This window comes from Pigmentiphaga humi (assembly GCF_900606115.1).
In the GTDB taxonomy this organism is placed as follows: domain Bacteria; phylum Pseudomonadota; class Gammaproteobacteria; order Burkholderiales; family Burkholderiaceae_B; genus Pigmentiphaga; species Pigmentiphaga humi.
This window is the reverse complement of sequence record NZ_UWPJ01000006.1, coordinates 54,887-111,143: the sequence shown is the minus strand read 5'-3', so window position 1 is coordinate 111,143 and position 56,257 is coordinate 54,887. Positions and strand designations below refer to the sequence as shown.

The 56,257-nt window shown below is 68.9% G+C and carries 51 protein-coding genes and 1 pseudogene (2 of these 52 cut by a window edge); 20 read left to right on the top strand and 32 right to left on the bottom strand.

The genetic code is table 11. From position 1 onward, the window contains the following. A protein-coding gene (locus tag PIGHUM_RS03330; RefSeq protein ID WP_124077838.1) for a PepSY-associated TM helix domain-containing protein crosses the window boundary here: on the top strand, positions 1-244 show its final stretch. Its footprint begins 863 nt before the window's first position; only the last 244 of its 1,107 coding nucleotides appear in the window; its start codon lies off the left edge, out of view; it ends in the stop codon at positions 242-244. Positions 245-305: 61 nt separating this feature from the next. On the opposite strand, the gene PIGHUM_RS03325 is transcribed toward PIGHUM_RS03330, so the two are convergent. Beyond that, positions 306-1,178 (bottom strand): alpha/beta fold hydrolase, encoded by an 873-nt coding sequence (locus PIGHUM_RS03325; protein WP_124077837.1) that lies wholly within the window; start codon positions 1,176-1,178, stop codon positions 306-308. Positions 1,179-1,181: 3 nt separating this feature from the next. Further along, entirely contained in the window at positions 1,182-1,934 is a 753-nt protein-coding gene (locus tag PIGHUM_RS03320) for an enoyl-CoA hydratase/isomerase family protein (protein WP_124077836.1), read from the bottom strand. An 84-nt stretch (positions 1,935-2,018) separates the two neighbouring features. Between PIGHUM_RS03320 and PIGHUM_RS03315 the strand changes: the two genes are divergently transcribed. Both PIGHUM_RS03315 and PIGHUM_RS03310 read left to right on the top strand, forming a co-directional pair. After that, positions 2,019-3,587 carry a class I adenylate-forming enzyme family protein gene (locus PIGHUM_RS03315; protein WP_124077835.1) on the top strand — a complete coding sequence of 523 codons (1,569 nt, stop codon included), beginning with the start codon at positions 2,019-2,021 and terminating at the stop codon, positions 3,585-3,587. A 42-nt stretch (positions 3,588-3,629) separates the two neighbouring features. Then, complete coding sequence (locus PIGHUM_RS03310; RefSeq protein WP_124077834.1) at positions 3,630-4,409, top strand: IclR family transcriptional regulator; 780 nt, start codon at positions 3,630-3,632, stop codon at positions 4,407-4,409. Between the two features lie 40 nt (positions 4,410-4,449). Here the strand turns inward: PIGHUM_RS03310 and PIGHUM_RS03305 are convergent, their stop codons facing one another. The 5 genes from PIGHUM_RS03305 to mdlC form a co-directional block, all read right to left on the bottom strand. Next, positions 4,450-5,160: an aspartate/glutamate racemase family protein gene (locus PIGHUM_RS03305; RefSeq protein ID WP_124077833.1), complete on the bottom strand. Its 711-nt coding sequence runs from the start codon at positions 5,158-5,160 to the stop codon at positions 4,450-4,452. A gap of 20 nt (positions 5,161-5,180) precedes the next feature. Further along, positions 5,181-6,155, bottom strand: coding sequence for a Bug family tripartite tricarboxylate transporter substrate binding protein (locus tag PIGHUM_RS03300; RefSeq protein WP_160142130.1), 975 nt, complete (start codon positions 6,153-6,155; stop codon positions 5,181-5,183). 248 nt (positions 6,156-6,403) lie between these two features. Beyond that, positions 6,404-7,390: a Bug family tripartite tricarboxylate transporter substrate binding protein gene (locus PIGHUM_RS03295; protein ID WP_124077831.1), complete on the bottom strand. Its 987-nt coding sequence runs from the start codon at positions 7,388-7,390 to the stop codon at positions 6,404-6,406. A 92-nt stretch (positions 7,391-7,482) separates the two neighbouring features. Further along, positions 7,483-8,934, bottom strand: coding sequence for an aldehyde dehydrogenase (locus PIGHUM_RS03290; protein ID WP_124077830.1), 1,452 nt, complete (start codon positions 8,932-8,934; stop codon positions 7,483-7,485). Positions 8,935-8,968: 34 nt separating this feature from the next. Continuing rightward, entirely contained in the window at positions 8,969-10,576 is a 1,608-nt protein-coding gene (mdlC, locus tag PIGHUM_RS03285; protein WP_124077829.1) for a benzoylformate decarboxylase, read from the bottom strand. Positions 10,577-10,694: 118 nt separating this feature from the next. Between mdlC and PIGHUM_RS03280 the strand changes: the two genes are divergently transcribed. Next, positions 10,695-11,609 carry a LysR family transcriptional regulator gene (locus tag PIGHUM_RS03280; RefSeq protein ID WP_124077828.1) on the top strand — a complete coding sequence of 305 codons (915 nt, stop codon included), beginning with the start codon at positions 10,695-10,697 and terminating at the stop codon, positions 11,607-11,609. A gap of 92 nt (positions 11,610-11,701) precedes the next feature. Here PIGHUM_RS03280 and glcF read toward each other — a convergent pair whose 3' ends face one another. From glcF to PIGHUM_RS03260, 4 genes are all read right to left on the bottom strand, one after another. After that, positions 11,702-12,928: a glycolate oxidase subunit GlcF gene (glcF, locus tag PIGHUM_RS03275; protein ID WP_124077827.1), complete on the bottom strand. Its 1,227-nt coding sequence runs from the start codon at positions 12,926-12,928 to the stop codon at positions 11,702-11,704. A 9-nt stretch (positions 12,929-12,937) separates the two neighbouring features. Continuing rightward, on the bottom strand, positions 12,938-14,023 hold the full coding sequence (glcE, locus tag PIGHUM_RS03270; RefSeq protein WP_124077826.1) for a glycolate oxidase subunit GlcE: 1,086 nt from the start codon (positions 14,021-14,023) through the stop codon (positions 12,938-12,940). Positions 14,024-14,077: 54 nt separating this feature from the next. Next, positions 14,078-15,574, bottom strand: coding sequence for an FAD-linked oxidase C-terminal domain-containing protein (locus PIGHUM_RS03265; protein ID WP_124077825.1), 1,497 nt, complete (start codon positions 15,572-15,574; stop codon positions 14,078-14,080). 346 nt (positions 15,575-15,920) lie between these two features. After that, positions 15,921-17,339 carry an FAD-binding oxidoreductase gene (locus PIGHUM_RS03260; RefSeq protein WP_124077824.1) on the bottom strand — a complete coding sequence of 473 codons (1,419 nt, stop codon included), beginning with the start codon at positions 17,337-17,339 and terminating at the stop codon, positions 15,921-15,923. A 129-nt stretch (positions 17,340-17,468) separates the two neighbouring features. Here PIGHUM_RS03260 and PIGHUM_RS03255 point away from each other — a divergent pair, with 129 nt between their 5' ends. Continuing rightward, complete coding sequence (locus PIGHUM_RS03255) at positions 17,469-18,008, top strand: cob(I)yrinic acid a,c-diamide adenosyltransferase (RefSeq protein WP_124077823.1); 540 nt, start codon at positions 17,469-17,471, stop codon at positions 18,006-18,008. 181 nt (positions 18,009-18,189) lie between these two features. Here the strand turns inward: PIGHUM_RS03255 and aroG are convergent, their stop codons facing one another. Then, positions 18,190-19,260: a 3-deoxy-7-phosphoheptulonate synthase AroG gene (gene aroG / locus PIGHUM_RS03250; protein ID WP_124077822.1), complete on the bottom strand. Its 1,071-nt coding sequence runs from the start codon at positions 19,258-19,260 to the stop codon at positions 18,190-18,192. 419 nt (positions 19,261-19,679) lie between these two features. Here aroG and PIGHUM_RS03245 point away from each other — a divergent pair, with 419 nt between their 5' ends. Beyond that, positions 19,680-20,165: a M23 family metallopeptidase gene (locus PIGHUM_RS03245; protein ID WP_425466664.1), complete on the top strand. Its 486-nt coding sequence runs from the start codon at positions 19,680-19,682 to the stop codon at positions 20,163-20,165. Between the two features lie 58 nt (positions 20,166-20,223). Here PIGHUM_RS03245 and PIGHUM_RS03240 read toward each other — a convergent pair whose 3' ends face one another. Continuing rightward, positions 20,224-21,087 carry an alpha/beta fold hydrolase gene (locus PIGHUM_RS03240; RefSeq protein WP_124077820.1) on the bottom strand — a complete coding sequence of 288 codons (864 nt, stop codon included), beginning with the start codon at positions 21,085-21,087 and terminating at the stop codon, positions 20,224-20,226. Positions 21,088-21,261: 174 nt separating this feature from the next. Here PIGHUM_RS03240 and PIGHUM_RS03235 point away from each other — a divergent pair, with 174 nt between their 5' ends. Then, positions 21,262-22,008 (top strand): pseudouridine synthase, encoded by a 747-nt coding sequence (locus tag PIGHUM_RS03235; protein WP_124077819.1) that lies wholly within the window; start codon positions 21,262-21,264, stop codon positions 22,006-22,008. 82 nt (positions 22,009-22,090) lie between these two features. Here the strand turns inward: PIGHUM_RS03235 and PIGHUM_RS03230 are convergent, their stop codons facing one another. The 3 genes from PIGHUM_RS03230 to PIGHUM_RS03220 all read right to left on the bottom strand — a co-directional run bounded on the left by PIGHUM_RS03230 (position 22,091) and on the right by PIGHUM_RS03220 (position 24,475). Continuing rightward, entirely contained in the window at positions 22,091-23,053 is a 963-nt protein-coding gene (locus PIGHUM_RS03230; protein ID WP_160142129.1) for a Bug family tripartite tricarboxylate transporter substrate binding protein, read from the bottom strand. Between the two features lie 72 nt (positions 23,054-23,125). Next, positions 23,126-23,794 carry a GntR family transcriptional regulator gene (locus PIGHUM_RS03225; RefSeq protein WP_124077817.1) on the bottom strand — a complete coding sequence of 223 codons (669 nt, stop codon included), beginning with the start codon at positions 23,792-23,794 and terminating at the stop codon, positions 23,126-23,128. A gap of 21 nt (positions 23,795-23,815) precedes the next feature. Continuing rightward, complete coding sequence (locus tag PIGHUM_RS03220) at positions 23,816-24,475, bottom strand: DUF4286 family protein (RefSeq protein WP_124077816.1); 660 nt, start codon at positions 24,473-24,475, stop codon at positions 23,816-23,818. Positions 24,476-24,605: 130 nt separating this feature from the next. Here PIGHUM_RS03220 and PIGHUM_RS03215 point away from each other — a divergent pair, with 130 nt between their 5' ends. Genes PIGHUM_RS03215 through PIGHUM_RS03200 form a run of 4 tightly spaced genes read left to right on the top strand, consistent with a single transcriptional unit; the run spans position 24,606 to position 29,028 of the window. Continuing rightward, the gene (locus PIGHUM_RS03215; RefSeq protein ID WP_124077815.1) at positions 24,606-25,184 is read left to right on the top strand and encodes an amino acid synthesis family protein; all 579 of its coding nucleotides are present in this window, start codon (positions 24,606-24,608) and stop codon (positions 25,182-25,184) included. Between the two features lie 21 nt (positions 25,185-25,205). Then, a complete protein-coding gene (locus tag PIGHUM_RS03210) occupies positions 25,206-26,402 on the top strand; it encodes an amidohydrolase family protein (RefSeq protein WP_124077814.1) in 1,197 nt (398 codons plus the stop codon). Then, complete coding sequence (locus tag PIGHUM_RS03205) at positions 26,403-27,614, top strand: FAD-dependent oxidoreductase (protein ID WP_124077813.1); 1,212 nt, start codon at positions 26,403-26,405, stop codon at positions 27,612-27,614. A gap of 22 nt (positions 27,615-27,636) precedes the next feature. Further along, positions 27,637-29,028 carry an aldehyde dehydrogenase family protein gene (locus PIGHUM_RS03200; protein ID WP_124077812.1) on the top strand — a complete coding sequence of 464 codons (1,392 nt, stop codon included), beginning with the start codon at positions 27,637-27,639 and terminating at the stop codon, positions 29,026-29,028. Positions 29,029-29,044: 16 nt separating this feature from the next. Here the strand turns inward: PIGHUM_RS03200 and PIGHUM_RS03195 are convergent, their stop codons facing one another. The 5 genes from PIGHUM_RS03195 to PIGHUM_RS03175 form a co-directional block, all read right to left on the bottom strand. Further along, positions 29,045-29,656: a PqiC family protein gene (locus PIGHUM_RS03195; RefSeq protein WP_160142128.1), complete on the bottom strand. Its 612-nt coding sequence runs from the start codon at positions 29,654-29,656 to the stop codon at positions 29,045-29,047. Between the two features lie 77 nt (positions 29,657-29,733). Beyond that, a complete protein-coding gene (locus tag PIGHUM_RS03190; protein WP_124077810.1) occupies positions 29,734-31,374 on the bottom strand; it encodes a PqiB family protein in 1,641 nt (546 codons plus the stop codon). Then, entirely contained in the window at positions 31,352-31,999 is a 648-nt protein-coding gene (locus tag PIGHUM_RS03185; protein ID WP_124077809.1) for a paraquat-inducible protein A, read from the bottom strand. Before PIGHUM_RS03185 ends, PIGHUM_RS03190 begins: the two co-directional genes overlap by 23 nt. Continuing rightward, positions 31,996-32,658, bottom strand: a complete 663-nt coding sequence (locus PIGHUM_RS03180) for a paraquat-inducible protein A (RefSeq protein WP_124077808.1) — start codon at positions 32,656-32,658, stop codon at positions 31,996-31,998. Before PIGHUM_RS03180 ends, PIGHUM_RS03185 begins: the two co-directional genes overlap by 4 nt. Before the next feature lie 168 nt (positions 32,659-32,826). Continuing rightward, complete coding sequence (locus PIGHUM_RS03175; RefSeq protein ID WP_124077807.1) at positions 32,827-33,795, bottom strand: LysR family transcriptional regulator; 969 nt, start codon at positions 33,793-33,795, stop codon at positions 32,827-32,829. Positions 33,796-33,916: 121 nt separating this feature from the next. Between PIGHUM_RS03175 and PIGHUM_RS03170 the strand changes: the two genes are divergently transcribed. Next, positions 33,917-34,888, top strand: a complete 972-nt coding sequence (locus PIGHUM_RS03170; RefSeq protein WP_124077806.1) for a Bug family tripartite tricarboxylate transporter substrate binding protein — start codon at positions 33,917-33,919, stop codon at positions 34,886-34,888. Then, positions 34,885-36,411 carry a sulfatase-like hydrolase/transferase gene (locus PIGHUM_RS03165; protein ID WP_124077805.1) on the top strand — a complete coding sequence of 509 codons (1,527 nt, stop codon included), beginning with the start codon at positions 34,885-34,887 and terminating at the stop codon, positions 36,409-36,411. Before PIGHUM_RS03170 ends, PIGHUM_RS03165 begins: the two co-directional genes overlap by 4 nt. 15 nt (positions 36,412-36,426) lie before the next feature. Here PIGHUM_RS03165 and PIGHUM_RS03160 read toward each other — a convergent pair whose 3' ends face one another. The 9 genes from PIGHUM_RS03160 to PIGHUM_RS03120 all read right to left on the bottom strand — a co-directional run bounded on the left by PIGHUM_RS03160 (position 36,427) and on the right by PIGHUM_RS03120 (position 47,964). Further along, on the bottom strand, positions 36,427-37,248 hold the full coding sequence (locus PIGHUM_RS03160; protein WP_124077804.1) for a DNA-binding transcriptional regulator: 822 nt from the start codon (positions 37,246-37,248) through the stop codon (positions 36,427-36,429). A 67-nt stretch (positions 37,249-37,315) separates the two neighbouring features. Then, positions 37,316-38,332 carry a Bug family tripartite tricarboxylate transporter substrate binding protein gene (locus PIGHUM_RS03155; RefSeq protein WP_124077803.1) on the bottom strand — a complete coding sequence of 339 codons (1,017 nt, stop codon included), beginning with the start codon at positions 38,330-38,332 and terminating at the stop codon, positions 37,316-37,318. A 39-nt stretch (positions 38,333-38,371) separates the two neighbouring features. Next, a complete protein-coding gene (locus PIGHUM_RS03150) occupies positions 38,372-39,205 on the bottom strand; it encodes a cupin domain-containing protein (RefSeq protein ID WP_124077802.1) in 834 nt (277 codons plus the stop codon). Positions 39,206-39,229: 24 nt separating this feature from the next. Further along, the gene (locus PIGHUM_RS03145) at positions 39,230-39,856 is read right to left on the bottom strand and encodes a flavin reductase family protein (protein WP_124077801.1); all 627 of its coding nucleotides are present in this window, start codon (positions 39,854-39,856) and stop codon (positions 39,230-39,232) included. Positions 39,857-40,071: 215 nt separating this feature from the next. Further along, positions 40,072-41,028, bottom strand: a complete 957-nt coding sequence (gene dmeF / locus PIGHUM_RS03140; protein ID WP_124077800.1) for a CDF family Co(II)/Ni(II) efflux transporter DmeF — start codon at positions 41,026-41,028, stop codon at positions 40,072-40,074. 49 nt (positions 41,029-41,077) lie between these two features. Continuing rightward, positions 41,078-41,350, bottom strand: a complete 273-nt coding sequence (locus PIGHUM_RS03135; RefSeq protein WP_124077799.1) for a metal/formaldehyde-sensitive transcriptional repressor — start codon at positions 41,348-41,350, stop codon at positions 41,078-41,080. Positions 41,351-41,454: 104 nt separating this feature from the next. Further along, on the bottom strand, positions 41,455-42,915 hold the full coding sequence (gene tldD / locus PIGHUM_RS03130) for a metalloprotease TldD (protein ID WP_124077798.1): 1,461 nt from the start codon (positions 42,913-42,915) through the stop codon (positions 41,455-41,457). Positions 42,916-42,959: 44 nt separating this feature from the next. Next, positions 42,960-43,778 (bottom strand): carbon-nitrogen hydrolase family protein, encoded by an 819-nt coding sequence (locus tag PIGHUM_RS03125; RefSeq protein WP_124077797.1) that lies wholly within the window; start codon positions 43,776-43,778, stop codon positions 42,960-42,962. Positions 43,779-43,902: 124 nt separating this feature from the next. Then, positions 43,903-47,964: a YhdP family protein gene (locus tag PIGHUM_RS03120; RefSeq protein ID WP_124077796.1), complete on the bottom strand. Its 4,062-nt coding sequence runs from the start codon at positions 47,962-47,964 to the stop codon at positions 43,903-43,905. 218 nt (positions 47,965-48,182) lie between these two features. Here PIGHUM_RS03120 and glnE point away from each other — a divergent pair, with 218 nt between their 5' ends. Beyond that, entirely contained in the window at positions 48,183-50,978 is a 2,796-nt protein-coding gene (gene glnE, locus PIGHUM_RS03115; RefSeq protein ID WP_124077795.1) for a bifunctional [glutamate--ammonia ligase]-adenylyl-L-tyrosine phosphorylase/[glutamate--ammonia-ligase] adenylyltransferase, read from the top strand. Positions 50,979-51,002: 24 nt separating this feature from the next. Here glnE and PIGHUM_RS03110 read toward each other — a convergent pair whose 3' ends face one another. Further along, on the bottom strand, positions 51,003-51,338 hold the full coding sequence (locus PIGHUM_RS03110; RefSeq protein ID WP_124077794.1) for an AzlD domain-containing protein: 336 nt from the start codon (positions 51,336-51,338) through the stop codon (positions 51,003-51,005). Beyond that, positions 51,335-52,095, bottom strand: a pseudogene (locus PIGHUM_RS03105) (AzlC family ABC transporter permease). The gene PIGHUM_RS03110 and the pseudogene PIGHUM_RS03105 overlap by 4 nt, the downstream one beginning before the upstream one ends. 200 nt (positions 52,096-52,295) lie before the next feature. Between PIGHUM_RS03105 and PIGHUM_RS03100 the strand changes: the two are divergent. The 6 genes in view from PIGHUM_RS03100 to PIGHUM_RS03075 are tightly spaced (at most 58 nt apart) and all read left to right on the top strand, a layout consistent with a single transcriptional unit that may run on beyond the window. After that, the gene (locus PIGHUM_RS03100; RefSeq protein WP_124077793.1) at positions 52,296-53,216 is read left to right on the top strand and encodes a branched-chain amino acid transaminase; all 921 of its coding nucleotides are present in this window, start codon (positions 52,296-52,298) and stop codon (positions 53,214-53,216) included. Between the two features lie 12 nt (positions 53,217-53,228). Further along, positions 53,229-53,429 carry a zinc-finger domain-containing protein gene (locus PIGHUM_RS03095; RefSeq protein WP_124077792.1) on the top strand — a complete coding sequence of 67 codons (201 nt, stop codon included), beginning with the start codon at positions 53,229-53,231 and terminating at the stop codon, positions 53,427-53,429. 1 nt (position 53,430) lies between these two features. Continuing rightward, a complete protein-coding gene (gene purU, locus PIGHUM_RS03090; protein WP_124077791.1) occupies positions 53,431-54,282 on the top strand; it encodes a formyltetrahydrofolate deformylase in 852 nt (283 codons plus the stop codon). Between the two features lie 26 nt (positions 54,283-54,308). Further along, positions 54,309-54,731: a nuclear transport factor 2 family protein gene (locus PIGHUM_RS03085; protein WP_124077845.1), complete on the top strand. Its 423-nt coding sequence runs from the start codon at positions 54,309-54,311 to the stop codon at positions 54,729-54,731. Between the two features lie 21 nt (positions 54,732-54,752). Then, the gene (locus PIGHUM_RS03080) at positions 54,753-55,787 is read left to right on the top strand and encodes a YheT family hydrolase (protein ID WP_124077790.1); all 1,035 of its coding nucleotides are present in this window, start codon (positions 54,753-54,755) and stop codon (positions 55,785-55,787) included. A gap of 58 nt (positions 55,788-55,845) precedes the next feature. Continuing rightward, positions 55,846-56,257 carry the 5' portion of a DUF2946 family protein gene (locus PIGHUM_RS03075; protein WP_124077789.1) on the top strand. The gene runs 179 nt beyond the window's last position, so the window shows 412 of its 591 coding nt (coding positions 1-412); its start codon is at positions 55,846-55,848; the stop codon falls past the right edge of the window.

Below are 56,257 nucleotides of genomic sequence, written 5' to 3'. Positions count from 1 at the left end.
GGTGATCGCCCACGGCAACCGGCCGGCCACGCGGCAGCTCATCCATACGGCGCTCGTCGATGGCCAGACCGGCCGGCTGGCCGAGCACGCCGCCATGCCCTGGTACGTCCAGGCGCTATCGCTGTCGCAGCCGCTGCATTTCGGCGACTACGGCTGGCTGTCTCTGAAAATACTGTGGGCCGTGCTGGACGTGGTGGCCATCATCGTGCTGGGCAGCGGGGTGTATCTGTGGCTGCGCCGGTGACGCTGCCGCGCCGGGGCCGGGCGCGAGACCCGGCCGGAGCAGAAAGAAGCTTTGCCGCCACTCAGGCCAGCAGCGCCCGCAGCGCAGCGACCAGCGCCAGGGGCTGATCCAGCATCAGATAGTGATAGGCCTGCGGCACCACGACCGGCCCGCGTCCGTGCCTCAGGCACGCCACGATGCGCTCGGCTTCCTGCTGCCGGACGACGGTGCTGAATTCGCCCCGCACGTAGTCCACCGGCACGTCCAGCCCGCCCAGCACGACGGCGGCGTCCGGCTCGTGCGGGCCGGGCGGCAGGAAGGGATCGAACTTCCAGAGCCAGCCGTCTCCCTCGCGCCGCAGGGAATGGCGGGCAATGTGGTCGACCAGGTAGCCGTTGTCGCAAGGCTGGTCCGGCGTCAGCCGGTAGCGCGCCCGCGCGCTGGCGTAATCGGGATAGGGCTCGGTGCGCGGCCGCCGGGGCGTGCCGGCGCTGCTGGGCGGGCTGTCGGCGAAGCGGCAGATGCTGTCGACCGCGATCACGTGCCGGATCAGGCCGGGAAACTCCGCGGCGGTCCGCAGCGCGCGGGCGCCGCCGAAACTGTGCCCCACGACGGCTGCCGGCCCCAGCCCCGCATCCTCGATGACCGCGGCGATATCCTGCGCGAAACCGAGGGCGCTGTAAGCCTCCCGGCGGCCGCTGTCGCCCATGCCGGCAAGATCCATCGCCACGACCCGGTACCGGCCGGCGAAGTACGGCGCGATGCCATCCCAATAACGGGCATGCGCCCGGTAGCCGTGGACGAACAGCAGGCCCGGCAGCACGCGGCGTTCGAGCCCCCACGCCAGATAGTGCAGCCGCGCGCCCCGCGACGTGACGAAATGCGAGGCGCCGGGCGTGGCCACGGCGCGCTCGAACCAGGCGGGCAGGGCTGGCGCGGATGTATCGTCCGCCATCGGTCAAGCCATCCTGGCGCGCGGCTGCGCGCCGCCGCCGACTACCGCGGCATGGCGGCTGGATTGTTCGATATCCAGGCGGGCCTGCGCCACCGCTTGCAGGTGCCGCGCGATGGTCGCCCGCCGTTCGGCCAGCACCAGGCGCTTGGTGAGCCGCGTGGCATGCTGGGAGTTGCCCGCCAGCAAGCGCGCCGTGGCGAGCGCATCGCCGAAGCTGTCCGGCGCGATCCGGTTCACCAGCCGGATCTGCCGCGCCTCTTCGGCATCGTAGGCCCGGCCCGTCAGCATGATCTCGAGCGCGGCCGCCTCTCCCACGATGCCCGGCAGCGTGATGTCGCTGATGCCGGACAACATGCCGTGTTCGACCTCGGGGAACGACAAACGCGCCTGCGGCGCCGCCACCCGGATGTCGCAATGGATCGCCAGGGTGAGTCCGAAGCCGACGACGTAGCCATGCAGCGCCGCCACCACCGGCTTGGTCAACTCCAGGCCGACGGTCGGAATGGCGTCGGCAAGGGCGTCCGTGCCCACCGTCTTGCCGGTGCGCTTCATTTCCTTGAAATCCGAACCGGCGCAGAACGCCTTGGGACCCGCGCCGCGCACCACCAGCGCGCGCACCTCGTCGCGCGCCTCGGCCTGGCGCCAGACGTCGGCCAGCGCCGCCTTGTGGTCCGGATCCAGTGCATTCAGCCGCTCGGGCCGGTTCAGCGTCACGACGTAGACCCCGTCGCCCGCCGCTTCGAAATCGATACTCATCCTGCTCTCCACAACACGGCTGGGCCGACAGGCAAATTCTAGGAAGAGTTTGTATAGAGCACAACCTGTGTTTATTATGAACAGATGGATCCCATACCGCCATCCGGCCCCTGCCCGCCCGCCGCCACGACTGTCGCCGCCCTGATCGAACAGGCCGGCACCGCCTGGGCGCATCGCTGCGCCCTGCTCGATGCCCAGGACGGACGCCGCTACAGTTTCGCGCAATGGCGCCAGGCGGTATCCGCCATGGCGCGGCGGCTGTACGCCCTGTCCGGGGAAAAGCGCGGCGCGCGCATCGCGCTGCTGGGCGATGCCACGGCCGATTTCCTATTCGCCGACCACGGCATCATGTGCGCCGGGCTGGTCAGGGTCGCCCTCGATCCCGCGCTCGATACGGCCGAATTGCTCGCGCAACTGCGCGATGCCGGCGCGCGAACGCTGCTGTATTGCGGGCACTATGCGGCCAGGATCCAGGACATGCGTCCGGAACTGGAGCGCCTCGGCATCGCCGCGCACCCGCTCGACGCGCTTGCGCACGCAATTCCGGCAGGCGGCGCGGCGCACGAACCGCCTCCTGCCTGCATGCCGGACGACGTCGCCGCGCTCAACTACACCGGCGGCACCACCGGCGCGCCCAAGGCGGTGGTGCATACGCATGCGAGCTACAGCGCGGTGCTGCGCAATATCGTCGCGGTGCGCAGCCCGTGGACGGGCGACCTCATGCTCAACATGCGTCCGCTGTGGCCGATCGCCGCGGTGCTGCAACTGGCCCACCTGCTGCAAGGGGGCACGCTGATACTGGGCGGAAATTTCGAACCGGTGCGCTTCATCGAACTGGTCGAACGCTACCGGCCGACGTGCACCTCGCTGGTCCCGACCCACCTGGTGCGCATCCTCAAGCACTGGCCCGCCGGCCGGCCGGCCTGTTCGCTGACGTGCATCGAGGTCGGCGCGGCCGCCATGCCGCCGGCGCTGCTGCAACAGGCCGTCGATGCGTTCGGCCCGGTTTTCTCGGTCATCTATGGATTGACCGAAGCGCCATGGAGCTGCTATCGCCCGCCCGGCGCAACCGCCGGAGTCCTGGCGGATCCAGAGGGCACGCACGGACTGGTGGGCGCGGCCACGCCCGGCGCGACGATCGTCATCGGCGACGGCGCCGCGCCCTTGCCCGCGGGCGAGATCGGCGAAGTGCTGATACGCGGCGCGCACCTCATGCAGGGCTATTGGCAACGGCCGGAACTGACGGCTTCCGCGCTCCGGGACGGCTGGTTCCATACCGGCGACCTCGGCAGCCTAGACTGCCAGGGCCGCCTGCGCATTCTGGGGCGGGCCAAGGCCGTCATCCGCTCCGGCGGCAAGTCCGTGCAGCCCGCCGAAGTGGAACAGGTCTTGTCCGAGCATCCCGACGTGCTGGAAGCCGCGGTCGTGGGCATCGCGGATCCGGAATGGGGCGAGATCGTCGCCGCCGCCGTGGTGCCTCGGCCCGGCGCCCGGCTGCACGGCGAAGCGCTCGCCGCTTTCTGCCGGACGCGCCTGTCCTCGCACAAGCGGCCCAGGCACTACCTCGTCATGACTGCCCTGCCCCGCTCCCACTACGGTAAAGTGTTGACGCGGAAAATCCAGGACGCGATCAGCGCGGACCGTAGCGGCTGAACCAGGCATGCCCGCGGGCATGCCCCCACGACGAGCTTTCTCTTGCCGACCAAACCAGAAGCACACCGCCAGCCCGATGGCGAAGGGACGGGGCGGGTCCAGTCCATAGACCGGGCCTTCATGGTGCTGCGCGAACTCGCCACCACGCCCCAGGGCGCCACCGCGCTGGACCTGTCCCGCCGGGCAGGCATCGAACGGACCACCGTCCATCGCCTGCTCAAGACGCTCATCCACTGGAACATGGTCACCGCCGAGGACGGCGTCTATGCGCTCGGTCCCGAATGCCTGCTGCTGGCCACGGCGCATGCCAGCCGGCTCAACGTGCGCCGGGCGGCGCTGCCCTATGCGGTGGAACTGCAGGAGAAAGTCCTGCAAGGCCGCAGCGCGCTGGTGTCGATATCGGTGCCGGCGCGCGACCGGACCGTCATCGTCGAGCGCATCTGGACGCCGCTGACGCCGATGAACGTCATCATCGACATCGGCAACCAGTTTCCGGTAGACGACTGCGCCAGCGGCAAGTCGATACTTTCGACCTATCCCGACGAGCTGGGCCGCGCCACGCTGGGCAAGTCCCGCTTCGATAAAGTGCTGCCCGAGCTGCGCAAGATCCGCCAGGCCGACGGATTCTGCGCCACGCTCGGACGCTACAAGCGCGGCCTGGCCTCGCTGGCCTATCCGTTCCGCGGCCGCGGCCAGGCGGCGCTGGGGGCCATCGTCGTCTCCGGGCTGGACCTGAACGACAGCATGCGGCCGGACTCCTCGCTGGCGCAGCACTTGCAGCGCGCCTGCGAGAACGTCTCGTCCGCCCTGCAGCACGGCTGACGCGCCAGCGGCCCTCGGGGGGGGGGGCGCGAAGCCCGGGCTATGCGGGCGCGAAGCGCCGCGGCCGCAGGCCGGCCTGGAACCAGTTGATCAGCGACACGCCATCGAATACCGGAACGCCGAACCGCTCGACGATGTCGGCGCTGAACGGCGTCATGTTGCTGCATTCCGCCACGATGGCGCCGACGTCCGGATGCTCTTCCAGCAGGCGGGCGGCGGCCGCCAGCACTTCGGCCCGCATTTCCTTGTGGCGCGGCACCGGGTCGCCCGATTTGATGGCGGTCACGAACACCGAATCGGCCGGCATGCCGGTCACCGGCGTGGCCGGATCGACGCCCACTGCCTCCAGGTGCGCGGCATGCAGGTTTTCCTTGCTGAAGGTCAGGATGCCGACGCGCTTGCCGGGCGCGATCAGACGCTGCGCCAGGGGCACTTGCAGCAGGCTGCTGGTGGCCACCGGCACACCGCAGGCGGCGGCCAGTTCGTTCTGGAACAGGGCCAGGAACCCGCAGGTCGTGGCAATGCCGTCCACGCCTCCCTTCACGAGATCCAGCGCGGCCCGCTTGAAATCGTCCAGCAGGCCCGACGATTCCAGCGCCATCATCTTGTCGGGCGTGGCGCCTTCGACGACGCGGTACTGCACCGGGAAATCCCAGGTGCCGGCGTGCCCCACGTCGCCGGGCAGGCGGCAGAACTCCGTCTGCACCATCAGGATGCCGACCGAAACGCCGTGGAATGTCTTTTTGCGCATGGATCCCTGCCCTCGTCGGCCTACTTCTTCTCGATTTTCGCGTCCGAGACGGCTTGGGCGTACTTCTTCGCCTCGCTTTGCACGTAGGCGCCGAATTGCTTGCCCGTCGTCGTCCCGGCCACCAGGCCCTGCTTGTCGAGCCAGGCCTTGAACTGGGGCGCCCGCAGCACCTTGGTCAAGGCCGCCTGGATGCGCTGCGAGGTGGCTTCCGGCAGGCCGGCCGGACCCCACAAGCCGTACCAGGAAACGAAATCCATATCGGGCACGCCCGCCTCGTGCAGCGTCGGAACGGACGGCAGCAGCGCGCTGCGGCGTTCGCCCGTGACGGCGATGGCCTTCAGGCGGCCGGTACTGACGAAAGGCAGGGTCGTCAGCACCGGATCCATGATGGCGCTGAGTTGGCCGCCGACGATGTCGGTGAGCGCGGGCGCGGAGCCCTTGTAGATCACCATCGGGATCGACGTGCCCGCGCGGACGTTGAACGTCTCCATCGCCAGGTGCCCGCCGGAACCGAAGCCGCCGACACCGAAATTGACCTTGTCCGGATGGGCCTTGGCCTCGCGGATGAAATCGGCAACCGTGTTGATGCCGCTCTGCGGGGAAACGACGAAGACCAGAGGCGTGCTCGCCACCATGCCCAGCGGCGTGAAATCCTTTTGCAGGTCGAACCGCTGCTGCTCTTTCATGACCAGCGGATTGACGATGACCGTGCTGGCGGTCAGCAGCAGGACGTGGCCGTCCCGGTCCGACCCGGCGACGTACTCGGCGCCGATGTTGCCGGACGCCCCGGCGCGGTTCTCGACCACGACCTGCTGGCCGAACTCCTCGGCCAACTGCGCCGACAAGGCGCGGGCCAGCGCGTCGACGGTGCCGCCCGGCACATAGGGCGCAACGATCCGCACTGGCTTCGAAGGAAAGGACTGCGCCGCCGCTCCCCCGGAAAAAATCGCGAACGCTGCCGCCATCCCCGCAGCCAAGACCTTTGCTGTATTCATGAACCATCCCCCGCCTGATCGACCGGCATCCGCACCCATGCGGACACTTCGCTGGATTTTCCGACATGTTCGCAATATGGACTACATGTGCGGAACAGGGACTAGGTTATGCGCGGCTCCATAGCCGGTCAACGAATTTTTATGCTGCATCCATATCGCTTCAGGAAATAAGCGCAGGCGGCGGGAAGGATGCGAAGCCGTCCGGGAGGGACGCGCCGCGGCCGTTGCCGGCCAGGCGCGTCCGCGCGTCAATCGCCGACGATATTGCGCGCGCGTATGATCGCGCCGAAGCGCTTGGCATCGTATTCGGCGCGCTCGTGGAACTGCTCGGGCGTCATCGGCGACGGATCGCCGCCCATCGCGACGATGCGCTCGCGGAAAGCAGGCGTGCCGATGATCTTGTTGATCTCGGTATTGAGCCGCGTCACGATCTCCTTGGGCGTACCCGTGGGCGCGTAGAAGCCGAACACCGTGTCGGCATCGAAGCCCTTGAGCCCGGCCTCGTCCAGCGTGGGCACGTTGGGGAACAGCGGCGAGCGCGTCATGCTGCCGACCGCCAGCATGTTCAGCTTGCCGGACTGGACGTGCTGCATGGCGATGCCGGGGTCGAAAGCGAAATCGATCTGCCCGGCCAGCAGGTCGACCAGCGCCGGCGCGGCGCCGCGGTAGGGCACGTGCACCGCGCTGACGCCGGCCTGGGCCTGGAACATTTCCGCCGCCAGATGGGGCGAACTGCCGTTGCCCGGCGTGCCGTAGGTGATCTTGCCCGGGTCGGCCTTCAGGCGGGCGATGAAGGCTTTGACGTCGCCCGGCATCTTGTCCGGCTTGACCACCAGGAACACCTTGACCTTGGCGGCCGCCGCCACCGGCGTGAGGTCCTTGGCGGGATCGAAGGACATCTTGGGATAGATGTAGGGGTTGACCGACACCATGCCGCCCGAGCTCATCAGCAGCGTGTAGCCGTCCGGCGCGGCGCGCGCCACTGCCTCGCCGCCGATGTTGCCGCCCGCCCCGCCCTTGTTCTCGACCACCACCGGCTGGCCCAGCACTTCCTGCAGCGGCCCGGTGATGGCGCGCGCGATCTGGTCGGCCGCGCCGCCCGGCGGGAAATTGACCACGACCTTGACCGGTTTGGACGGCCACGCCTGCGCGCTGGCGCCGAACGCCATCGCGCACCCCACCGCGGCCGCGCCCAGCCGGGCCGCGCCCATCCATTTGCCTGCTTGACGGTTCATGTCCTGTCTCCTTGTGTAATGTGTAATGAACGAACGATGTGCCCCGCTCCGTTCCGTCCGCCGGCCGCCCTCCTGCGGCCGGCGGGCGCCCGTCAGAACGGGTAGTGCCGCGGCGTGGTCTGGACCGTGAGCCAGCGCAACTCGGTGAACTCGTGGATGCCGGCGTTGCCGCCGAAGCGGCCGATGCCGCTGGCCTTCACGCCGCCGAAAGGCATCTGCGCCTCGTCGTGCACCGTGGGACCATTGACGTGGCAAATGCCCGACTCGATGCGGCGGGCCACCTGCATCGCCCGCGCGATGTCGCGGCCGAACACCGCCGACGACAACCCGTATTCGGTATCGTTGGCGCTGCGCACGGCTTCGTCCACGCCCTTGACGCGCACGATCGCCTTGACCGGGCCGAACGACTCGTCGCTGTAGATCTGCATGTCGGACGTGACGCGGTCGAGCAGGGTCGCGGGCATCAGCGTGTTCTCGGCCTTGCCGCCGCACACCAGCACCGCCCCCTTGGCCAGGGCGTCGTCGATCATGGCGTTGCAGCGCTCGACCGTGCTCATGTCCACCACCGAGCCCAGCACCGCCGGCCCCTTGCGCGGATCCTGCAGCGGCAGCGACTTCGCCTTGGCGGCGAAGCGCGCGACGAACTCGTCGGCGATCGCCTCGTCGACGATGATGCGTTCGGTGGACATGCAGATCTGGCCGGAATTGGCGAAGGCGCCGAACGCAGCGGCGGCCACCGCAGCGTCGAGGTCCGCGTCGTCCAGGATGACCAGCGGCGCCTTGCCGCCCAGTTCCAGCACGACCGGCTTGAGGTGCTTGGCGCAAGTCTGGGCGATGATGCGCCCCACGCGGGTCGATCCGGTGAAGTTGACGCGGCGCACCGCCGGATGCGCGACGCCCGCCTCGACTACCGCGCCGGCATCGGCCGGGGCATTGGTGATGAAGTTGACCACCCCGGGCGGAAAGCCCGCTTCGTTGAACGCCTCGACGATCAGGCCATGGGTGGCCGGGCACAGCTCCGACCCCTTGAAAATGACCGTATTGCCGCACGCCAGCGGCACCGCCAGCGCGCGCACGCCGAGGATCACCGGCGCGTTCCACGGCGCGATGCCCAGCACGACCCCGGCGCCCTGGCGCACGGCCATGGCCAGGCTGCCGGGCACGTCGGACGGAATCACCTCGCCGCTGATCCGGGTGGTCAACGCGGCGGCCTCCTGCAGCATGCCGGCGGCCAGGTGCACGTTGAAGCCCGCCCACATGGCCGAGGCGCCGGTCTCGTCCGCCATCGCCTGGGCGAAAGCCTCGCCGCGCGCCTCCAGCGCCTGGGCCGCCTTGAGCAGCAAGGCGCGGCGCTCGCCCGGACCGGTGTCGCGCCAGCTCTCGAACGCGCGCGCCGCGGCCTCCACCGCGCGGGTCACGTCCTCGGGCGTAGCCGCCGGCGCCGTCGTCGCCACCGACCCATCCAGCGGATTGCGCCGCTCGAACGTCGCGCCCCCGGAAGCCGCTACGGATTGTCCATCGATCAGCATCGATATGGTTTTCATGTCAGTCATCCATGTAAGAGTTGAGCTACCGGCATCAGCTTATTTCAACGTCGACCAGAATGGGCACCGGCGAAGCCAGCGCTTCGCGCAGCGCGTCCCTCAAGCTGGCCGGATCCGATACGCGCACGGCCTGGCAGCCATGCCCGCGCGCCAGCGATACGAAGTCGAGATCGGGCAGGTCGGTGCCGGCGAGCGCGTCCTCCGGCTTGAAGCCGAAGGTGGGCGCGAATTCGCGGAGCGCGGCATAGCGCCGGTTGTTGAGGATGATGAAAGTGATCGGCAGCTTGAGCTGCGCGGCGCTCCAGAGCGCCTGGATGGAATACATGCTGGAGCCGTCGCCGATCAGCCCGATCACCTTGGCCTGCGGCCTGGCCAGCGCCACGCCCACCGCCGCCGGCATGCTGTAGCCCAGGCCGCCGCTGCACATCGTGTAGAAGGTCTCGCTGCGCAGCATGGGCAGATAGCGGTGCATGACCGGCCGCGCGCTGGGCGCTTCCTCGACGACCACGGAACCGGCATCCCGTACTTCGGCCAGGGTCTGCAGCACGTAGGCAGTCGACATCGGCGCGGACGGCTCGGCGCGCGGCGCCGGCGCACGTGCCGGCGGCGGCGCTCGCCGCGGCGGCTCGGTGAGCGCGAGCAGTTCGCGCACGCCCAGGCCGATGCTGCCGACCGCCGCAGTGCCCACCGGCGCCCAGGCGGCGACCTGCGGATCGTCGGTCAGCTGCAGCAGCGCCGCCCCCGGCGGCACGTGCGGGCCGAAGCCTTCGACGTGGTACGTGAACGCCGGCGCGCCGATCACGAAAATGCAGTCGTAGCCCGCGAGCAGGGATACGATTTTCTCGCGTATGGCGGGCAGGAAGCCGGCGAACTGGGGATGATCCTCGGGAAAGCCGCAGCGGCCCGACATCGGCGCCACCCAGGCCGCGGCCTGGTGGCGCTCGGCCAGTTCGACCACGTCGTTCCACGCGCCGTCGCGGTCTATGCCCGCGCCGATCACGAAGGCCGGGCGCCGCGCCGCGTCCAGCGCACGGGCGATCTCCACCATCACCGCCGGGTCGGGCCGCAGCTGCTTGCCTACCTGCCTGGCCGCCACGGGTTCGCACGGCTGCGCCCAGTCGTCGGCCGGCACCGAGATCAATACCGGGCCGCAGGGCGGCTGCATCGCGATGTAGTAGCCGCGTGCGATCGCCAGCGGAACGTCCTGCGCGCGGGCCGGCTCGCAGCTCCACTTCACATAGGGCTTGGGCAGCTCGGTGGCCTGGGCGGAATGCAGGAAAGGATCGTAGGGCAGGATGGAGCGCGACTGCTGGCCGGCCGTGATCACCAGCGGCGTGCGGTTCTTGTACGCAGTGAAGATGTTGCCCATCGCGTTGCCGACGCCCGCCGCCGAGTGCAGGTTGATGAACGAGGCGTTGCGGCGGGCCTGCGCATAGCCGTCGGCCATGCCTACCGCCACGCCTTCGTGCAGGCCGAGCACGTAGCGGAAGTCGTCGGGAAAATCGAGGAACAGCGGCAGCTCGGTCGAGCCCGGGTTGCCGAAGATGGTGGTCATGTCGAAGGCGCGCAGCAGCGCGAGCACGGCTTCGCGGACGGTCGTGGTTCCGGGCGCGGCGCTGGAGGCCGGGCTGGGCAGGGTCATGGGGATCGTCTCCGGATCGATGGCGCCGGGGCGCGAGGCCCTGGTGTTCGAGGTTAGTATCGCCGCCTGGCCCTTGCCTGAACATTGCTTTTTAGCGAAAAAGTCATTACCTTTTTGCATGACTTTCGACATCCGCCAGCTCACCGCGTTCCTGGCCGTGGTCCAGCACGGCACGCTGGGCCGCGCCGCCCAGACGCTCAACATCACCCAGCCCGCGCTGAGCCGCACCATACGTCGGCTGGAAGAACACGTGGGCGCGCCGCTGTTCGAGCGCTATGCCACCGGCATGGTGCTGACCGGCTTCGGCCAGGCCCTGCTGCCCCACGCCACGCTGCTGCAGCGCGAAGCCGAGCAGGCCACCGAGGAAATCCACGCGCTGCGCGGCCTGGCGCGCGGCACCATACGCGTGGGCGCGGTGGCCAGCGCGGTCAGCCGCGTGCTGCCGCAGGCCATCGCCCGCGTGCTGGCGCGCTGGCCGAACCTGCAGGTCCACATCGTCGAAGGCGTGGGCGACCTGCTCACCGACGCCCTGCTGAACTACGACATCGACCTGGCAGTGGGCGTGTCCATGCCCGACAGCCCGGACATCTGCATGATTCCCGACTGCGAATGGCGCGACGCCAGCCACATCCTCGCCGCCTGCTCGCACCCGCTGCGCAGCCAGGCGCGGCTCAGGCTCGGCGACACGCTCGCGCACAAATGGGTGCTGCCGCCGCGCGGCACCGCGCCGTTCGACGAAGTCACGCATCTGTTCTCTTCGCACGGCCTGCCCATGCCCGACGTGGCGATCGAGACCCGCTCCATCATTTCCATCAAGAGCATGGTGGTCCACGCCGGCTTCCTGAGCTGGATGCCCCTGCCGATGTACGAGGCCGAACGCCAGGCCGGGCTGGCCGATACGCTGCCGGTTCCGGGAGTCGGGCTGGCGCGGCGGCTGATGGTGTTCCGGCGCCGCCAGGGGCTGCTGCCCCAACCCGCCGCCAAGCTATTGGAAGCGCTGAAGGCCGAGGTGGCGGAAGGCATGCCCGGCTAAGGCCTGTTCACGCTCAAAGGCGCCTCGCACAGGCCGGGAAGACACACCATCGCACCGCGCGGCCTTGCCGGGACCGGCGCGCCGGCGCAGGGTCAGCGCCGCAGCGCGCGGTCCACCGCCTCGATCCAATGCATCACGGGCGTGGCCGTGCCGGACTCCAGGTGCGCGAGGCAGCCGATATTGGCCGACAGGATGAGCTCGGGATCCGCCTGCGCGATGGCGCCCAGCTTGCGGTCGCGCAGCTCGCCCGAGATGGCCGGCTGCAGTACCGAATAAGTGCCGGCGGAGCCGCAGCACAAGTGGCTATCGGAGAAAGGCTGCAAGGCAAAGCCCAGCGATGCGAGCAGGCCCTCGACCGCGGGCCGCAGGCCTTGCCAATGCTGCAGCGTGCAGGGAGGATGGAACACGGTCCGCGCCGGCAGCCGCCCCGCCAGCATGGGCGCGAGCTGCGCCGCATGCGGCGCCAGCACCTGCGCCACGTCGCGCACCAGTTCGCACACGCGGCGTGCCTTGTCGGCATAGGCCGGATCGTCGTGCAGGTGCTGCGCGTATTCGCGCACCATCGCGCCGCAGCCCGAGGCGTTCATGACGATGGCCTCGATCCGGCCCGCCTCGATGTCGGGCCACCACGCGTCGATATTGGCGCGCATCTGGGCAAGCGCCTGGCCGTGCTGGTCCAGGTGCAGCCGCAACGCGCCGCAACATCCCGAGCCGTGCGCCACGCGCGCCGATATGCCGACGGCATCGAGCACGCGCAGGGTGGCGGCGTCGATGGACGGCATCATGGCCGGCTGCACGCAGCCCGCCAACATCAATACCTGCCGCTGATGCACCCGCCGCGGCACGGCCCCCGCGGCCCGCCGCGCCGGCACCTTGGCGGCCAGCCGGCGCGGCAGCACCGGACGCAGCGCCTGGCCGGCGCGCATCGCGACGCCGAACAGCGGCGAGGTCAGGGCCCGCCCCAGCAGCGTGCGCACGAAGCGCTGGCCCGCGCCCCGTTCGACCCGCTCCGCGACCATGCGCCGGCCGATGTCCACCAGTTCTCCGTACTGCACGCCCGAAGGACAGGTCGTTTCGCAATTGCGGCAGGTCAGGCAGCGGTCGAGATGGACCTGGGTGCTGGCCGTGACGGCCTCTCCTTCCAGTAATTGCTTGATCAGGTAGATGCGGCCGCGCGGGCTGTCGAGCTCGTCGCCCAATACCTGGTAGGTGGGACAGGTCGCGGAACAGAACCCGCAATGCACGCAGTTGCGCAGGATGGCCTCGGCGCGCCTGCCTTCGGGCGTCGCCTGGGCCGCGTCGCTAAGCCGGGTTTGCATGGGAAGGCCTCATAAGTCCGGATACATGCGGCCGGGATTGAACAACCGCTCGGGATCGAATTCGTTTTTCAGGCGGCGATGGATCGCTGCCAGCGGCGCCGGCAGCGGCTGGAACACGCCCGAGGCGCGCGCTTCCTCCGGCGACGATGCGCGGAACAGGGTCGCATGGCCGCCTGCCTGCCGGGCCGCCTGGCGCACCGCCTGCGCGGCGCGCGGGCCGTTCAGCCAGCGCTGCGCCCCGCCCCACTCGATCAGCGTCGCCCCCAGGCCGAGCGGCGGCGTGGTCGAGGGCACCGACAGGCGCCACAGCGGCCGTTCCGCCAGGAAGGGATGCGCATGGTCGCGCAGCGCCCGCCACCACGCGGCGGCGTGCTCGTCGTCCAGCATCTCGCCGCCCAGCCGGCGGCGCGCGGCGGCCACCGCGGCGGATGCGCCCGACAGGCGCACCACCAGCCGCCCGCTCCGTTCGACCGCCTCCCAGGCCGTGGCGCTGACCGGCAGCGCCTGGCCGCCCCAGACATTCATCTGCCTCAGCGCGGCCGGTTCGTCCATTTCGAAGCACAGCGTGGCCTCGGCCGCCGGACGCGGCAGCACCTTGAGCGAGACCTCCAGGAGCACGCCCAGCGTGCCCAGCGAGCCCGCCATCAGCCTGGATACGTCGTAGCCCGCCACGTTCTTCATGACCTGGCCGCCGAAATGCAATACCCGCCCCTGCGCGTCCAGCATGCCCACGCCGAGCACGAAGTCTCCCACCGATCCGGCGCTGGCGCGGCGCGGCCCCGCCAATCCCGAGGCAACGCAGCCGCCCAAGGTCGCGTTGCCGCCGAAATGCGGCGGCTCGAACGCCAGCATCTGGTTTTGCGCCGCAAGCAGCGCCTCGATGTGCGCCAGCTTCGTACCGGCCCGAGCGGTCAGTACCAGCTCGGACGGCTGGTAATCGACGAGGCCCGCATAAGGCGCCATGTCGAGCGTGGCGCCGTGGTCGGCCGGCATGCCGTAGAAGGCCTTGCTGCCGCCGCCGCGGATCGCAAGGGGCTTGCCTCCGGCATGCGCCAGCAGCACCCGGGCACGAAGATCGGACAACAGCACATCCATGGGCGCAACCAGCCTCCTGCAGCGGCCTTTCCACGGGAAAGGCCGTTCTAGTGTTCAAAAACGGGGGATTTCGGGAAAACGGACCGCGCCGCCGTGTACGTGCTGCCGGCCATACTCGTTGCAGCGCGCCAGTGTGGGTATCGCCTTGCCGGGGTTGAGCAGCCCCGCCGGGTCGAAGGCATGCCGGATGCCGAAAAACCGGTCCAGTTCCTCGCGCGCGAACTGCACGCACATCTGGTCGATTTTTTCGATGCCGACGCCATGCTCGCCGGTGACGGTGCCGCCGACTTTCACGCACAGCTCCAGGATCTCGGCGCCGAACCGCTCGGCGCGCTCGACTTCGTCGGGCACGTTGGCGTCGAACAGGATGAGCGGGTGCAGGTTGCCGTCGCCGGCATGGAAGACGTTGGCGCAGCGCAGTCCGTACGTGTGCTCCATCCTGGCGATCTCGGCCAGGACCTGGCCGAGGAAACGGCGCGGGATGGTGCCGTCCATGCAATAGTAGTCCGGCGAGACGCGCCCGGCCGCCGGAAAGGCGTTCTTGCGGCCCGCCCAGAACAGCAGCCGCTCGGCCTCCGAACGCGAGACCTGCATGCGCGTCGCGCCGCAGGCCGCGAGCACGGATTCGACCCGGGCGATCTCTTCGTCCACTTCTTCCGGCGTGCCGTCGGATTCGCACAGCAGGATGGCCGCGGCGTCCAGGTCGTAGCCGGCCCGCACGAAGGGCTCGACCATGCGCACGGCGCGCTGATCCATCATTTCCAATCCGGCGGGAATGATGCCTTCGGCGATGACGCGGGCCACGGCGTCGCCCGCCTGCTCGACCGATCCGAAGCTGGCCATTACGACGCGGGCGGCCGCCGGCCGCGGGATCAGCCGCACGGTGACTTCGGTCACGACGCCCAGCATGCCTTCCGATCCGATCACCAGGGCGCGCAGGTCCAGTCCCGGCGCATCGAGCGCGGCCGATCCCAGTTCCAGCACCTCGCCGTCTATGGTGACCAGGCGCATCGCCATGACGTTGTGGACGGTCAGGCCGTATTTGAGGCAGTGCACGCCGCCGGCGTTTTCGGCGACGTTGCCGCCCAGGGTACAGGCGATCTGGCTGGACGGATCGGGGGCATAGTAAAGGCCGTGGGGCGCGGCGGCCTCGGAGATGGCGAGGTTGCGCACGCCGGGCTGTACGACGGCCTGGCGCGTGTGGGGGTCTATTTTTACGATGCGGTTGAGTTTGGCCAGCCCCAGCAGGACCCCGTCGGCGTGCGGCATTGCGCCGCCGGACAAGCCGGTGCCGGCGCCGCGCGCCACGACGGGAACGCCGAGCTGGCGGCAGCGCCGCAGTATGTCGCGGATCTGTTCTTCGTTTTCGGGCAGCGCGACGGCCAGCGGCGTCTGACGGTACAGCGAGAGGCCGTCGCATTCGTACGGCCGCGTGTCTTCTTCCCGCGACAGTACGCAATGGGCCGGCAATATTTCCCGCAGGGCCCGCACGACCTCCACCCGCCGATCCGCCTCGGCGGGCGCCAGCCCGATTTCTATGGGGGCGTTCATGCACCATCTCCTTGACCCTCGAAGATAGCGTGCACCGACATAGGGCCAATAGGGGTAGAAACCCCTGTGTGGTTTGAGTTCTTGAGCCGGCTGTCCGGGGAGCGGCCGCCAGCGGGGAGCAGCGAAGCCGGTCCCGGCTTTGCCGGGACTTCCCGCCGAAGCGGGGCCGGCCGGGGCGGACGCAGAACTCGCGCGGGGACAGTCCCCCGGACTGTCCCTACTGCCGCGCTCGAACAGCTGCGTCCTTGCTTCCCCGTCCAACCCCGCTTCGGCGGCGGCTCCGGATGCCCCCCGCTGGCGGCCGCTCCCCGGACAACCTCAGAACTCGGACGCCACAGCGAGGTTTCTAGTTTGCGGAGGGAGGAAGGATTTTTCCGGGATTGAGGATGTTCAACGGATCGAGAGCCTGCTTGATCCGGCGCATCAGGTCCAGCGCGTCTTCGCCGTGTTCCTCGGCCATGAATTGCATCTTGTGCAGGCCGACGCCGTGTTCGCCGGTGCAGGTGCCGTCCATGCGCAGCGCGCGCTGGACCAGGCGGCGGTTGACGGTTTCGGCTTCGGCCCATTCGGCGCCGCTGTCGGGGTCGAGCAGCATCTGTACGTGGAAGTTGCCGTCGCCGACGTGGCCGACCATGCAGGTGGGGAAGCTGGCCTTGGCCAGGTCTTCGTTGGTTTCGCGTATGCAATCGGCCAGCCGCGAGATCGGCACGCAGACGTCGGTGCTGGAGGCGCGGGCGCCGGGGCGCAGCTGGAGGGTGGCGAAGTAGGCGTTGTGGCGCGCGGCCCAGAGGCGGTTGCGGTCTTCGGGGTGCACGGCCCATTCGAAGTCCATGCCGCCGTTGTCGCGCGCGATGTCCTGCACCAGCGTGGCCTGTTCTTCCACGCCGGCGGGGCTGCCGTGGAATTCGAACAGCAGCAGGGGCGTTTCGCGCAGGGTGAGCTTGCTGTAGAGGTTCAGCGCGCGGACCGTGGCGGCGTCGAGCAGTTCGACCCGCGCCACCGGTATCCCCATCTGGATGGTCTGGATCACTGCGGCGACGGCGGCGTCGACGCTGGGGAAGTTGCAGACCGCGGCCGATACGGCCTCGGGCTGGGGATAGAGGCGCACGGTGATTTCAGTGACGATGCCCAGCGTGCCTTCGGCGCCGATGAACAGCCGGGTCAGGTCGTAGCCGGCCGAGGATTTCTTGGCGCGCCGCGCGGTGCGGATGACTTTGCCTTCGGCGGTGACGACGGTCAGCGAGAGGACGTTCTCGCGCATGGTGCCGTAGCGCACCGCATTGGTCCCGGACGCGCGCGTGGAAGCCATGCCGCCGAACGAGGCGTCGGCGCCAGGGTCGATGGGAAAGAACAGGCCGGTGTCGCGTATGTCGTTGTTGAGCTGCTTGCGCGTGACGCCCGCCTGCACGGTGACGGTGAGGTCGTCGGTGTTCACCGCCAGGATGCGGTTCATCCTCGATACGTCCAGCGTAATGCCGCCCTGTATCGCCAGCAGGTGGCCTTCAAGCGAGGAGCCCGAGCCGTAGGCGATCAGCGGCACGCCGTGCGCGGCGCAGGCGCGCACCGCCGCCACGACGTCCTCCGTGCTTTCGGCGAACAGCACGGCGTCCGGGGGCACTGCGGGAAAGGGCGATTCGTCGCGGCCATGATGCGCCCGCACGGTTTCGTTCAGCGACAGGCGCTCGCCGAAATGGGCGGCCAGTTCGTCGAGGCAGGCCTGGGGCACCGGGCGGCGCACGGAAGGAGGCAAGGCTGGGGCATTCATGGCGAAGGCGGCGAAGGGATGATGAGCGGGATTTTACGCCCGGCCTATGCGGGCGCCATCGGCCCCGCCTGACTACAATGGCCGGCGATGCGGCGCCGGCACTGCGCGGCCCGCGATTCCGGAGCAGACATGGGAAACAGATTGAGCGTCATCGCCACGCGTACCGGCGACGATGGCACGACCGGGTTGGCCGGAGGCGAGCGGGTGGCGAAAGACGCCCCGCGCATCGCCGCCATCGGCGACGTGGACGAGCTGAACAGCGCGCTGGGCCTGCTGGCCACCGAGGCGCTGCCGGCGGAAATCGCCGCCGACCTGCTGGACATCCAGCACGACCTGTTCGACCTGGGCGGGGAACTGAGCATGCCGGGCCAAGCCTTGCTGCAAGAGGCGCGCGTCGTCCACCTGGACAGCCTGCTCGCCGGCTACAACGCCCACCTGCCGCCGCTGCGCGAATTCGTGCTGCCCGGCGGCAGCCGCGCCGCCGCGCTGGCCCACATGGCCCGCACCATCTGCCGCCGCGCCGAACGCAACGTCGTCGCCCTGGCCCGCACCGACACCGTCCACGCCCCGGTACGCCAATACCTGAACCGCCTCTCCGACCTGCTCTTCGTACTCGCCCGCACCATCAACCAAGACGCCGGCGCCCCCGAAGTCCTGTGGAAAAGGTAGGCCTACCCCCTACCCGCTGACGCGGGCCCCCTCAAGGGGGCGGCAGCTTTCACGTTCAAAACACAAAAACACACCGCGTCAATCCAAGACACCCTACCCAGACCCAGGAAGCGGTGGATCCGGCTCCGCCGGTCCACCCGCTTCGCCCCCTGGGGGGCGCGCGTAAGCGCGTAGGGGGGGGTTATTTACTACTCGCCGCCAACAACCGGCGGGCCTTGACCGCCTGGGCGAGACGCTCCAGCACCTGCACCGAGGCATCCCAATCGATGCAGCCGTCGGTGATGCTTTGGCCGTAGACCAGCGGCTGGCCCGCGACGAGGTCCTGGCGGCCGGCCACGAGATGGCTTTCGACCATCACGCCGACGAGGCGGTTGTCGCCGGCTTCGACCTGGCGCGCTACGTCGTCGATCACTTGCGGCTGGTTCTCGGGCTTCTTGCTGCTGTTGGCATGGCTGGCGTCGATCATCACGCGCTGCGCCAGGCCGGCCTTGGCCATGTCCTGCGCCGCCGCCTCGACGCTGGCCGCGTCGTAGTTCGGCGCCTTGCCGCCGCGCAGGATGACGTGGCAGTCTTCATTGCCGTTGGTCGAAACGATGGCGGATACGCCGCCCTTGGTCACCGACAGGAAATGGTGAGGCTGCGAGGCCGCCTTGATCGCATCGACGGCGATGCGGATGTTGCCGTCGGTGCCGTTCTTGAAGCCGACCGGACACGACAGCCCCGAGGCCAGCTCGCGGTGCACCTGGCTCTCGGTGGTGCGGGCGCCGATGGCGCCCCACGAAACGAGGTCGGCGATGTATTGCGGCGTGATCATGTCCAGATATTCACACCCCGCAGACAAGCCGAGGGCGTTGATCTCCAGCAGCAATTGCCGGGCCGTGCGCAAGCCTTTGTTGATGTTGAAGCTGCCGTCCAGGTCGGGGTCGTTGATCAGCCCTTTCCAGCCCACGGTGGTGCGAGGCTTCTCGAAGTACACGCGCATGACGATTTCCAGTTCGCCGGCGAAGCGGTCGCGCTCGGCCTTCAGGCGGCGGGCGTATTCCAGGGCGGCTTTGGTATCGTGGATGGAACACGGCCCGATCACCACGGCCATCCGGTCGTCCATGCCGTGCAGGATGCGGTGCAGGGCCTGGCGGGCGTTGTAGACCGTTTCGGAAACGGCGGTGGTGCAGGGAAACTCGCGCATCAGGTGCGAAGGCGGAGCCAGCTCCTTGATTTCTCGAATGCGCAAGTCGTCGGTGTTGTGGGACACGATCCTCTCCTGGATATCTATGATGTCTGTAGCATGTTCATGGTTTCGCCCCCCTCGTCGCGCTTCGTCCAGGCACAAAAAAAGCCGCCAGGGACGCTGGCGGCTTTTTTGGGGCAGGAATCCGTTAGATACGACGCTTCCTTTCCTCCGCCAGCGGCTTCGGAAATCCAAAATAAAAGTAAAAGTAGGTGGAAGCGGAGTTCATGAAATATATCGTAGCAGGCTGAACCGGCTTGAGCAAGTAACGATGGCGCCGCGGGCGTGGTTCTTGCGACACGCCCGCCATGCCCAACCATCCAGGACCGGCGGGGCCGCGAGGCCATGTCCGGCATACCTCCTTGGCCGACGAACCCACATCGCCGATTTCCCCCCGGCGCAGCAGAAGGCGTGGCGCGGGGGCGTTTTTCGTCGTCGCCACGCTGGCGCTGTGGCTGGGCTGGCCCATCGTGCGCCCGCTGGTGGAAGTGCCGCTCTACGGCATGCGGCTGGCATCTATGCCCAAGCCCGCCCGGCTGCCGGTGCCGGTCGAAGGGGTGCGGCCGGCCTCGCTGCGCGACACCTGGAGCGCGCCGCGTGCGGATGGACGGCGCCACGAGGGCATCGATATTTTCGCGCGGCGCGGTACCGCGATACGCTCGGCCACCGAAGGCATCGTCACGCGCATAGGCACCAATACGCTGGGCGGCAACACGGTCTGGGTCATGGGGCCGGGAGGGCAGATGCACTATTACGCCCATCTGGAGCGCTATGCCACCCTGGCGCGCGGCCAGCGCATACAGGCAGGCACGCCGCTCGGCTACGTCGGCAACAGCGGCAACGCGCGCGACACGCCGCCGCATCTGCACTACGGCATCTACGAAACAGGCGGCGCGATCAATCCCTATCCGCTGCTGGCCGGCCGATGAGGCCCGCCCGCATCCACCCCTCGGGCGGCCTGGCCCGCGCTGCCCGCCCTATCCCGCGTCAGCCGAAGAAACCCAGCAGCAGCGCATTGGTGGCGGCGGCCTGCTCGTACTGCACCCAATGTCCGGCGCCGGCGACGGTCCGCCATTGGCGTTCGGGACGGCCGTCCACCCACCACGGGCCGACGCGGTCCGGATGGGCGGTCACGTCGTGTTCGCCCCAGGCGAACAGGATGGGCATGGCCATGCCGTCCAGCAATGTCTTCAAGTGTCCGCCCTGCGACACCGCCTTGCTGCGAAAGCGCGTGGTCTCGCAGGCCCGGCGATGGACCGCGACGGCCAGCGCATCGATGCTGGCGTCGTCGTGCAGCATCAACGCGCGCAGGTTGTGGCGCAGGTCTTCCACCAGCGCTTCTTCGCCCGAGGCCATGCGCCAGTTGACCATGGGCAGCGACTGGCGGCGCGGCGTGCCATGTCCGCCCGGCCCCAGCAGCGCCAGGCGCGCCACGTGGCCGCGGCGGGCCGCCAGATGGACGGCGCACACGCCGCCGAAAGAAAAACCGGTCAGGCCGATGGGCGTACCCGTCCCCACCAACTGGTCCAGGGTCTGCGCGAGGACCTCGACCAGATGGGGCAGCCCGGCCGAATCGGGCAGCGCTCCGGATTCGCCATAGGCCGGCATGTCCGGGACCCAGACGGTATGGCGTTCGGCCAGCGCCTCGACGTTGCGTATCCAGTGCTGCCAGCTGCCATGCCCGCCATGCAGCAGCACCAGGGGGCTGCCGCGCCCCGCCGACCGCCAGCGCACCCGCGTGCCCGCATGCTCGGCGTCGTGGCGCGTGGTCAAGGCATCGACGGCCGCGATGGCCCGGGCGGCCTCGGCCGCATGGTCGAAACAGGAGTAGATGGAAGCAGCGGGATTCATGGAGCGACTGCGTATTCACCAAAACCGGAAGATTAACCCGACCCGCGCCGCCGAAGCGCTCCGGCAACCCGGCCCCGCGGTTCGCACTACACTAGCGCCTGTCCGCGCCATGCCGCCCACGCCGCCGGCCCGGCATGCGCGTCCCCAGCCCCCCCACCCTTGCCACGCTGCCCGATGTCCGAACCCGTCCGCCTCTCCAAACGCATGTCCGAACTGGGACTCTGTTCGCGCCGCGAGGCCGACGAATGGATCGAACGCGGCTGGGTGCGTGTGGACGGCGCGGTGGTCTCGGTGCTGGGCAGCAAGGTCCTGCCGCACCAGAAGGTCACGGTCGAACGCCAGGCCAGCGCGGAGCAGGCGCGCCGCGTCACCATCCTCGTCAACAAGCCGGTCGGCTACGTAAGCGGACAGGCCGAGGACGGCTACCAGCCCGCGGTCGCGCTCGTCAAGGCCAGCACGCGCTGGACCGGCGACCGCTCGCCCAACCGTTTCCAGCCCAGCCAACTGCGCAGCCTGGTTCCCGCGGGCCGGCTCGACATCGACTCGGTCGGGCTGCTGGTGCTGACGCAGGACGGCCGCATCGCCAAGCAGCTGATAGGCGAAGACTCGACCGTGGACAAGGAATACCTGGTGCGCGTGCAGCACCTGCGGCCCGGCCGCCTGCCCGACAACAGCCTGAAGCTGCTCAATCACGGGCTGTCGCTGGACGGCAAGCGGCTGCTTCCGGCCAAGGTGCGCTGGCAGAACGACGACCAGCTCTGCTTCGTGCTGCGCGAAGGCAAGAAGCGCCAGATCCGCCGCATGTGCGAACTGGTCGGCCTGAAGGTGCTGGGCCTGAAGCGCGTGCGCATAGGCGGCGTCAAGCTGGGCGATCTGCCGCCGGGGCAATGGCGGTATCTGCGCGAAGACGAGAAATTCTGAAGGCGGGGCGCCGCCTGCCTCGTATGGCGGCGGCACGCCCGGGCGGGCCGCCGCCTGCGATGACGCAGGCGCGAGCCGCGGCTCAATCCAGCGACGCGCCGGCGTCCTTCACGGCCGCGGACCAGATCTTGTTGTCTTCGACCAGCTTGGCGGCGAATTCTTCCGGCGTGTTGCAGAGCACGGCCACGCCTATGGCGGCCAGCTTGGCGCCGAAGGCCCGGTCCTTGCCCGCCTGGGCCAGCGAACCGGCGATGCGGTCTATCACTTCCTTGGGTGTACCCGCAGGCGCGGCAATGCCGTTCCAGGTCTGGGTGGAGAATCCCGGATAGCCCTGTTCGGCGACCGTCTTGACATCGGGCAGATCCGGCGCGGGCTTGTCGCCCGACACCGCGATGACGTTCACCTTGTCGGTCTTGGAGTAAGGCAGGGCCTCGGCCACGTTGCCGAAGTACATGGGCACCTGGCCGCCGATCACGTCGGCCATCGCCGGCGCGCCGCCGCGGTACGGAGCGTGGATCATGCTCAGGCCGGCGCGCTTGACGAACATGGCCATGGTCAGGTGGCTGACCGAGCCGCTGCCGGCCGAGGCGTAGGCGACCTTGCCGGGATTCGCCTTGATGTAGCTGACCATCTCGGGAAGCGTCTTGGCGGGGAAATTCTTGCTGACCGCCAGCGCGAACTCATTGGTGGCGACGATGGAGACCGGCTCGAAGCTCTTGACGGGGTCGTAGGTGACTTTCTGCAGGTAAGGCACGATGGCCATCTGCGGCAGGGTCGCCATGAAAAGCGTGTAGCCGTCCGGCTTGGCGCGCGCCACGTAGTCGGCAGCGATCGCGCCGTTCGCGCCGGGCTTGTTGTCGACGACGACGGTCTGCTTGAGCTGCGCAGTCAGCCATTCCGCGGAGATACGGGCAATGCTGTCGGTATTGCCGCCTGCGGCAAAAGGCACGACCAGAGTAATCGGCCGTTCGGGCCAGGCTGCCTGGGCGCTGCCTGCCGCCATCAAAGCCGCGACGGCTGCGAGATATTGCCATTTGGTCTTCATATCACTTCCTTGCGCTGCGTGGGTTGACGAACATCGCCCGGTGCCTTGCTGGAGCGGCTGGACGATTGACATTTATGCGGCCTGGTTCATGGCCTCGTAGACGTCGCGCGCTTCCGCCTCGGCGGCCTTGACGTGCGCCACCGCCGCCGCGCGCGCCGCGCGGGCATCCCCTTGCTCCAGGGCTGCATAGATCTCGTCGAGCTCGCGCACGCTGTGCTTGGCGCGGCCCGGGCTGGCCATGGTCTTGGCCCTCAAGAAATTGATGCGCGTCAGCAGGCCGTGCAGGACCTCGCCCATTACGGGGTTGCCGCAGCACGCGATGATCACTTCGTAGAAATCCGCCGTGGCCGACAGGCGCGCTGCTCCATCCTGCTCTTTGACCGCCTCGGCAAAGGCGTCGAGCGCGGCGCGCATGCTGCGCAGCTCGTCCTTGCCCATGCGCTGGGCCGACAGCGCGGCCGCCTCGCCTTCGAGCAGCGCCCGCAGGTGGTAGATGTTCTCGGCCTCCTGCCAGCTCAGTTCCGCCACCGACGGCCCCTTGTTGGGCACGATGACGATAAGCTTTTCCGCCGCGAGCACCCGCAGGGCCTCGCGCACGGAAGTCCGGCTCACGCCCAGCAGGCTGCACAGCTTGGCTTCGACCAGCCGCTCGCCGGGCTTGAAATAGCCGTTCATGATGGCTTCGCGCACCAGCCTGACGGTTTCCTGCTGGACGGATCGCGGTGCAATCTTCAAATCCATGTCTCGCCTCTCTCGCCAGGTTCAGAGCGGCGGCAGCTGCCGTGCCCCGTGACGCTGAAACAATCCATAGGTGCCCTTGAACCAGGGCTGCGCCGCCAGGCGCTCGCGCCACGGCGTGGCGCGGGCCTTGGCGCGCGCCGGGGACTCCAGCGCGGCGGCGTCGTCGAGGTAGTGCAGCGCCAGGCGGTTGTAGCGCCCCGGTTCGCCGTCTTTCACGTCGAAGCGCCGCACGGCGCGCCACTGCGGACACTCCAGCAGCAGCGGTACGTGGTCCTGCTCGTACCAGTCGTCGAACTCCTGCAGGTGCGCCTGCGGCACGTCGAACCACACGGGGTACAGCACCGCGGTGTCGATGGCTTGCGGCGCGGTGTCGCCCGCGCAGCTGATTTCTTCGCAGAGATAGCGCGTGAAGCCGGTCACGTTGCGCAGCATCCAGGCCGTTTCCTCGGACGGGTTCTGTTTGATCGCCTGGTAGGCGGCGGTACGCAGCGCGGCGAGGTCCGTCATTTCATAGACGGCCAGATAGTTCAGGCTGTCCGCGACCCGGTAGCGCTGCGCGCTGACGAAACCATGCAGGCCGACACGGATGGGAATGTGCTCGGTGTCGTACCAATGGTTGAACTTGTCTTCCCACTCTGGCGCAGGAGTCATTTCCGAAAACAGGATGGCACGGCCGCGCATAGGTTCCCTCCGCGTGATGCATCGTGATTGACATTAGTATTGTATGACAATAACATCGTCAAACATTCAGCACAACAAGAATTCATCACCGCAGCCCCATCCCGGGCCGCGCAGCCGACAGGAGCAACGCATGAAACTGAAAGTCCGCAGGTGGCAGGCCGTCGTCGAAGAGAAACTGGAAGAAGCCGGGCGGCCGGCCGGCGAGCCGCTGCGCAAGGCAGCCATCATTGCCTTTGTCGAGAACCCCTACGCCGGCCGGTACGTGGAAGACCTGTCCCCCATGATCGAGGCCAGCCCGGAGCTGGGCGCGCAGATGGCGGCCAAACTGCGCGAAGCCTATGGCGACCATCCGGTGCTGTCCTATGGCAAGGCCGGCGTGGTGGGCCTGGGCGGCGAACAGGAGCACGCCAACGCGCTGCTGACCACTCCGGCGGCCGAGCCGCTGCGCCGCGAGATCGGCGGCGGCAAGGCGTGGATTTCCTCGGTCACCAAGATGGGCGGGCCGGGTACCCTGCTGGACGTGCCGCTGGCCTCCAAGGACGCGCTCTACGTGCGTTCGCTCTACAACGCCATGACTATCTACCTGCCCGACGGCCCCATGCCCGACGAGATCGCGCTGGTCTTCGCCGTGTCCAGCCGCGCCCGCATCAACGCCCGCGTGGGCGGACTGAAACTGGAAGACGTCCAGGGCCATGACGGCCTGGTCTAAGGCTCACCCAAGGAGAACGCGATGAAACTGGCTATCGTCAACCTGGGCCGCATCCTCACCGGCGAATGGCGCGAGCCGTACGCCCAAGGCGACGGCATTCTCACCGAAGACGGCCGCATCACCAAGGTCGGCACCTTGTCGAGCGCCGAGGTGGAAAGCGCCGACGTGGTCATCGATGCCGCCGGCACCACTGCCATTCCCGGCCTGATCGACTCGCAGGTCCACAACACCTTCGGCGACTACACGCCGCGCCAGAAAACCGTCGGCTTCCTCGAAAGCTACGTGCACGGGGGCGTGACCACCGGCATTACCGCATCGGAAGTGCACACCCCCGGCCGCCCCAAGGATCCGGCCGGCGTGAAGGCCCTGGCCGTGGCCGCGCAGCGCTGCTTCGAGCACTACCGCCCGGGCGGCATGCGCGTGTATGCCGGTTCCATCATCATCGAGCCGGGCCTGGTCGAACAGGATTTCGCCGACATCGCCGCACAGGGCGTATGGCTGGCCAAGGCGGGCTTCGGCGCGGTCAAGACGCCGTACGACTACGTCCAGGCCATCGGCTGGGCGCGCAAGCACGGCATGATCACCACGGTCCATACCGGCGGCTCGTCGATTCCCGGTTCGTCGGGCATCTGGGCCGAGCACCTGATCGCGATGAACCCGCACGTCTCCTTCCACGTCAACGGCGGCCCGGTGGCCATGCCCGACGAGGGCTTTCCCAAGATGGTGTACGAATCGGAGATCGCCCTGCAGGTCTGCACCGCGGGCAACCTGCGCACCACGCTGCTGCTGGGCGACATGGTGCGTAAGGCCGACCAGTTCGACCGCTTCCTGATCGCTACCGACACGCCCACCGGCAGCGGCATCATGCCGCTGGGCATGATGTACACCATCACCCACCTGGCCAGCCTGACCGACATGCCCGTGGAATGGGCCATCGCCGCGGCCACCGGCAACAACGCGCGCGTCTACGGCATCAACAGCGGCTTCCTCCAGGAAGGCAAGGATGCCGACGTGGTGCTGCTGGACGCCTGCGTGGGCGGTTCCAAGAACGACCCGCTCGACGCGCTGCGCAACGGCGACATCGCCGCGGTGGCGGCCGTCGTCACCGACGGCGTGCCGCGCTTCGTCGGCAAGAGCCGCAACACGCCCGCGGGCAACCGCCCGGTGCGCGTGGTTCGCTGCGACATTCCCCAGGACTACACCGGCGGAGGCCATTGAATGAGCCAGAAACACATTGCCATCGTCGGCGCGGGCCCGGTCGGCGTCGTCGCCGCGCTCGCGGCGGTCCAGCAAGGCTTCCGGGTATCCCTGTACGAAGCCGAATCCACCGTCGACGACAGCCCGCGCGCCGCCACCACCCACAGCTCCACGCTGGAAATGGTGGCCCGCGTCGGCCTGATCGACCGCTTCACCGCCGAAGGCCTGACCGCCCGCTACTTCCAGTTCTGGGACCAGACCACGCACAGCCTGGTGGCGCAATTCGACCACGAGATACTGAAGAACGACACGCCCTACCCCTTCGTGGTGCAGACCGAACAGCACAAGCTGGCCAACATGGGCATCGATAAACTGCGCGCCACCCCCGGCGCCAGCGTGCACTTCCAGCACCGCGTGACGGCCCTGGAGCAGACCGAGGACAAAGTCACGCTGACGCTGGAAACCCCCGGCGGCGCGCAGGAAGTGGAAGCGGACTACGTGATCGGCGCCGACGGCGGGCGCAGCACCATCCGCAAGGCGCTGGACATCGCCTTCGACGGCATGACCTGGCCCGAGCGCTTCATCGTGATCACCGTCAAGGACGACTTCGAGCGCCTGATGGGCTGCTGCTATCGCAACTACCTCGCCCACCCCGGCGCCTGGACCAATCTGTTCAAGATCTCCGGCGACGACATGCAGGGCCGCTGGCGCGCGGTATTCCCGTCCGAGGTGGACGAGACCGACGAGCAGGCGCTGAGCGACGAAGCCGTGGCGCGCCGCCTGTCGCACGTCCTGCCCAAGGCCGATCCGTACGATGTGCTGCACCGGAACATCTACCGCGTCCACCAGCGCGTGGCCGCCCAATTCCGCAAAGGGCGCGTGTTCCTTGCGGGCGATGCAGCGCACGTCAACAACCCCATCGGCGGCCTGGGCCTGAACTGCGGGATCCACGACGCCATGGAGCTGGTGGACATGCTGACCTCGGTCGAGCGCGGCGAGGAAGACGCATCGGTGTTCGACCGCTACGAGCGGCGCCGCCGCCAGATGAACATCGAGTTCGTCCAGCAGCAGACCATCAACAACAAGAAGCGCCTGGAAGAAAAGGATCCTGTGGCGCGTGCCCGCGCGCTGGACGAGATGCGCAAGATCGCCGACGATCCCGCGCGCCATCGCCAGTTCCTGCTGCGCAGCTCGCTGATCGACAGCGTGCGCCAGGCAAAGACCATCCAGTGAGCGCGAACGCGAGCCACCAACCATGAATCGCAAAACACTGGCGGTCACCTCGCCCTACGACGGCAGTCCGGTGGGCGAGATCCCCTGCACCTCCTCCGACGAGATCCGCGCCGCGCTCGACCGGGCCGACGCGCTGTTCCGCAATCGCGGCGCCTGGCTGCCCGCCGACGAGCGCGTGGCCATCCTGCGCAAGGCCGCCGAATTGCTGGACCAGCGGCGCGACGACGTCATCGCCACTGCCATCCGCGAAGGCGGCAAGCCGTACCGCGACAGCGTGGTCGAGATCGACCGCGCCATCGACGGCCTGCGCAACTGCGCGGAACTGGTCCGCTCCGAGGGCGGGCACGTGGTGCCGATGGGCACCACGCCGGCTTCGCGCGGCAGGGTCGCCTTCACCCAGCGCGAACCCATCGGCCCGGTGCTGGCGCTCAGCGCCTTCAACCACCCGGTCAACCTGATCGTCCACCAGGTAGGACCAGCCATCGCCGCCGGCTGCCCGGTCCTGGTCAAGCCCTCGCGCGACACGCCGCTGTCATGCCGCAACGTCGTGCGTGCGCTGCACGACGCGGGCCTGCCGCAGGACTGGTGCCAATTGCTGATCCCGTCGTCCCACGACGACATCGATGCGCTGGTGCGCGACAGCCGGATCCGTTTTCTGTCGTTCATCGGCAGCGCCGAAGTCGGCTGGGGCCTGCACGCGCGCATGGCGCCCGGCATGCGCTGCGCGCTCGAGCACGGCGGCATCGCGCCGGTGCTGATCGACCGGGACGCCGACCTGGACCTGGCGGCGGGCGCGGTGGCCAAGGGCGGCTTCTACCACGCCGGCCAGGTGTGCGTGTCGGTCCAGCAGGTCTTCGTGCACGAAGCGGTCGGCGAGGACTTCCTCGCACGCCTGCAAGCCGCGGCGGCGCGCCTGAAGACCGGCGATCCGCTCGACCGCGATACCGATGTCGGTCCGCTGATCAAGCAGGCCGAAGCCGACCGGGTGGCGGCCTGGATCGATGAGGCGCGGGAGCAAGGCGCGCGGCTCGTGCAGGGCGGGCGCCGGCTGGCGCCGACCTTGATCGAACCGGCCATCCTGCTGGATGCCCCGCCGCAGGCGCAGGTGTCCTGCCGCGAAGTGTTCGGACCGGTGGTCAGCGTGCAGCGCTACGCCGACCTGGACGACGCCTGCCGGCGCGCCAACGTGGGCGGCTTCGCGTTCCAGGCCGGCGTGTTCACCAACTCGCTCGACACGGCGACGCGGGCGTATGCGGCGCTCAACGCATCGGCGGTCATGATCAACGACCACTCGGCGTTCCGCGTGGACTGGATGCCCTTCGCGGGCCTGAACCGCTCCGGCCTGGGCGTGGGCGGCATCCCCCACACCTACCGGGAAATGACCATCGAGAAAATGATGGTGCTGCGCGGCTGATGCGCCGCGCGGGGCGTCACGCCGGCGAGCAGTTCGGCGTGACGCCGCTTCCGCCGGCGGCGCGCACGCTGGCGGCCACCGCATCGGCCACCCGGCCCAGCATGCCCTGGTGCGCCACCACCACGTCGGCCACCGAGCCGCCCGCGGCCGCCTGTTCGAACGTCCCCAGGCACACCAGCGCGCGCCCGCCCTGCAAGGGCCGCACCGACCACGACACCGCCGCCCGCACCGCGCCGCCCTGCTTCGCGTCAAGGCGCGAAAACTCGACGTTGACGCGATAGGCAGCCTTGCCGGCGAGCCCCGCCTTGGCGGCATCCACCGCATGCAGGCGGGCCTGCAGCGCTGACGACAGCGCGTCGTGCAGTTCGTCGCCCAGCGGCGCCGACCAGCGATGCCTGTCCAGCATCTGCACCTGCGCGCCGTCCTCCCGCAGCACGATCTGGCGGCGCTGCAAACGCTCGGGCAGCGCCACCGGGGCCACGTCCAGCACCAGCGCGGGGCCGGAAACGTCCGCCGGTGCGGGCTGCTCGGCCTGCAGCGTATAAATGGCCGGCGCCTGCGGCGCGGCGCAGCCGCCCGCTCCCGCCGCCGCGGCCAGCGCCGCGGCCATACGCACGAACTTGCTCACTGATGTACCCTCCTGTCGCTGCGCGACATCCTCCCCGAGGAAGGACGCGCGCCCTTCGGGCGGCCGGGCGGCCGCGCTCATCGCTCTTCCTCGGGCTTGCCACGCAGCAGCGACTGCGGGTTTTCTTCCAGATAATCGGTCAACTGGCGTAGCGAATTGGCCGTGCGCATCAATTCGCGCAGCGCGCGCCGGATGTCCTGCTGCAGCGGGGCATCGGCCGAGAACGTCCCTTCGGCGGCCTTCAGCGTCTTGCGCGCATCTTCCATCGCGGCCACGATCTGCGGCGCGACCTGGCCATCCAGCCGCTTGACCATCTGGTCGGCCGACGCCAGCGTGGCGCGCACCCCCGCCATCGTGGTCACCAGGTCCTTGCCGATGGTGTCGAAGGGCACCTTGCCGATCTTGTCCACGATATCGGCAAGCTTGCTCTGCAATTCATTGAATGCGCCCGGCATGGTCGGAATCACCAGCATGCCCTGGCTCTGCCCGCCCTTGGCGGGCGGCCGCTCCTTGGCGAAATCGAGGGCCACGAACAACTGCCCGGTCAGCAGGTTGCCGTTGCGCAACTGGGCGCGCAAGCCGCGCCGGACCAGCGCTTCCATCAGTTGTCCGGGAGCCGAGGCGTCGAGCGACTCGGCATCGGCGGAACGGCGCAGTCCCAGCCGCGACGGGTAGACGTCCACCACGACCGGCAGCACGAAGGACTTGGTCTCGCGGTTGAACTCGATGCCGATGGAGCGGACCTCGCCGATCACCACGCCGCGGAAGTCCACCGGCGCGCCCGGCGAAAGCCCCCGCACCGATTGCTCGAAATACATCACCATGCGGGTGGATACGCCGTCTTCGTCCTTGAACGCGCCGTCGGGATTGTCGGCCAGTTCGTAGACCGCATCCTCCTGCGCCGGCTCGCCGGGCGGCAGGTTGGGCGAATCGAGGAAGGACACGCCGCCCAGCAGCACGGTGGCCAGCGACTCCGTATACAGCTTGAGCCCGTCCGCGTCGATCTTGAGATCCACGCCGCTGGAATGCCAGAAACGCGAGCTGGTGGTCACGAAGGCATCGTACGGAGACTTGACGAACACCCGCACCGTCACCCTGCCGTTCTTGTCGAGATCGTAGGCCACCACCTGGCCGACGTTGACCCGGCGGAAATACACGGGCGAGCCGATATCCAGCGAGCCCAGGTCGGAAGCGCGCAGCACGAACTGCTTGCCCGGGGTGTCGGCGGTCACGATGGGCGGCACTTCCAGCCCGGTGAAAAAGGATTCGCGCTCTTCCGAACGGCCGGCGTCCACGCCTATGTAGGCGCCCGACAGCAGCGTGCCCAGGCCGCTCACGCCGCTTGCCGCGACGCGAGGCTTGACGATCCAGAAGCGGCTGTCCTCGACGGCGAAGCTGGCCGCGTTCGCGGTCAGCTCGATCTCGGCGATCACGTGCGAGCGATCCTTGGCCAGGCGTATCGCCTGCACCTGCCCGATGTCCACCTCCTTGTAGCGGACCTTGGTCTTGCCGGCCTCCAGGCCTTCGGCCGAGCGGAAACTGATCTCGATCGTCGGCCCGTGGCTGTACCAGCTGTTCAAGGCCACCGATAGGCCGGCGACGGCGGCCACGATGGGGATGAGCCAGACCAGCGAAGGCAGCCAGCGGCTCGGCTTGCGCCGCACGGGATCGCCGGGCGCTGTGTTGGGAGGCGTATCAGGGGTGGGGGTCATGGGCATCTACCGGATCCCAGATCAGGCGGGGATCGAAACTCATCGAAGCAAGCATGGTCAGCACCACCACCATGCCGAAGGCCATCGCGCCCGGCTCGGGCCTGACCGTGGCCAGCGCATCGAGCCGCACCAGCGCGGCCAGCAGGGCGACCACGAACACGTCCACCATGGACCAGCGGCCCACGGCCTCGACCATGCCGTACAGGCGGGTGCGCTCCACCGGCCGCCAGGTGGAACGCCGCTGCGTGGTCACCACCAGCATCACCAGGGCCGCCAGCTTGAAGACCGGGATGACGATGCTGGCGCAGAACACCACCGAGGCGACGAAATAGGAACCGTCCTTCCACAGGTAGACCACCCCGCTCAGGATGGTGTTGGATTGGCTGCCGAACAGCGTCCCCGTGGTCATGATGGGCAGCATGTTGGCCGGCAGGTACAGCGCCAGCGCGGCCATCAGGAAGGCCCAGGTGCGGCGCAGACTGTCGGGCTTGCGCAGGTTCAGCGCGGCGCCGCAGCGGTCGCACTGGCCGCCGGCGCGGCCGCGCGGCAGGATGGCGGTGCATTGCGGGCACTCCAGCACGCCGGCCTGGCTGGCGGTACGCACGCCGTGCAGGTCGTGTGCGCCGTTCATTGCGACGGCTCCGCCGCCATGCCGTCCTGGCCGGCTTCGATCCGCTCGGCATACTCCCACAGTTCGGCGGGGTCGAAGCTCACCACCACCGCCAGCAGCACCGTCAGGCAGCCGAACGACCAGAGCGCCACTCCCGGCAGCACCGTGGCCATGGCCGATAGCTTGACCAGCGAGGCGACGATGCCGAGCATGAACACCTCGATCATGCCCCAGGGACGGCCCAGCCGGACCAGCCGGATCACCAGGCCGAACCCCGACGGAACGCGGCCCATGCGTAGCGGCACCAGCAGGTAGGCCAGCAGCCCCAGTTCGATCAGCGGGAACAGCATGGTGGTGACGAACACCAGCATCGAGACCGACAGCATGTCCTCCATCGACAGCACCCGCACCGCCCCCCACACCGTGGTCTCGGTGCGCAGGCCCTGGATCTCCATGGCCACGATGGGAAAGGCGTTGCTCACCACGAATGTGATCAGGCTGGCCAGCACGACCGGCAGCAGCGCCTGGTAGCGCGAATCGGCATTGCGATAGAGCTCGGTGCCGCAGCGTTCGCAATAAGCCCTCATGCCCGGCCCGACACGGCTCCTGCGATAGGCGGCATCGCAATGCGGACACAGCTTGAGAGCCGTATTGGCGCGTGGGTCGGAGAACAGCGGCATGAAGACGGTTGCCCTCGGGCGCAGCCTTGTCGCGGCGCCGGCGATACAAACAGGCGTGTATGTAAAGACATCAGCATGATATAGCAGAAGCGTGCGCCGGCCAGGCGGGTTCTTGTGTGCAAAGCTGCAACTTGCGTGTCTCCTGTTGTCGCAGACCCGCCGCAGCCCTTATTCCGCCATCCCCGCCGCCTCGTCCCTCAGGCAGTCGATCAAGGCCAGCATGTTGGCCGACGGGTCGAGGCTTTCGTGCCGGATCACCCCTATGGGCCCGAACACCGGCGGCAATTCCAGCTTCAGGATGGCCAGCCGGTGCCGGCGCGCGTGATAGGCGGCCACCGCGCGCGGCATGACCGACAGCGACGGACTCAGCTCCATCAGCACCATGTTGTTGACGACCGAGGCCGATTCGATGCGCGAAGCGGGCCTCAGGCCGTGCTGCTGGAACAGCATGTCCAGGCCGATGCGCACCGGGCTGCCTTGCGGCGGCATGACCCAGGGATAGGCGCCCAGGTCTGCCCAGGAAAGCTTGCGCCGGCCCGCCAGCGGATGGTCGGCCGCGCTGCATACGCACATGGGCTCTTCGCAGAGGATTTGCCGGACCAGGTCCGCCGCCGAGGCGGAGGCGCCCAGGCGGGCCACCACCAGGTCGAGCTTGCGCGTATAGAGATCGGGCAGCAGGGCTTCGATCGAGCCTTCGCGCACCAGCACGTTGACGCCCGCATGCGACCGTTCCAGGCGCAGCAGCGCGTGCGGCACCAGGAACGCGGCGGACGAGGAGTTGATGCCTATGCTGATGGTTTCCACGCCCAAGCCGCCGGGCTCGGACCATTCGCGGCCCATGCGTTCGAGATCGCCGAGCACCCACCGGGCGTGCCGGATCATGGAGGCGCCGTGCGGCGTCGGAAAGGTACCCTTGGAGGTACGCGTGAACAGGCGCGTGCCGGCCATGGATTCGAGTTCGGCGATCATCCGCGACACGGCCGGCTGGGTCGTGGCCATGCGGCGCGCGGCTTCGCCGACATTGTGGACGTCGTCCAGCACCTGCAGCAGGCGCAGATGGCGCAGACGCAGGCGGCCGTGCAGATACCAGTCGGCGCGCAAGGCGATGGGGGCGAAAGCAGGCTCGGCCAATTTCATACCATTCTTGATATGACTTGGCGCAAATATATCATTAGACCCGCATGTTCCCGTCGGCGATGATGGTCTCCCGCCGAGCCGCCTGCCTTCCCGCAAGGCGCGCACGCACAAGGAGACCGTCATGCTCAGATTCACTGGCCCCGCCCTCGCCGCCGCGGCGCTGACCCTGGCGCCGGCCGCGCACGCCGCCTACCCCGACCGCCCCGTGGTCCTGGTCGTTCCTTCCGTTCCCGGCGGCGCCGCCGACCTGGTCGGCCGGATGCTGGCCGAACAGTTGGGCAAGCGCTGGAACCAGCCCGTCATCGTCGAGAACCGTCCGGGCGGCGCCTTCATCATCGGCACCCAGACGGTAATCAAGGCGGCTCCGGACGGCTACACGCTGCTGCTGGGCGCCGACGCCTCGTTTTCCGCCGTGCCCTATCTGATGGACAAGATGCCCTACCAGCCGGACCAGGACCTGCTGCCCGTCTCGCCGCTGTCCACCCTGCGCTACGTGCTGGTCGCCTCGCCGGCCTCGCCCTACCGATCCGTCGAGCAGTTGCTGGCCCAGGCGCGCGCCCATCCGGGCACGGTCACCTTCGCCAGCGGCGGCGAAGGATCGACCCACCACCTGGGCATGGAGCTGTTCTCCCACGCCTCCGGCGCGTCGTTCAAGCACGTGCCGTACAAGGCGGCGCCCCAGGGTTTCGTCGATGTGATGGGCGGCCACGTCGATATGATGTTCATTGCCGCCAGCACGGCCATCCAGCCGGTCAAGACCGGCAAGGTGCAGGGACTGGCCAATACCGCCGACACGCCCATCCCCGACCTGCCCGGCCTGCCGATGCTCAAGGACAAGGTCCAGGGCTTCACCTTCGACAGCTGGTTCGGCCTGTTCGCGCCCGCGGGCACGCCCGCCGCCGTCGCCAGCCGGCTCAATGCCTCCGTGCAGGCGGTCCTGAAAGACCCCCAGGTGCGGGACAAACTGCAGGCGCAGGGCCTCTCGGCCTGGGAAGGCGACGGCCAGACCTTGCGCGAGCGCATCGCCGCCGACACCCAGCGGCTGCTTCCCGTCATCGCCAAGCTCAAGGAACAGGGCAGGCCCCAGCCATGAAACGCCCGAACATCCTGCTCATCACGACCGACCAGCACCGCGGCGACTGCCTCGGCTTCGCCGGGCGGCGCGTCAAGACGCCGCACATCGACGCCCTGGCGCGCGGCGGCACGCATTTCGCGTCGTGCATCACGCCCAACATCGTGTGCCAGCCCTCTCGCGCGTCCATGCTGACGGGCCTGCTGCCGCTTACCCACGGCGTCTGCGACAACGGTATCGACCTGGACCAACGCACCGGCGAGGCGGGGTTTGCCGGCAGCCTGGCGGCGGCGGGCTATGCCACCGGCTTCATCGGCAAGGCGCATTTCTCCAGCCACCATACCTTCGCCCGCACCGGGCGGCCGGAATGCCAGTACACCGAAGCCGAACTGGGTCCGGACTGGTCCGGCCCCTACATGGGCTTCCAGCACGTGGAACTGGTCGTGGAGGGCCACAACTACTGGCTGCCCACGCCGCTGCCGGGCGGGCTGCACCATTCGCGCTGGTACTACGGCGACGGCCTGGGCGAACTGCGCAACCGGCTCTACCAGACCGATCTCGGACCGCCCAGCGGCGCGCCGCAGACCTTCAACTCCGCCCTGCCCGCGGCCTGGCACAACTCCACCTGGATAGGCGACCGCGCCGTCGACTACCTGAGCCGGCATCGCGGCGAACCCTTCTGCCTGTGGGCCTCGTTTCCCGATCCGCACCATCCCTTCGATTGCCCCGAACCCTGGTCGCGCCTGCACCACCCCGACGAAGTCGACCTGCCGCACCATCGCGCCACCGACTACGAGCGGCGTCCGTGGTGGCACCGCGCCAGCATGGAGAACACGCCGGTCGGCAGCGCGGACGTACAGGCGCTGCGCCAGAATTTCTCGCGCATCCCCACCCAGCCCGATGCGCAGCTGCGCAACATCACCGCCAACTACTACGGCATGATCTCGCTGGTCGACCACCAGGTCGGCCGCATCATGAACACCCTGCGCGACCATGGCCTGGACCGCGACACCCTGGTCGTCTTCACGTCCGACCACGGCGAATGGCTGGGCGACCATGGGCTGATGCTCAAGGGCCCCATTCCCTACGAGGGCGTGCTGCGCGTGGCCATGGTCGCCCATGGTCCGGGCGTGCAGGCCGGCGTACAGGTGCGGGATCCGGTGTCCACGCTCGATCTCGCATCGACCTTCTACGACTATGCCGGCGCCTCGGCGCTGGGACCGCAGCACGGCCGCAGCCTGCGGCCGCTGTTCGAAGGCCGGCCCGCGAGCCGCGACTGCGCGTTGAGCGAATGGGACGTGGCGGCTTCGCGCTGCGGCGTGGAATTGAAACTGCGCACCGTGCGCACGCGCGACTGGAAGCTGACGCTGGAGGCCGGCAGCGGCGCCGGCGAAATGTACAACCTGGCCGACGATCCCGACGAAATGGACAATCTCTTCGACGACCCGGGCTATCGCGTCCGCCGGCGGGAACTGCTCGACATGCTGGCCGAGCGGCCCGCCGACCAGTTGCCGGAGCGGTTGCCGGCGTCGGGCGTCGCCTGAGGCCGGCGCGGACCGTCAACCTGCCTCGATCGGCGCCGGATTGAGCTGGCCCAGCCCGCTGGCGATCTGGTTCGCCGAAGCCGTAAGCCTGGCCAGATAGCGGTCGACCGCCTCGGCCGGCGTCATGACCGACGAGAACCAGGTCAGGCCCAGCGTGGCGGCGATACGGCCGCGATGGCAGACCGGGATCGCCATCGTGCAGGACTGCTCGCTGAGCTCGGGTATGCGCAAGGCATAGCCCTGCCGGCGGGTGGCCGCCAGCAACTGCTCCAGCCCGTCCCGGTCGTGCGCCAGCGCGTCCTCTTCGCGGCCGCTGCGACGGACCACGTCGAGGATGAACTCGCGTTCCTGCGCGTCGCAGAACGCCAGGTAGGCCAGCCCCAGCGCGCGCTCCACCAGGCTGCGGCGCAGGTTGATGGACGAATGCAGCAGGGACAGCGGCGACTGCGGGATGGTGCTGTAGCGCACCACCATCGCATCGACGTCCAGCAGCGCCAGTGTGACCGGCCATTTGAACTCGCGGGTCAGCGCATCGCATACCGGCCTGGCCACCTCGATCACCTGCGGCTGGTGGTTGTAGCCGCAATACAGCGAGGCCATGCCCGAGGCGAGGTAGTACGCGCCGAACCGCGCCGACTGCGCCACCAGCCCCTTGGCCTCGAACGTGCGCAGCAGGCGCGCGATGGTGGGCTTGGGTATGCCGGTGCGCCGGTACAGGTCGTCGATACTCGACACTGCTTGCCGATTCAAGGCCTGCAACAGTTCGATCGCGCGCTCCACGCTGCGTATGCCCGCGCGGGCGCGGTCGTCCTGCCCATCCGGGGGCGGCTGCGTCATGCCGTCCGCGACGCGCGCTCGCCGCGATGCTCGATCGGCAGATGTGGCATGTCGGTCCCTCCCGTTCTTACTGGATGCGCAGCTGGTGGCGCTGGATGAAGCCGGCGATGTCCTGCGCTTCGCCGCGATACTTCCTGCCGAAAGCCGCGGCGCTCTGAACGTCCAGGATAATGCCCTCTTCCTGCAGCTTGTGCTGAATCGCCGGATCCTTGAGCGCGGTATTGATGGCCGCGTTGAGCCGCTCGACCACCTCGGGCGGCGTGGACGGCGGGGCGAACACGCCCAGGGCGCCGCTGGCGTTGAGCCCCGGCGCGCCGTTGTCGGCAATCACCGGCAGCTTGGGAAAGGCCGGGCTGGCGTCGGGCGAACCGATGGCCAGCGCCCGCACCGTGCCGCTCTGCAGGTGGCCGGCGGCCAGCGACGACGAGCCGAAGATGGCCTGCACCCGCCCGCCCAGCATGTCGGTCAGCATTTGCGCCGCGCCCTTGTACGGCACAGGCGTCATCTTCAGGCCGAAGGCCGCATTCATGTGCTCCAGCGCGAAGTGGTTGGGCGAGCCGATGCCGCTGGTGCCGAAGTTGTAGATCCCGGGCCGGCTCTTGACCAGCGCGACGAACTCTTCGAAGGTCTTGGCCGGAAAATCCGCGCTGACCAGCAGCAGCGTGGTCGGCCGCCCCACCGAGGCCACCGGCAGCAGGCCGTTGACCGGATCGAAGCTGAGCCCCTGGTTGGTGGCCGCGGCGATCTGCAGCGAGGTGTAGGCCGTGAACAGGATGATGCTGCCGTCGGGCCTGGCCTTGGAGGCCAGCCCGGCGCCGACGAGGCCGGCCGCGCCGCCCTTGTTCTCGGGCACGATGGTCTGGCCCAGGATGGGTCCGAGCACATTGGCCAGCTGGCGCGCGACGGTGTCGACGATAGCGCCGGGCGGGTAGCCGATCAGCATGGTCAGAGGCTGGTTCGAATGCGGGCCCTGGGCATGCAGAGGCCCGGCGGCCAGCAACGCGAAAGCCGCGCCCAGCAGGCGCGAGACGGCGCGGGCCGCACGCGGCCGGGCGCGCGCCGCCGAAAGGTCGGGACGGAACATGGGTGTCTCCTGGATGGGATCGTTATCGGGCGGCGTGCTTCAGGCGCCGGCGGCCGGGTCGTCGTAGTCGGCCGAGTTGCAGACCCAGTTGTTCGCGATGAAGTCGCGCCGGGGTGGTGAGAACACGTCGATCAGCAAGTGATAGCCCGGCCCGACGCCTTCCGTGGTGTGGACCAGGTTGACCGGGATCACCAGCAGCGTGCGCGGATCGGCCTGCAGGTGCACGTCGTCGCGCCAGCGCGTGGCGTCGCTGCCCCACGGCGTGCGCAGGTGATGCACGAACTTGCCTTCTATCGCCAGCGAACCCTGTTCGAAGCGCGCATGGCTGTGCGGACTGAGCTGAGTGCGGTCGCGCGGGCCGTCGTATTCGACCCAGTTGATGCTGAGGGTATCGGTCTGCAGCATCTTCAGGCGCTTCTTGTCCGGCGGCGGAATGATGTCGTCGATGGCGATGACGCGCAGCGCGCCCGCATTGCGCACGCGGCGGAACGCCGGGGTCGAGGCGACGATGCGCGGGTCGTGCTCGACGGCGTTCAGGTAGTCCTGCTGCGCCAGGTCGGTGCGCGAGCTGGCGATCAGGATGCCGGGGCCCGGCGCGTCCAGCGCGATCGTGCAGGTCCCGGCGGGAATGATGCACAGCGAGCGCCCGGGCGCATCGGCCCGGCCGCCCTCGTACTCGATGTGCGCGCCGGCGCCCGGCAGCAACAGCAGCAGTTCGTGCGCGCTGCTGGCCGTGTGGGGCTGGGTGCTGTCTATCCATTCGACCGAGAAGTTCTGGGCCTGGCCGATGCGCCGGCCGGACGTCTGCGGCGTAGTGTCCAGGTCGATCAGGCCGGCGTCGTGCAACACCGTGGAATCGTCGTTTCGTGCCATGGCTGGGGTTCGCTCGCTTGCCATTCAATCGTGGGCAGGACTGGGACGGGACAGCTCGACGAGCTCGCCGACCGAGGAATACTGGGAACCGCCCAAGCGCGTCAGCGGACGCGTGCGGGCCACGTCGAAGTGGCCCTGCGGGGTGACGAAGGCGTCGTCCAGGTGCACGCCGACGACGCGGCCGAACACCACCGAACTGCGGGTCTCGCCGGGCCGCGTGGGCTCGATCTCGACGATCTGCAGCAGCGTGCACTCGAGATGGGCCGGCGAGGCGGCCACGCGCGGCGGGCGCACCTTGACGCTGGGAAGCTTCTCCAGCCCCGCCAGCGCGAATTCGTCGGTGCCGGACGGCACGTTCAGCGACGTCTGGTTCATCGCGTCGCGCAGTTCCCAGGTGACCAGGTTGGCGACGAACTCCTTGCTGGCGCGGACATTGGCCAGCGTGTCCTTCTCGAGGCGGTCGCCCGCCGCGTTGCAGGAGAAGATCAGCACCGGCGGCGCGGTGGAGACGAGATTGAAATGCGAGAACGGCGCGAGATTGGCCTCGCCCGTGGCGCTGAGCGAACTGATCCATCCTATCGGCCGCGGCGCGACGATGGCATTGAACAGGCTGCGCTTGAAACCGGGCGTGGTTTCCGGATCTAGAAACATGTCGGTGAACCCAGGAGAACGGGTGACGGGCGCATCGGCGGCGGACCGCCGCGTGCGGTTCGGGAAAATATACGAATCCGCGCGAGGCGCTGTCCATCGACATTTCCCAGCTTTTCTCGCAGTGGAAAGCTCGCCGCCCGCCCTCGTGGACGCGGCGGCATGGCAGCCCAATATTCAAAAGCTCATGACCCGCACGGGCGCCGCAGCGCCGATGCTCATGCCGCCTCGCGCTGAACTTCGACGGTGACGTGCGACAGTTCGTGGATATGCGCGAGCAGCGCCTTGTAGTGCGCGGGCTCTCGGGGCTCATGGGCGATCAGCGCGACGATGGCCGCGAAGTGGCCGGGACCGACCTGCCAGACGTGAAGATCCGTCACTTCGCTGCCCGTGGGCGCGATCGCCTCCCGGATCTCCTGCCGTACCTGCTGCCCTTCGGCGGCGGCGTCGAGCAACACGCTGCCGGTATCCCGGATCAGCCCCCACGACCATCGCGCGATCACCAGCGCGCCGACCACCCCCATCAGGGGATCGGCCCATGTCCAGCCGTACTGCCGCCCCAGCAGCAGCGCGGCGATGGCCAGGACGGAAGTCAGCGCATCGGCCAGCACATGTATGTAAGCAGCGCGAAGATTATTGTCGCGGGCCTCGCCCGGCCCGGCATGCTCATCGCGATGATGGCCGTGATCGTGGTCGTGGTGATGGTGATGATGGGCGTGATCGTCCTTCAACAGCCAGGCGCAGGCCAGGTTGACGAGCAGCCCTACGGCGGCCACCGCGATCGCCTGCCCGAAATCGATAGGAATGGGTTGCGCCAGGCGGACCAGGCTCTCCCAGCCGATCAGCAGCGCCACCAAAGCCAGCAGTACCGCGCTGGCGAAGCCGGCCAGCTCGCCGAGCTTGCCCGTACCGAAGGTGAAGCGCGGATTGCCCGCGTGACGGCGCGCAAAATGATAGGCCAGCGCGGCGATCAGCATGGCGCCGGCATGGGTGGACATATGCCAGCCGTCGGCCACCAGCGCCATCGAGCCGTAAAGAGTGCCGGCCACGATTTCGACCAGCATCATGCCGGCCGTAAAAAAGATCACCAGCCATATCTTGCGCTCGTTGCGCCGGTGCGCGCTGCCGAGAAAGCAGTGATCGTGGCCCGGCTCCGGGGAACGATGGTCGTTCATGCGCGAACTCCTGTCGTTTGCGTTGGCGGGACTACCGCGATCGGCCGGTTCATTTCATGTAGGCCCGGATGACTTCGATCATTTCCTCTCCCCCCTGGTAGCGCTCTGCGTCGGTCTCGGCATCGAGGACGTGCTCGCGCAGATGGTCTTCCATCACTTCCGCCGTCAATCCGCCGACCGCGCCGCGAACGGACGCGATCTGGCGCAGCACTTCGACGCATGCGGCATCCGCTTCCAGCGCGCGCTCTATGCCCTCCAACTGACCTTTGATGCGGCGGACCCGTGCGATCAGCTTGTCTTTCTGGCGAGAGGTATGGGACATGGCAAGGGCCGAATATAGTATAGGGGACTATATTACATCAAGCGTGCCGGGCGGGTGGCGGATGAATGGCCCGGGCGGCCCCGGGCTCTAGCCCGCCGTCCGGCTCAGGCCGTGCCGCCCACCGTCAGCCCTTCCATCCTCAGCGTGGGCTGGCCCACGCCCACCGGCACGCTCTGGCCGTCCTTGCCGCAGGTGCCCACGCCCGAGTCCAGGCACATGTCGTTGCCTATCATGCTGACGCGGTTCATCGCGTCCAGGCCGTTGCCGATCAGCGTGGCGCCCTTGACCGGGTAGGTGATCCTGCCGTCCTCGATCATGTAGGCTTCCGAGGTCGAGAACACGAACTTGCCGTTGGTGATGTCCACCTGGCCGCCGCCGAAGTTCACCGCGTACAGGCCGCGCTTGACCGAACGCACGATCTCTTCGGGATCCTTGTCGCCGGCGAGCATGTAGGTGTTGGTCATGCGCGGCATGGGCAGGTGGGCGAAGGATTCGCGCCGGCCGTTGCCGGTGACCGGGGCCTTCATCAGCCGGGCGTTGAGCGAATCCTGCATGTAGCCGCGCAGGATGCCGTCTTCGATCAGCACGTTGCGCTGCGAGACGTTGCCCTCGTCGTCGATGTTGAGCGAACCGCGCCGACCGGGGAGCGTGCCGTCGTCGACCACGGTCACGCCCTTGGAGGCCACGCGTTCGCCGACCCGGCCCGAGAACACGCTCGAGCCCTTGCGGTTGAAGTCGCCCTCCAGGCCATGGCCGACGGCTTCGTGCAGCAGAATGCCGGGCCAGCCCGAACCCATCACCACGGTCATCTCGCCGGCCGGGGCGGGACGCGCCTCCAGGTTCACCAGGGCTTCGTGCACGGCGCGGTCCACGTACTGCGCGAGCAGTTCGTCGGTGAAGTATTCGAAGCCGGTCCGCCCGCCGCCGCCGCCGTGGCCCATCTCGCGGCGGCCGTCGTGCTCGGCGATTACCGTCAGCGACAGCCGCACCAGCGGCCGCACGTCGGCGGCCAGGCGGCCGTCGCTGCCGGCCACCAGGATGACGTCGTACTCGGCGCCCAGGCTGGCCATGACCTGCGCCACGCGCGGATCCTTGGCGCGCGCCATGCGCTCGACGCGCTCCAGCAGCGCGACCTTGTCCTGCGCGGCCAGCGAGCCCAGCGGATCGTGCGGCAGGTAGAGCGAGCGTCCCGGGCTCTGGCGATAGGCGCCCGCGACCTTGGTCTTGCCGGCGCCCTGGCGGGCGATGGTCCGCACCGCGCGCGCCGACGACAGCAGCGCCTCGCGCGACAAGGTATCGGAATAGGCGAAGGCGGTTTTTTCGCCGCTCAGCGCACGCACTCCCACGCCTTGTTCGATGGAGAAGCTGCCGGTCTTGACCATGCCCTCTTCCAGGCTCCAGCCCTCGCTGCGCGTGTACTGGAAGTACAGGTCGGCGTAATCGACCTTGTGCGTGAAGATCTCGCCCAGCGCCAGGGAAAGGTCGGACTCGCTCAGGCCCCAAGGGTCGAGCAGCAGGGATTTGGCGGTGGCCAGGGACTGGATGTTGGGTTCTACGAGTTGCATGGATGGATCTGGTTACCTAGCGAAGCGGCGAGCCGTGACAGGCTCTACAGTACACGATGGCGCAAGGCCGGCAAGGCGGTGCGGACTTCGGCGATGCGGGCGCGATCGAACACGCCGTCGACCACTCCCGGCCCTTCGGGCAGCACCGACTGCACCACGCCCCAGGGGTCGATCAGCATGGCATGGCCCCAGGTGCGGCGACCGTTGGGATGCACGCCGCCCTGGGCCGGCGCCAGCACGTAGCACTGGTTCTCGATGGCGCGGGCGCGCAGCAGCGTTTCCCAATGGGCCTGCCCTGTCGTATAGGTGAAGGCGGCCGGCACCAAAATCAAGTCCACCGGCCCCAGGGCCCGGTACAACTCGGGAAAACGCAGGTCGTAGCAGGTGGACAGGCCTACCCGCCCCCACGGGGTGTCGAACGCCGCCGGCGCCGCGCCGGGGCGGATGCTCAGGGCCTCGTCGTAGGATTCGGCGCCGCGGCGGAAACTGAACAGGTGGATCTTGTCGTAGCGGGCCACCACCCCGCCGTCCGGGCCGTAGACGAACGCGGTGTTGTAGACCCGGCCGGGATCCGGACATTCCAGCGGCAGCGTGCCGCCGGCCAGGTAGATGCCGTGGCGGCGCGCCTGGGCCGACAGGAAATCCTGGACGGGGCCGCCGCCCTCGGGCTCGCGCAGCGCGACCTTCTCGCGGTCGTTGCGGCCCATGAAGCAGAAATACTCCGGCAGCGCCACCAGTTCGGCCCCCAGGTCCACGGCCTGCGCGATCAGCGCCTCGGCGGCCGACAGGTTCAGGGCGACGTCGGGGGCGGACACCATCTGGATGGCTGCCACGCGCGCGGGGGCGAGCAATGTGTCGATCATGGGAACTCCAGCGGGAACGGTTGCGCGGTAGCGCGTATTGTCGCGCAGAACGCCCGGCGGCGCCCGGCCGGGGCGGCTCTCGCGGCCAGGGCCTGTTCACCCGGAAAGGAGCCTCGCGCAGGCCCTAGCGTCCGCCCTCCCCGGTCGAATCCGGCGCGTCCACGCTCCGCCTGCCCGACCCCTGCACCTTGGCGACCTGCGGATCGCTCCAGCTGCCGCTGACCTCGTACTGGTAGGCCAGGACCTGCGATAGCGGATCCTTGAGCAGCAGCTGCGCCAGGAACACGCTCAAACCCACCGCCGGATTCACCGCCAGCCCGTACAGCAATGAGGCCGCGCCGGCGTCCAGCTTGGGCACCACCACCACGTGCAGTTTCTGGGTCTCTTTTTCGAGATCGGCATCGCCGGCGATGACCACGGTCGCGTTGACCCCGTTCATCTTGAAATCGTCGGTATGCGCGACGCCATTGGCGATGCGCGCGTGGGCCCGGATGGTGTCGTAGGCAAAGCCTTCGCTGAAGATGTCGCGGAAATCCAGCGTCACGCGGCGCGGCAGCGACTGCAGCGACAGCACGCCGAGCAGCTTGGCGATGCCGGGATCGGCCTTGAGGAACTGGCCCTTGTCGAGCGCCAGCGCGACCGTGCCCGACAGGCTGGGTATGTCCAGCGAATACGGCAGCCCGCGCCACGACACCTGGGCCGCCAGCGTGCCGGCGCCTCCCGCCATGGTGCCGCGCACGCCCATGCGCTCCAGGAACTTGCCCGCATCGGCCAGCTTGAGCACGGCATCGAGCGACATCACGCGGCGGCTGGCCGGGTGGCCGCCGGGCGCGACCTTCCAGACGCCGGTGCCGTCCAGCTCGGCCTCCGGGGTCTTGAGGCTGAGCTTGCGCAAGCGCCATTCGCGGCCGCGGTCGGAGCTTTGCGCCTGGACCTCCAGGCGGCCCAGCTCCTTGCCGAACAGTTCGACGTGCTCGGCCACCAGGTCGATTTCCGGGACCACCTCGTCCTCGGGCTCGGCATCGCCGAGGAAGCGGGCGCGGTCCTGGCCTTCGAGCCTGCCGTCGACGACCAGGCGCGACAGCCGCGCGGTCAGCCGAGTGGGCGCGGCGCCGTCCTCGGTCATGCTCCAGGCCAGTTGCCCGGCAAGCTGCGTGGACTCGACGTCGGCTCGCCATTGCGGCCCCGCTCCGGCCGGCTGTTTCACCGCATAGAGCTTGACCTTGTCGAACTGCCGGCCGTGCACCCGCAAGGACTGCGCGGCCAGGCTGATCCGGTTCAGCGGCAGTTCCGGCGCCGCCGCGGCGCCTTCGCCGCCCTTGCCCGCCATGGGGGCGAACTCGGCGGCGATCTTGCCCAATTGGTCCAGGTCCACTTCGTCGAGCTCGGCGCTCACGCCCAGGCCGGGCCCCATGATGGTGGCGGCGCGGCGGATGCCGACCGCTCCCCGGACCTGGCCCACGTCGCCGCGGTCGTCGAAATCGCGCTCCACGTGCAGATTGACCGCCGGCCCCAGGCTGCCCGCGAACCAATCCCCCTTGGACTGGCCGCGCGCCGGCGCGGTCGCGCCCCATTCCAGGCGGGACGGCCGCCGCTCTTGCGCGGTCTTGCCCAGCGGCGCGGGCAGATCGACCGACAGGCCGACCAGATCGGATTCCACCAGCAGCTCGGGCTGCCGCGCCGGCTTGATCCGCACCGTGGCCCGGTAGGCGGCATGGCCCGCGATGCGGGCCATGCCCGGCGCGTTCCACCACAGCGTCAACGCCGCGCCCTCGGCCGTGCCCTGGGCGCGCAGCTCCGAGCTGCCGTCGGCCTGCGGTCCGCCGGACAGGCGCACCGGCCCGCCCAGCGCCATGCCGCCGACATCGCGCAGCGAGATCCCATGGTTGTCGAAACCCACCACGCCCGACAGGCGCGAGAACGCCGGCACCCGCGGCATCAGGTGGAAATCGTTGCCGGCAAGCCGGACTTCGCCCTTGACCTCGACCTCTTCCTCGTGCGCATCCAGCGGGATGCGCAGGGACAAGGGCACGGTGAAATTGCCGCTGGCGCTTGCCTCGTCCAGCACGCCGTCTATCATGCGGCCCACCGGCGACCGCTTGACGAAGGCCAGGAACGCGGGCGCGGCGCCGCGCGTCTCGCCATCGATCGCCAGGCGCGGGGCGTGCTCCAGGTCGGCGATGGTGGCGCGCGTGCGGCCCAGCGCCACCGAGGTCTCGCGATCCACGCGCACACGCCCCGAACGCACATCCACGGCCATGGAGGCGCGATCGAAAACGAACTCGCCGGCCAGCTCCTCCAGCCGGGGCCAGACTCCGCCCTCGGCGAACGGCTCGGGCAGGTAGTCCAGCGTCACGTCCCGCACCTTGCCGGCGACACGGAATTCGCCGGATTTGTCATTGGCGAACGGAAAGGTATCGAGATCGCCGCGCAGGCGCACATCCACGTCCCGCGCCTGCCCCGCGAGCAGCGCCTGCCGCAGCCAGGTGCGGACGTCGTCGCCGACGACGAGGGGAATATAGAGGTGAATCTGCCTGACATCGGCGCGACCCAGGCCGCCCCGCAGGTCCAGCGTGCCGGCCGGGGACTTCCCGCGGCTGCTCCAGGTTCCGTTGAAACTGCCGCTCACGCCGCTGCGGGCGAAATCGAGGCGCTCGAGCCGCACCGTCCACGAGCCGTCCTCCTGCCGCGCCGCCGCCGCGCCGGCCTGCAGCGTGTCCATGGGCAGGTCGGGCGCGGCGAAGACGCCCGGAAAGCTCAGCACCGCGTTCCGCGCATCGATGTCCACGCGCCCGCCGCGCGCGTCGGCCTCCAGCGTGCCGCTCAGGTTGGAAAAACCCGGGCGCTGCGGATGTTCGCCGTCGTTGACGGCCGGCTCGGGCGCCGCCGCGATGGACAGCCCGGAGAACGCCGCCTTGGCCTGGAAATCCTCGGGCCGGTCCGGCGCGCCCCGCCAGGCCAGGTGCAGCGTCTCGATGCGGCCCTGCGGCCGCAGCTTGGCCAGCATGGCGCGCTGGGCTTCGGACAAGGGCAGGCGGTCGGCCAATCGCCGTCCGGCGTCCAGGTCCACGCCCGCCGCATCCAGCTCGGTCGCGGCCGCCTCGCCCGCCCGTCCCGGCCGCCAGGCCGCGCGCAGGACGGTGGGCGCCAGCACCAGGCCGTCGTCGGTGCTGGCCTGCAGGCCGGTCACGTCCAGGCGGTATCCGCCATCGGCGGCCACGACGCTGGCGCGGCCCGACGCCTGCGCCACCCCCAGTACCGGCAGTCCGTCCACCAACTGCAGCCGCGCCTCGTCCAAGGCCGCATCGACCGTGCCCGAGCGCAGCTTGCCGCGATCGTAGGTGAGCCAGGCGCGCATGGCGCCCGAGCCCGCCTGCGGCCGGCCCGGCAGGTCCACCCAGCGCTGCCAGCCGGCAAGCTCGGCATGGCCCGTATCCAGGTAGAGCGAACCTTGCCAGGAAGCGGGATCGGAAGCGTCGAGCGTGAACCAGCGGTGGGTGAACTCGGCCCTTGCGTCCAGGCCGGCCCCCAGCTCGGCGGGCGGCTGCGCGCGCAACGCGGCGCGGTGGCGCAGGCCGGCGTTCTGCATCACGAATACGGCATTGTCGAAAACCAGGGGGGGCGCGCCGCGCCGTTCATCGGTCCACCGCACCTGCGCCCCGCGGATCACGATCTCGCGCTGGGCCAGCAGCCATTTGAGCCCGGCGCGCGAATCGCCTCCCGCTCCCGGATCGAAAGGCAGGCCGGCGACCCAGTAGCGGCCGGCCGCGTCGCGCCGGATGTCGAACCGGGGGGCTTCCAGCTGCAGGCGCAAGGTGCGCGGCGCGAACGCCAGCAGGCTGCGCCACGACAGAATGGCCGAGACCCTGGGCAGTTCCAGTCCGGGCTGACCGGCCGGCCCTCGGACCTGGACCGCCGACAGTTCCAGGCTGGGATGCAGTCCGCGCCATTCGGCGTCGATCCGCCCGATGTTGACGGCGGTCCCCAGCGCCTGGCCGACCATGCGCTCGATGGCCGGCCGGTACTCGTCGATGTTCGGCAGGACTGCATAGCGCAGCGCCACGAGCGCCACGGCCAGCAGGAAGTAGACGCCCAGCACCAGCCACAGCAGGGGTCTGACGACGACGCGATAGAGGGAAGACAGGTCGATGCGCACGAAAAAGAGGAAAGCTCCCGCGGAGGACATGTTCCCCGCACGGTCGAGTCGGGGCGGCGGGCCGCGAAGATGGCGGTAAATCGAGAAATCGCAAGCTTATACCGGCCAGCTTGTCTTATGCTGGCTGCTGCACAAAACTCCTGCGTGGCTATCATTCTGTTACGCACTGCCACAAGAAAATCCCTCACGCGGCATCGCCGCCCCGAACGCGCTTCCGCTTCGGGCGTCCCGGCAGCAAAATACCCGCCATGACCGACACGACGATCCTCGCCCCCGCGCTTTCCTGGTCCGGCCACCTGCGCCGCCGCATCGACGGCCGCCCGGAATACGGCGCCTGGCTCGCCGAGGCGGCCGCGGCGCCGGTCGATGCCGCCCGCCTGCAGGCCTGGTTCGACGAACTGCGCTCGGCCCGCCCGGCCGCGCCCGCGCCGCAGCCGCTGGCGGTAGCCGACTGCCGCGCGGTGCTGCGCCAGTTGCGCGAGCGGGTGTTCTGCGCCGCCATGGTCCGCGACCTCGCCGGCCTGGCGCCGCTGGAGGAAATCGTCGGCGCCATGACCCGGCTGGCCGATCTCGCGGTCGAGCAGGCCTACCGCAGCATCGCCGCGGAACTGGCCGAAGTCCACGGCATCCCGCGCGAGGCGGCCTCCGGCCTGCCCCAGGAGATGCTGATCGTCGGCATGGGCAAACTGGGCGGCGAGGAACTCAACGTCTCTTCGGACATCGACTTGGTCATGCTGTACGGCGACGAGGGCGAGACCGACGGACGCCGCCCCATTTCCCACCACGAGTTCTACGGCCGGCTCACGCGCCGCATGATGCCGGTCATTTCCGAGATCGACGCCGATGGCCACGTGTTCCGCACCGACCTGCGCCTGAGGCCCGACGGCGATGCCGGCCCGCTGGCCTGGAGCCTGGACGCCTTCGAGAACTACCTGGTTTCGCAAGGGCGCGAATGGGAGCGCTATGCCTGGCTCAAGGGCCGCCGCATCGAAGCGCGCGCCTTCGAAGGCAGCGACCCCGCCGGCCAGGCGGCGCAGCTCGAAGCCCTGCGCCAGCCTTTCGTCTACCGCAAGTATTTCGATTTCGACGCCCTGGCGGCGCTGCGCGCACTGCGCGAACGCATACGCGAAGACTGGAACCGGCGCGCCTTCAGCGGCACCGGCGCGGAGGCCACCCAGGCCGACAACATCAAGCTCGGGGAAGGCGGCATCCGCGAGGTCGAGTTCGTCGTGCAACTCTCGCAGCTGATACGCGGCGGCCGCATGCCCTCCCTGCGCGTGCGCGGGCTGCTGGCCGCGCTGCACGCCGAGCGCGAAGCAGGCCTGGTCCAGCCCGCCGAGGCCGAGCGCCTGGAGCAGGCCTACCGTTTCCTGCGCCGCGTCGAACACGCGCTGCAATACCGCGAAGACCAGCAGACCCACCTGCTGCCGCAGGATCCCGGCCGCCGCGCGGAACTGGCGGACGCGCTGGGCTTTGCCGACGCAGCCGATTTCGAACGCACGCTCGGCCAGCACCGCGAATTCGTCGAGGCCACCTTCCGCGGCGTATTCGGCCAGGGCGAGGCGGATGCGTCGGCCCCCGCCCGCGCCTCGGCCGCCGCCGACCCCGAAGACCTGCTGGTCGAACGCATCCGCGCCGCCCTGCCGGCCGCGGCCGACGAATTACTGCCGCGCGCGCGGGCGCTGCTCGACAGCCCGCGCATACGCAGCCTGCCCGACAACAGCCGGCGCCGGCTGGCCGCCCTGCTGCCCGCCGCGGTGGACGCCTGCGCCGGCACCAAGGCCCCCGCCGCCGCGCTCGTCCGCATGTTCGGCCTGATCGAACACATCGCCCAGCGCAGCGCCTACATGGCGCTGCTGGCCGAGTATCCCGACACCCTGGCGCGCGTGGCGCGCATCTTCGCCGCCAGCGACTGGGCCGCGGGCTACCTCACCCGCCACCCGCTGCTACTGGACGAACTGCTCGAATGGCACACGCTGCTGACGCCGCCCGACCTGCCCGAGCTGGCGCGCAAGCTCGGCGAGGACCTCGACGCCTGCGTCATCGCGGGCACCGGCACGCCCGACGTCGAACGCCAGATGAACCTGATGCGCGACGTGCAGCGCCAGTGGGGCTTCCAGCTGCTCGCGCAGGATCTCGAAGGGCAGTTGACGGTCGAGCGGCTGGGCGACTACCTGTCCATGATCGCCGACGTCATGCTGGAGGAAACGCTCAAGCGCGTCTGGTTCAATCTTTCCAAGGACCAGGGCCGCACGCCCGCGCGCTTCGCCGTCATCGCCTACGGCAAGCATGGCGGAAAGGAGCTGGGCTACGCCTCCGACCTGGACCTGGTCTTCCTGTATGAGGACCCGCGCGAGGATGCCGGCGAGATCTACGCCCGCTTCGGCCAGCGCATCCTGTCCTGGCTGGGCTCGATGACCGCCTCGGGCCGCCTGTACGAAGTCGATCTGCGCCTGCGCCCCGACGGGCAGGCGGGGTTGATGGTCATCTCTACCGAAGCCTTCGAGCGCTACCAGAAGGAGCACGCCTGGCCCTGGGAGCACCAGGCCATCACGCGCGCGCGCTTCGCCGCCGGCGACCCCGGGATCGGCCGCCGCTTCGAACAGATACGCCGCGACGTGCTGCTGATGCCGCGCGACGCGCAGGCGCTGGCGGGCGAAGTGATAGGCATGCGCCGCAAGATCGGCGAAGGCCACCCCAACCGTTCGCCCGACTTCGACATCAAGCACGACCCCGGCGGCATGGTGGACGTCGAGTTCATCACGCAGTACCTCGTGCTGCTGCATGCGCGCGAGCACGAGATCCTGGTGCAGAACCTCGGCAACATCGCGCTGCTGCGCCTTGCGGGCGAAGCCGGCCTGATCCCGGCCGACCTGGCGCAGCGCGTCGGCGACGCCTACCGGACCCTGCGCCGCGAGCAGCACGCGCTGCGGCTGCAGGACGCCGAAAAGGCGCGGGTGCCGCAAGAAGCGCTGGCAGCCGAGCGCGCGGCGGTCATCGAACTATGGGAAACCGTGCTGGGGCCGCGCGCGCAGGCGGAGTAGGAGCAGGCTCGGGAGCCGGATCCCTTAGCCGGCGAGCCAGCGCAGCAGCCAGAGCACGATCATGCCGGATGCGATCATCGCAATGGTGTTGCGCGTGACCACCATCACGATCACCGCCACCAGCGCGGCCACGGCGCGCCAGTCCAAGACCGGTCCCTGCCCCTGCACCCACGGCAGCAGATCCGGGACGATCACCGCCGACAGCGCAGCGGCGGGGGCGTAGCGCAATGCGCGCCGCACGCCCTCGGGCAGCGGCACGTTGTCGCCCAGCAAGAGGAAGCCGGCGCGGGTGATCAAGGTGCAGGCGGCCAGCGCAATGATGCACAGCCAGACGTAGAGCGAATCGGAAACGGGATTCATGCCCGATCCTCCCGCGCCCGGCGGCGCGCCAATGCGTTCTCCGCCGCGACGCCGGCCCAGACTCCGGCCGCCACGGCCAGGATCAGCCCCAGGCGCAGCGGCAGCGGCTGGCCCGCCCAGCCCGCCAGCGCCGCGGCGCCGACCGCGGCCACCACCGGCCAGCTCGCCACCATGGGCACCACGATGGCGGTCAGCGCCAGCACGGCGGCGAACTCCAGCGACCATGCTTGCGGCACCACGCCGCCCAGCAGGATGCCGGCGATGGAACTGACCTGCCAGGTCACCCAGTTGCCCGCGGCCGCGCCCACGAAGAAACGGATTTGCACGGGCGTGCCCTTGGCGGGGGCATCGCCGTGGCGCGGCATGAACAGCACGAAGCCGATGTCGCTGGTCAGGTAGCCCAGCAGCAGCCTGCGCCAGCGCGAGAAATGCCGGAAATAGGGATGCAGCGCCGCGGCGAAGATGATGAAACGCAGGTTCACCGCGCACCCGGCGGCGAACACCAGCCATACCGGCGCACCGGCGGCCATCAGCGGCAGCGCGGCGAGCTGGGCCGAGCCCGCGTAGACCAGCAGCGTCATGATCAGCGCCAGCCATGGGGACAGGCCGATCTTGACCATCGCGACCCCGCTCACCAGCCCCACACCGCGATGGCGATGGTGGTCGGCCCGAGCGCACGCACACCGTCGGCGAAGGCGGCTCGCAGTTCCTGCCGGGACGGCACGGCGCCGCCGGACGGGGTGGGAAGCGTGGACATAGGGGAAAACCGGGCCGGACCGGCCCGCTGCGCGAGCGGACCTCGGGAAGGAGTACAGTTATGGTTTACAGCTATTGTAAGTGAAAACCCGAATCTTCCCAGGCACGGGATCGATCGGCGGGCGCCTGCGTGCCGCCGCTTCGTCGCAGCGCCCTGTCGCAGATTGGTACAATATCTGGTTCATTTCGGAGATCCTAATCATGTCGATGTCAGACCGCGACGGCTTCATCTGGTACGACGGCAAGCTCGTGCCCTGGCGTGAAGCCAATACCCACGTGCTCACCCACTCTCTGCACTACGGGTTGGCGGTATTCGAGGGTGTACGCGCCTACAAGACCGACCTCGGCACATCGATTTTCCGGCTCAAAGAGCACACCGAGCGCCTGCTCAACTCCGCCCGCATCTACCAGATGGCCGTTCCGTACGACAAGGAAGCCCTGGTGGAAGCGCAGAAGGAAGTGGTGCGCGCCAACAAGCTGGAATCCTGCTACCTGCGCCCGATCGCGTTCTACGGCTCCGAAAAGATGGGCGTTTCGCCCAAGGGCGCCAAGGTCCACGTGGCCGTGGCCGCCTGGGAATGGGGCGCCTACCTGGGCGCCGAGGCCCTGCAGAAGGGCATCCGCGTCAAGACCTCGTCCTTCGCCCGCCACCACGTCAACGTGACGATGCCGCGCGCCAAGCTGGCCTCGACCTACGCCAACTCCATCCTGGCCAACCTCGAAGCCACCGAAGACGGCTACGACGAAGCCCTGCTGCTCGACACCGAAGGCTTCGTGGCCGAAGGCTCGGGCGAGAACATCTTCCTGGTCAAGGACGGCGTGCTGGTCGAACCGGAAATCGCCTCGGCCCTGACCGGCATCACGCGCTCCACCATCCACAGCCTGGCCGCCGACCTCGGCATCAAGGTCGTCACCAAGCGCGTGACCCGCGACGACGTCTACATCGCCGACGAAGCCTTTTTCACCGGCACCGCGGCCGAAGTCACGCCCATCCGCGAACTGGATCGCCGCGTCATCGGCGCCGGCCAGTGCGGCCCCGTCACGGCGCGCCTGCAGCAGGCCTACTTCGACCTGGTGGCCGGCCGCAACGCCAAGTACGGCCACTGGCTGACCCAGGTCTGAGCGGGGCACGCCATGACGACGACCGCAACCTCGAGCGAGCTCATCGAAATCGACGCCAGCGAGCTGCCGCTCGCCTGTCCCGGCCCGCGCACCCCGCTCTGGAACATGCACCCCAAGGTGTTCCTCGACGTCGCGACCACCGGGGCGGCCAAGTGCCCCTACTGCGGCACCGAATACCGCTTGAAGGCCGGCGCCAAAGTCATTGGACACTGATGTGCAGAACGACTACATCCTGACGCTTGCCTGCCCCGATACGACCGGCATCGTGTATCACGTGTCGGGGTTCCTGTTCGAGCGCGGCTGCAACATCCTCGACTCGCAGCAGTTCGGCGACGAAGCCACGCAACTGTTCTTCCTGCGCGTGCATTTCTCGGTGCCGGAAGGCATGGGCGCCGAGGCGGTGCGGGCGGAGTTCGCGCCGCTGGCCGAGCGTTTTTCCATGCAGTGGCAGATCCGCGATCCGCACAAGCGCGCCCGCGTGCTGCTGATGGTCAGCAAGCACGGCCATTGCCTGAACGACCTGCTGTTCCGCGCCAAGAGCGGCCAGTTGCCGATCGACATTCCCGCGGTGGTATCCAACCACCCCGACTTCGCGCTGCTGTCGGCCTCGTACGGCGTGCCGTTCTACCACCTGCCGGTCGCGCAGGGCGGCAAGGAGCAGCAGGAACGCCAGGTCCTGCAGATCGCGGAGCGCGAGAACGTCGACCTGGTCGTTCTGGCGCGCTACATGCAGATTCTTTCGCCCGAGATGTGCCGCGCGCTGGCCGGCAAGGCCATCAACATCCACCACAGCTTCCTGCCCAGCTTCAAGGGCGCGCGCCCCTATTACCAGGCGCACGAACGCGGCGTGAAGCTGATCGGCGCGACCGCGCACTACGTGACCCCGGACCTGGACGAAGGCCCGATCATCGAGCAGGACATCGCCCGCGTGGATCACAGCATGTCGCCGGAGACCCTGACCCAGGTCGGCCGCGACGTGGAATGCCTGGTGCTGGCCCGCGCCGTGCGGTGGCACGTGGAGCATCGCATCCTGTTGAACGGCCACAAGACGATCGTGTTCGCATAATGGCGCTCAAGTCCCGCGGCGCGACGCTGTTCGCCACCTCCGAAGAAGCGGAACAGGCTTTCTACGAAGCCCTGGAACAGGGCGACCTCGCCCAGTTGATGGCAGTGTGGGCGGATGACGAAGACATCGTCTGCATCCACCCCGGCGGCCCGCGGCTGATCGGCCACGGCGCCGTGCAGGAGTCCTGGCGCGAGATCCTCGCCAATTCGGCCGTGCCGATACGGCCCACGCGCATCCACATCATGCAAAGCATGATGGGTTCGGTCCACACGGTGGTCGAACAGCTCATGGTCGATACCTCCCAGGGCAAGCAGGTCGTCAACTGCTATGCAACCAATGTCTTCCACAAGGGTCCTACCGGCTGGCGCATGGTGTTGCACCATTCGTCGCAAGCTCCTGCGGACCTCGGCCCGGCCGAATTGCAGGATATCCCCGATCTCCTGCATTGAACCGCCGCCGACAGACGCCGCATGCCCGCCTACCTGGATACGACGCCCTGCCCCACTCCCGCTTGGTTGCCCGAAGGACATAGCCAGACCATCTACGCCGCCCGCTGGGCGTCGCATCATCGCACCTCGTTCCGGCGCGAACGGGTGGACACGCCCGATGGCGACTTCATCGATTTCGACTGGACGGCCCCCGGGATCGGCGCGCGCGCCGAGGCCGGCCCCGAACTGTTCGCGCAGTTGCGGGACGCGGCAGCGCCCGGCCCCGGACTGGTGCTGTTCCACGGACTGGAAGGCAGCAGCGCGAGCCACTACGCCCAGGCGATCTCGCAGTATTTCCGAGCCCGCGGCTGGACGGTGGTGGTGCCGCATTTTCGCGGCTGCTCCGGAGAGCCCAACCGGCTGCCGCGCGCCTATCATTCGGGCGACTCCGCCGACGTCGGCTTCATGCTGGATACCGTGCGCCAGCGCCTGCCCCACCTGCACTGGCACGCCGCGGGCGTGTCGCTGGGCGGCAACGCGCTGCTCAAGCACCTGGGCGAGGCCGGCAGTTCCGCCGGCTGGCTGACGGCCGCGGCCGGCGTCTCCGCGCCGCTGGACCTGATGGTGGGCGGCCGCGTGCTGGGAACGGGGCTGATCAATCGACGCATCTACACCCACATGTTCCTGCGCACGCTCAAGTCCAAGACCCTGCAGAAAGCGCAGCGCTTTCCCGGCACCATAGACGTGCTGCGCGTGGCCCACGCCCGCGACCTGTACGAATTCGACGACGCCTACACCGCGCCCACGCATGGATTCCGCGACGTCGACGACTACTGGACGCGCGCTTCCAGCAAACCGCTGCTGGTCGACATCGCCATCCCCACACTGGTGCTGAACGCGCGCAACGATCCCTTCCTGCCGGGCCGCTACCTGCCCGGCCCCACCCAGGCCGCCAACAGCGTCGTGCTGCACCAGCCGGCCCAGGGCGGCCATGCGGGCTTTCCCAGCGGCCGTTTCCCCGGCACGCTGAACTGGCTGCCGCAGCGGCTGGCCGACTTCTTCCGGACCGGGGTATAAATAACCGGATCGCTTGTCCGTCGGGAGCGATTCCCGCTTCAATGGAGTTCGTGCGCTCATGGATGAGGAAGTACTCGCGGCGATGGCGCGCTGGCCCGATGTGCCGGACGCGCACGGCTGGCTGTCGCTGGATGCGCGCGGGCGCTGGCGCCTGCACCCCGAAGGCGATGCCGGCGCAGGCGGCCCGGGCACGTCCATCTCCAACCCGGGCATCCTCGCTTTCATAGCCCGCAACTACAGCCACGACGACCAGGGCCGCTGGTTCTTCCAGAACGGCCCGCAGCGCGTTTTCGCCAGGCTGGACGCCGCGCCGCTGATCCTTCGCCAGGACGACGCCGCAGGAAGCCTGATCACCCACACCGGCAAACCCGTTACGCAAGTGAGCCGCTGGGCCCTGGACGACCGGCACCGCCTCTATGCCGTCACCGAGCATGGCCCCGCCATGGTGGAGGACCGCTATCTCGCCGACG

Bases quoted from the DNA above. Each gene is read 5' to 3' on its own strand.
- PIGHUM_RS03325 (WP_124077837.1), bottom strand. From the start codon at position 1,178: ATGGCGGACGATACATCCGCGCCAGCCCTGCCCGCCTGGTTCGAGCGC.
- PIGHUM_RS03320 (WP_124077836.1), bottom strand. From the start codon at position 1,934: ATGAGTATCGATTTCGAAGCGGCGGGCGACGGGGTCTACGTCGTGACG.
- PIGHUM_RS03315 (WP_124077835.1), top strand. From the start codon at position 2,019: ATGGATCCCATACCGCCATCCGGCCCCTGCCCGCCCGCCGCCACGACT.
- PIGHUM_RS03305 (WP_124077833.1), bottom strand. From the start codon at position 5,160: ATGCGCAAAAAGACATTCCACGGCGTTTCGGTCGGCATCCTGATGGTG.
- PIGHUM_RS03300 (WP_160142130.1), bottom strand. From the start codon at position 6,155: ATGAATACAGCAAAGGTCTTGGCTGCGGGGATGGCGGCAGCGTTCGCG.
- PIGHUM_RS03295 (WP_124077831.1), bottom strand. From the start codon at position 7,390: ATGAACCGTCAAGCAGGCAAATGGATGGGCGCGGCCCGGCTGGGCGCG.
- PIGHUM_RS03290 (WP_124077830.1), bottom strand. From the start codon at position 8,934: ATGAAAACCATATCGATGCTGATCGATGGACAATCCGTAGCGGCTTCC.
- mdlC (WP_124077829.1), bottom strand. From the start codon at position 10,576: ATGACCCTGCCCAGCCCGGCCTCCAGCGCCGCGCCCGGAACCACGACC.
- PIGHUM_RS03280 (WP_124077828.1), top strand. From the start codon at position 10,695: ATGACTTTCGACATCCGCCAGCTCACCGCGTTCCTGGCCGTGGTCCAG.
- glcF (WP_124077827.1), bottom strand. From the start codon at position 12,928: ATGCAAACCCGGCTTAGCGACGCGGCCCAGGCGACGCCCGAAGGCAGG.
- glcE (WP_124077826.1), bottom strand. From the start codon at position 14,023: ATGGATGTGCTGTTGTCCGATCTTCGTGCCCGGGTGCTGCTGGCGCAT.
- PIGHUM_RS03265 (WP_124077825.1), bottom strand. From the start codon at position 15,574: ATGAACGCCCCCATAGAAATCGGGCTGGCGCCCGCCGAGGCGGATCGG.
- PIGHUM_RS03260 (WP_124077824.1), bottom strand. From the start codon at position 17,339: ATGAATGCCCCAGCCTTGCCTCCTTCCGTGCGCCGCCCGGTGCCCCAG.
- PIGHUM_RS03255 (WP_124077823.1), top strand. From the start codon at position 17,469: ATGGGAAACAGATTGAGCGTCATCGCCACGCGTACCGGCGACGATGGC.
- PIGHUM_RS03240 (WP_124077820.1), bottom strand. From the start codon at position 21,087: ATGAATCCCGCTGCTTCCATCTACTCCTGTTTCGACCATGCGGCCGAG.
- PIGHUM_RS03235 (WP_124077819.1), top strand. From the start codon at position 21,262: ATGTCCGAACCCGTCCGCCTCTCCAAACGCATGTCCGAACTGGGACTC.
- PIGHUM_RS03230 (WP_160142129.1), bottom strand. From the start codon at position 23,053: ATGAAGACCAAATGGCAATATCTCGCAGCCGTCGCGGCTTTGATGGCG.
- PIGHUM_RS03225 (WP_124077817.1), bottom strand. From the start codon at position 23,794: ATGGATTTGAAGATTGCACCGCGATCCGTCCAGCAGGAAACCGTCAGG.
- PIGHUM_RS03220 (WP_124077816.1), bottom strand. From the start codon at position 24,475: ATGCGCGGCCGTGCCATCCTGTTTTCGGAAATGACTCCTGCGCCAGAG.
- PIGHUM_RS03215 (WP_124077815.1), top strand. From the start codon at position 24,606: ATGAAACTGAAAGTCCGCAGGTGGCAGGCCGTCGTCGAAGAGAAACTG.
- PIGHUM_RS03210 (WP_124077814.1), top strand. From the start codon at position 25,206: ATGAAACTGGCTATCGTCAACCTGGGCCGCATCCTCACCGGCGAATGG.
- PIGHUM_RS03205 (WP_124077813.1), top strand. From the start codon at position 26,403: ATGAGCCAGAAACACATTGCCATCGTCGGCGCGGGCCCGGTCGGCGTC.
- PIGHUM_RS03200 (WP_124077812.1), top strand. From the start codon at position 27,637: ATGAATCGCAAAACACTGGCGGTCACCTCGCCCTACGACGGCAGTCCG.
- PIGHUM_RS03190 (WP_124077810.1), bottom strand. From the start codon at position 31,374: ATGCCCATGACCCCCACCCCTGATACGCCTCCCAACACAGCGCCCGGC.
- PIGHUM_RS03185 (WP_124077809.1), bottom strand. From the start codon at position 31,999: ATGAACGGCGCACACGACCTGCACGGCGTGCGTACCGCCAGCCAGGCC.
- PIGHUM_RS03180 (WP_124077808.1), bottom strand. From the start codon at position 32,658: ATGCCGCTGTTCTCCGACCCACGCGCCAATACGGCTCTCAAGCTGTGT.
- PIGHUM_RS03175 (WP_124077807.1), bottom strand. From the start codon at position 33,795: ATGAAATTGGCCGAGCCTGCTTTCGCCCCCATCGCCTTGCGCGCCGAC.
- PIGHUM_RS03170 (WP_124077806.1), top strand. From the start codon at position 33,917: ATGCTCAGATTCACTGGCCCCGCCCTCGCCGCCGCGGCGCTGACCCTG.
- PIGHUM_RS03165 (WP_124077805.1), top strand. From the start codon at position 34,885: ATGAAACGCCCGAACATCCTGCTCATCACGACCGACCAGCACCGCGGC.
- PIGHUM_RS03160 (WP_124077804.1), bottom strand. From the start codon at position 37,248: ATGACGCAGCCGCCCCCGGATGGGCAGGACGACCGCGCCCGCGCGGGC.
- PIGHUM_RS03155 (WP_124077803.1), bottom strand. From the start codon at position 38,332: ATGTTCCGTCCCGACCTTTCGGCGGCGCGCGCCCGGCCGCGTGCGGCC.
- PIGHUM_RS03150 (WP_124077802.1), bottom strand. From the start codon at position 39,205: ATGGCACGAAACGACGATTCCACGGTGTTGCACGACGCCGGCCTGATC.
- PIGHUM_RS03145 (WP_124077801.1), bottom strand. From the start codon at position 39,856: ATGTTTCTAGATCCGGAAACCACGCCCGGTTTCAAGCGCAGCCTGTTC.
- dmeF (WP_124077800.1), bottom strand. From the start codon at position 41,028: ATGAACGACCATCGTTCCCCGGAGCCGGGCCACGATCACTGCTTTCTC.
- PIGHUM_RS03135 (WP_124077799.1), bottom strand. From the start codon at position 41,350: ATGTCCCATACCTCTCGCCAGAAAGACAAGCTGATCGCACGGGTCCGC.
- tldD (WP_124077798.1), bottom strand. From the start codon at position 42,915: ATGCAACTCGTAGAACCCAACATCCAGTCCCTGGCCACCGCCAAATCC.
- PIGHUM_RS03125 (WP_124077797.1), bottom strand. From the start codon at position 43,778: ATGATCGACACATTGCTCGCCCCCGCGCGCGTGGCAGCCATCCAGATG.
- PIGHUM_RS03120 (WP_124077796.1), bottom strand. From the start codon at position 47,964: ATGTCCTCCGCGGGAGCTTTCCTCTTTTTCGTGCGCATCGACCTGTCT.
- glnE (WP_124077795.1), top strand. From the start codon at position 48,183: ATGACCGACACGACGATCCTCGCCCCCGCGCTTTCCTGGTCCGGCCAC.
- PIGHUM_RS03110 (WP_124077794.1), bottom strand. From the start codon at position 51,338: ATGAATCCCGTTTCCGATTCGCTCTACGTCTGGCTGTGCATCATTGCG.
- PIGHUM_RS03100 (WP_124077793.1), top strand. From the start codon at position 52,296: ATGTCGATGTCAGACCGCGACGGCTTCATCTGGTACGACGGCAAGCTC.
- PIGHUM_RS03095 (WP_124077792.1), top strand. From the start codon at position 53,229: ATGACGACGACCGCAACCTCGAGCGAGCTCATCGAAATCGACGCCAGC.
- PIGHUM_RS03080 (WP_124077790.1), top strand. From the start codon at position 54,753: ATGCCCGCCTACCTGGATACGACGCCCTGCCCCACTCCCGCTTGGTTG.